The 48,926-nt window shown below is 38.3% G+C and carries 36 protein-coding genes; 21 read left to right on the top strand and 15 right to left on the bottom strand.

The features are described from left to right. The 4 genes from K1X82_04025 to K1X82_04010 form a co-directional block, all read left to right on the top strand. On the top strand, positions 1–1,461 hold a 1,461-nt coding region (locus tag K1X82_04025), incomplete at its 5' end, for an OmpA family protein (GenBank protein MBX7181259.1). Between the two features lie 93 nt (positions 1,462–1,554). Next, complete coding sequence (locus tag K1X82_04020; protein MBX7181258.1) at positions 1,555–3,798, top strand: OmpA family protein; 2,244 nt, start codon at positions 1,555–1,557, stop codon at positions 3,796–3,798. 60 nt (positions 3,799–3,858) lie between these two features. Continuing rightward, the gene (locus K1X82_04015; protein MBX7181257.1) at positions 3,859–7,890 is read left to right on the top strand and encodes a hypothetical protein; all 4,032 of its coding nucleotides are present in this window, start codon (positions 3,859–3,861) and stop codon (positions 7,888–7,890) included. 33 nt (positions 7,891–7,923) lie between these two features. Next, complete coding sequence (locus K1X82_04010) at positions 7,924–9,888, top strand: hypothetical protein (GenBank protein MBX7181256.1); 1,965 nt, start codon at positions 7,924–7,926, stop codon at positions 9,886–9,888. Positions 9,889–10,053: 165 nt separating this feature from the next. Here K1X82_04010 and K1X82_04005 read toward each other — a convergent pair whose 3' ends face one another. Next, a complete protein-coding gene (locus K1X82_04005; protein ID MBX7181255.1) occupies positions 10,054–10,245 on the bottom strand; it encodes a hypothetical protein in 192 nt (63 codons plus the stop codon). A 191-nt stretch (positions 10,246–10,436) separates the two neighbouring features. Here K1X82_04005 and K1X82_04000 point away from each other — a divergent pair, with 191 nt between their 5' ends. Beyond that, positions 10,437–10,640: a hypothetical protein gene (locus K1X82_04000; protein MBX7181254.1), complete on the top strand. Its 204-nt coding sequence runs from the start codon at positions 10,437–10,439 to the stop codon at positions 10,638–10,640. Here K1X82_04000 and K1X82_03995 read toward each other — a convergent pair. Genes K1X82_03995 through K1X82_03985 form a run of 3 tightly spaced genes read right to left on the bottom strand, consistent with a single transcriptional unit; the run spans position 10,630 to position 13,324 of the window. Continuing rightward, positions 10,630–11,916 carry an ABC transporter permease gene (locus tag K1X82_03995; GenBank protein ID MBX7181253.1) on the bottom strand — a complete coding sequence of 429 codons (1,287 nt, stop codon included), beginning with the start codon at positions 11,914–11,916 and terminating at the stop codon, positions 10,630–10,632. The genes K1X82_04000 and K1X82_03995 overlap by 11 nt on opposite strands. After that, entirely contained in the window at positions 11,916–12,665 is a 750-nt protein-coding gene (locus K1X82_03990; GenBank protein MBX7181252.1) for an ABC transporter ATP-binding protein, read from the bottom strand. Before K1X82_03990 ends, K1X82_03995 begins: the two co-directional genes overlap by 1 nt. 56 nt (positions 12,666–12,721) lie before the next feature. Then, positions 12,722–13,324 carry a superoxide dismutase gene (locus K1X82_03985; protein MBX7181251.1) on the bottom strand — a complete coding sequence of 201 codons (603 nt, stop codon included), beginning with the start codon at positions 13,322–13,324 and terminating at the stop codon, positions 12,722–12,724. 621 nt (positions 13,325–13,945) lie between these two features. Between K1X82_03985 and asnS the strand changes: the two genes are divergently transcribed. From asnS to K1X82_03970, 3 genes are read left to right on the top strand one after another with little or no spacing between them, the layout of a single operon-like run. Next, positions 13,946–15,340: an asparagine--tRNA ligase gene (gene asnS, locus K1X82_03980; GenBank protein ID MBX7181250.1), complete on the top strand. Its 1,395-nt coding sequence runs from the start codon at positions 13,946–13,948 to the stop codon at positions 15,338–15,340. Between the two features lie 4 nt (positions 15,341–15,344). Next, positions 15,345–17,048: a bifunctional isocitrate dehydrogenase kinase/phosphatase gene (gene aceK, locus K1X82_03975; protein ID MBX7181249.1), complete on the top strand. Its 1,704-nt coding sequence runs from the start codon at positions 15,345–15,347 to the stop codon at positions 17,046–17,048. A gap of 24 nt (positions 17,049–17,072) precedes the next feature. Next, on the top strand, positions 17,073–19,076 hold the full coding sequence (locus tag K1X82_03970; GenBank protein ID MBX7181248.1) for a thioredoxin domain-containing protein: 2,004 nt from the start codon (positions 17,073–17,075) through the stop codon (positions 19,074–19,076). Between the two features lie 206 nt (positions 19,077–19,282). Here the strand turns inward: K1X82_03970 and K1X82_03965 are convergent, their stop codons facing one another. The 3 genes from K1X82_03965 to K1X82_03955 all read right to left on the bottom strand — a co-directional run bounded on the left by K1X82_03965 (position 19,283) and on the right by K1X82_03955 (position 21,405). Continuing rightward, positions 19,283–19,525 (bottom strand): hypothetical protein, encoded by a 243-nt coding sequence (locus K1X82_03965; GenBank protein MBX7181247.1) that lies wholly within the window; start codon positions 19,523–19,525, stop codon positions 19,283–19,285. Beyond that, positions 19,526–19,852, bottom strand: a complete 327-nt coding sequence (locus tag K1X82_03960; protein MBX7181246.1) for a hypothetical protein — start codon at positions 19,850–19,852, stop codon at positions 19,526–19,528. Positions 19,853–19,998: 146 nt separating this feature from the next. Then, complete coding sequence (locus tag K1X82_03955; protein MBX7181245.1) at positions 19,999–21,405, bottom strand: hypothetical protein; 1,407 nt, start codon at positions 21,403–21,405, stop codon at positions 19,999–20,001. Positions 21,406–21,568: 163 nt separating this feature from the next. On the opposite strand from K1X82_03955, the gene K1X82_03950 reads away from it, so the two are divergent. Next, complete coding sequence (locus K1X82_03950) at positions 21,569–24,319, top strand: T9SS type A sorting domain-containing protein (GenBank protein ID MBX7181244.1); 2,751 nt, start codon at positions 21,569–21,571, stop codon at positions 24,317–24,319. An 898-nt stretch (positions 24,320–25,217) separates the two neighbouring features. Here K1X82_03950 and K1X82_03945 read toward each other — a convergent pair. Both K1X82_03945 and glmM read right to left on the bottom strand, forming a co-directional pair. Beyond that, entirely contained in the window at positions 25,218–27,659 is a 2,442-nt protein-coding gene (locus K1X82_03945) for a T9SS type A sorting domain-containing protein (protein MBX7181243.1), read from the bottom strand. 62 nt (positions 27,660–27,721) lie between these two features. Beyond that, positions 27,722–29,113: a phosphoglucosamine mutase gene (gene glmM / locus K1X82_03940; GenBank protein MBX7181242.1), complete on the bottom strand. Its 1,392-nt coding sequence runs from the start codon at positions 29,111–29,113 to the stop codon at positions 27,722–27,724. A gap of 129 nt (positions 29,114–29,242) precedes the next feature. Between glmM and hisJ the strand changes: the two genes are divergently transcribed. Continuing rightward, complete coding sequence (gene hisJ, locus K1X82_03935; GenBank protein MBX7181241.1) at positions 29,243–30,088, top strand: histidinol-phosphatase HisJ; 846 nt, start codon at positions 29,243–29,245, stop codon at positions 30,086–30,088. Positions 30,089–30,110: 22 nt separating this feature from the next. Next, on the top strand, positions 30,111–32,381 hold the full coding sequence (locus K1X82_03930) for a bifunctional (p)ppGpp synthetase/guanosine-3',5'-bis(diphosphate) 3'-pyrophosphohydrolase (GenBank protein MBX7181240.1): 2,271 nt from the start codon (positions 30,111–30,113) through the stop codon (positions 32,379–32,381). Here the strand turns inward: K1X82_03930 and K1X82_03925 are convergent. Continuing rightward, the gene (locus K1X82_03925) at positions 32,378–33,436 is read right to left on the bottom strand and encodes a hypothetical protein (GenBank protein MBX7181239.1); all 1,059 of its coding nucleotides are present in this window, start codon (positions 33,434–33,436) and stop codon (positions 32,378–32,380) included. The genes K1X82_03930 and K1X82_03925 overlap by 4 nt on opposite strands. Before the next feature lie 32 nt (positions 33,437–33,468). Beyond that, complete coding sequence (locus K1X82_03920; protein ID MBX7181238.1) at positions 33,469–34,797, bottom strand: GHKL domain-containing protein; 1,329 nt, start codon at positions 34,795–34,797, stop codon at positions 33,469–33,471. A 117-nt stretch (positions 34,798–34,914) separates the two neighbouring features. Here K1X82_03920 and K1X82_03915 point away from each other — a divergent pair, with 117 nt between their 5' ends. Continuing rightward, positions 34,915–35,355, top strand: coding sequence for a hypothetical protein (locus tag K1X82_03915; GenBank protein ID MBX7181237.1), 441 nt, complete (start codon positions 34,915–34,917; stop codon positions 35,353–35,355). Positions 35,356–35,363: 8 nt separating this feature from the next. Continuing rightward, a complete protein-coding gene (gene radA / locus K1X82_03910) occupies positions 35,364–36,728 on the top strand; it encodes a DNA repair protein RadA (GenBank protein MBX7181236.1) in 1,365 nt (454 codons plus the stop codon). A 6-nt stretch (positions 36,729–36,734) separates the two neighbouring features. Here radA and K1X82_03905 read toward each other — a convergent pair whose 3' ends face one another. The 3 genes from K1X82_03905 to K1X82_03895 form a co-directional block, all read right to left on the bottom strand. Further along, on the bottom strand, positions 36,735–37,760 hold the full coding sequence (locus K1X82_03905) for a DUF3089 domain-containing protein (GenBank protein ID MBX7181235.1): 1,026 nt from the start codon (positions 37,758–37,760) through the stop codon (positions 36,735–36,737). A 111-nt stretch (positions 37,761–37,871) separates the two neighbouring features. Then, on the bottom strand, positions 37,872–39,482 hold the full coding sequence (gene ftsZ, locus K1X82_03900) for a cell division protein FtsZ (protein MBX7181234.1): 1,611 nt from the start codon (positions 39,480–39,482) through the stop codon (positions 37,872–37,874). 152 nt (positions 39,483–39,634) lie between these two features. Next, the gene (locus K1X82_03895; protein MBX7181233.1) at positions 39,635–40,351 is read right to left on the bottom strand and encodes a cation diffusion facilitator family transporter; all 717 of its coding nucleotides are present in this window, start codon (positions 40,349–40,351) and stop codon (positions 39,635–39,637) included. Positions 40,352–40,489: 138 nt separating this feature from the next. Between K1X82_03895 and K1X82_03890 the strand changes: the two genes are divergently transcribed. Together K1X82_03890 and K1X82_03885 are read left to right on the top strand one after the other, a co-directional pair. Then, positions 40,490–41,749: a phosphatidylinositol-specific phospholipase C1-like protein gene (locus K1X82_03890; protein ID MBX7181232.1), complete on the top strand. Its 1,260-nt coding sequence runs from the start codon at positions 40,490–40,492 to the stop codon at positions 41,747–41,749. A gap of 27 nt (positions 41,750–41,776) precedes the next feature. Then, positions 41,777–42,787, top strand: coding sequence for an amidohydrolase (locus tag K1X82_03885; protein MBX7181231.1), 1,011 nt, complete (start codon positions 41,777–41,779; stop codon positions 42,785–42,787). 977 nt (positions 42,788–43,764) lie between these two features. On the opposite strand, the gene mtgA is transcribed toward K1X82_03885, so the two are convergent. After that, positions 43,765–44,481: a monofunctional biosynthetic peptidoglycan transglycosylase gene (gene mtgA / locus K1X82_03880; protein ID MBX7181230.1), complete on the bottom strand. Its 717-nt coding sequence runs from the start codon at positions 44,479–44,481 to the stop codon at positions 43,765–43,767. An 84-nt stretch (positions 44,482–44,565) separates the two neighbouring features. Between mtgA and K1X82_03875 the strand changes: the two genes are divergently transcribed. From K1X82_03875 to K1X82_03850, 6 genes are all read left to right on the top strand, one after another. After that, complete coding sequence (locus tag K1X82_03875; GenBank protein ID MBX7181229.1) at positions 44,566–44,964, top strand: hypothetical protein; 399 nt, start codon at positions 44,566–44,568, stop codon at positions 44,962–44,964. Between the two features lie 11 nt (positions 44,965–44,975). Continuing rightward, positions 44,976–45,437, top strand: coding sequence for a gliding motility lipoprotein GldH (locus K1X82_03870; GenBank protein MBX7181228.1), 462 nt, complete (start codon positions 44,976–44,978; stop codon positions 45,435–45,437). Positions 45,438–45,535: 98 nt separating this feature from the next. Next, positions 45,536–46,498 carry an outer membrane beta-barrel protein gene (locus tag K1X82_03865; protein ID MBX7181227.1) on the top strand — a complete coding sequence of 321 codons (963 nt, stop codon included), beginning with the start codon at positions 45,536–45,538 and terminating at the stop codon, positions 46,496–46,498. Between the two features lie 31 nt (positions 46,499–46,529). Continuing rightward, positions 46,530–47,426 carry an outer membrane beta-barrel protein gene (locus K1X82_03860; GenBank protein MBX7181226.1) on the top strand — a complete coding sequence of 299 codons (897 nt, stop codon included), beginning with the start codon at positions 46,530–46,532 and terminating at the stop codon, positions 47,424–47,426. A 15-nt stretch (positions 47,427–47,441) separates the two neighbouring features. Further along, positions 47,442–48,188 (top strand): isoprenyl transferase, encoded by a 747-nt coding sequence (locus K1X82_03855; GenBank protein ID MBX7181225.1) that lies wholly within the window; start codon positions 47,442–47,444, stop codon positions 48,186–48,188. After that, positions 48,148–48,926: outer membrane protein assembly factor BamA (locus K1X82_03850; protein MBX7181224.1), on the top strand; the 779-nt coding region annotated here is incomplete at its 3' end. The genes K1X82_03855 and K1X82_03850, both read left to right, overlap by 41 nt.

Raw genomic sequence — 48,926 nt, 5'->3', positions numbered from 1 at the left:
GCCCTGGCAAACTCAGAGTATGAACGTTTGAAATTGCAAGCAGATGAAGCTCAAGTACTTGCAAGTAAAAAGGCAAAAGAAGCCGCCCAAGCCCAAAAGGCAGCTCAATCAGCAAATCAGCAAGTAGCTAATGCTAAGGAATCTGCAGAGCTTAAAGCCAAGAAGGAAGCTGAAATTAAAGCAGCAGCAGCAGCCAAAACAAAATTATTGGCAGCTCAAAAAGCTAAAGAAGCCGCTGAGTTAAAAGCCATAGAAACAAAAAAGGCTCAATTGGAAGCTGAAAATACCTTAAAAAGAGCTAAACTTGGAATAAAAGAAGGAGAAAGCATTTCTGATGCTTTAACGAAATTAGAACAAGAAATTAAAGCTAACCAATCAGAAGAACAGGCAGCTTTGGCTGTTCTGAAAGAAAAAGAGGCCGCCTTTAAACAAGCAAAATTGGAGGCAGATGAAATTCAAAAGAAAAAAGCAATTGAAGAAGCAAAAAGAAAAGCTTTGGAAGATTTAAGAATTAAGGAAGAACAACGAGTTAAATTAGAGAACGAGGCTAAATTAAAAGAGGAACAACAAAGAGCTCAAGCTGCTAAATTGAAAGAAGAGCAAGAAGCAAGATCCGCTCAAATAGCTGAAGAGAGAAAAGCTGCGCAAGCTAAAGCGGAAGAAGAAAGACAAAAGTTGGCTTTGGCGAAGGAGGAAGCGAAAAGAGCTCAAAAAGAGAAGTTAGTGGCTGATTCTATTGCCAAAGTTCAAAATCAATTGGCCTTAAAAGCAAAATTGAAAGCAGATCAAGAAAAGAAGGAGAAAGAGCAGTATGAATTAAAAGTACAGTATGAAAGTGGGGAGATGCAAAAGACAATTGCAACGCAGAAGAAAAGAATTGGAGAACTTGAAAACGATAATCGATTGTTGAGAGAAGAGATGAAGGAATTGGCAGATAAAGTAGAGTTTTTAGCAAAAGAATTGGAGTTTCAAAAGGCAAGGCTTCAAGAGGCTAATCAAAGAAATGCTACTATCAAGAGTCTGATTATGCAAGAAGATGCTCCTGAAGTAAAGGTGGAACAAACCTATGTGGATGATGATGATTTTTCTCAGTTGAGAGAAAACAAAAAGGTAATTTTGAAGAATATTTATTTTGACTACGATAAGTCTTTCTTAAAAAGGGAGTCTTTCCCTGAATTAAATAAATTGTATAATTACCTTGTCATGCACCCTGATTTGAATATTGAAATTGGGGGTCATACTGATTCTAAAGGTAATGATGAGTACAACTTAAGTTTAAGTAAAGATCGTGCCGCCGCAGTAATGGAGCATTTGTCTGCCAAAGGGATAAATGGAAAAAGGTTAAGGGCCGTTGGATATGGAGAAACTCAGCCCATAGCCCCCAATTCCAATCCAAATGGTACTGATAATCCTGAAAACAGACAATTGAATCGTCGGATAGAAATAAAAATATTTAGATAAAAAGACAATCTTATTTATAGGTTTAAAATAACTCGGATTTGTCGAATAAAAAATGTAGCATTGCAGTTCGTAAAATTTTCAGAAATAAGTGTTATGAATGTACTAGTTAAGGTTGTGAATTATCGAATATTGGGGCTTGCCTTTGTATTCGCTTTTTCATTTACTTTTTCTAACGCCCAAGATAGTCTGAACACAGGAGGAAAGTTGAAAAGTAAGGAGAAACCTTACAAGCCTAAGACATCAATTGCAAAGGAGAATTTCTTTAATGAGAATTTTAAATCTGCACTTGAAGATTACCTTTTAATGCTAGTCAACGATCCTAAAAATGTAGATTATAATTACTACATTGGATTGTGCTACCTTCAAACAAATATTGACAAGGTTAAGGCAGTAAGTTATTTGGAGTTTGTTGCAGAGCAAACAAAACATCCAAAAGATGCCTTTTATCACTTAGGGAGGGCGTATATGTATGCAGATCGATTAGATGATGCTATTCGTGCTTTTGATAAAGCCAAGGCTGAAGAAGGTGATACCGAAGTAAACGGTCCAAAGCCATCTAGATGGATTGAGATGTGTATTAACGCTAAAGAGTTTAGAAAGAACCCTATAGATTGTAATTTTGAGAATTTGGGTAGTTCTATCAACTCTCCTTATCCGGATTTTGATCCTATGGTCCCCGAAAATGAGTCTTTCCTGATTTACAATACAAAAAGGCCTGATAATCTTGGACTTGAGAATGATTACGATGGATTTAAGATGAATGATGTTTACAGGGCAAGAGAAAAAAGAGGAAGGTTTACGGAAGGTAGGAATGCCGGATCATCTATTAACACAGAGTGGGTTGAAGAGGCAGTTGGTTTATCTCCTGATGGAGAAAATTTGGTGCTTTTTATAGATAATTTTGATGGGTATGATGATATCATGATTTCCAAAAGGAAAGGTAGAGCTTTTGAAGAGCCCTATAACCCTGGCTCAAATGTAAATTCAGAAGAGGTTGAATCATCCGGTTCTATTTCAGCAGATGGTGATTGGTTGTTTTTTACCAGAATTGCCAAAGGTGGAATTGGTGGTTACAATACGGATATTTTTATGTCCAGAAGGCTGCCTAACGGATTGTGGGGTATACCAATTGATTTAGGTCCGAATGTTAATACTAAATACAATGAAACTCACCCCCATATATCAGGTGATGGAAAAACCTTGTTTTTTTCTTCTGAAGGTCATACCAACATGGGTGGTTTGGATGTATTTAAATCAGTTTGGAATCCAGTTACAGAAACTTGGGGTTCTCCTTCTAATTTGGGCTATCCAATTAATACTGTTGGGGATGAATATTCAATTTATTTCTCCAAAAGTGGTCGATATGGTTATGTTTCGGCCTTAAGGCCCGAAGGTTTTGGAGATTTGGATATTTATCGTATCACTTTTAATGATGTAGAACCTGATTACACCATAATGGCTGGGTATATTACTAATATGGTGGATACCTTAAAAGCAGGTCAACCGGTTGTTCCAATTCAAATGTATATCACGGATGACGAAACGAATGAATTAATCGGTTTGTATCGTGCCAATAAAGGTACCGGCCATTATTTGAGTGTATTACCTGCCGGACATACATATTGTGTTTATATTGAATCAGAGTTGTATAAACCATATTCAGAAGTAGTTGAGGCATTTGATAAAAGTTCCTATATTCCTTTAATTGAAGATAAGGATTTTACTTTAGAACCGGATTCTGACGCCATTGCACGCAAACGATTTAAAGCTCAAATTTCCAGTACGCCTTCGCAAGTTTCAGCATACACCAAATCGGAATTCAAAGACCTGGCAAAAGAACAGTCCGAATTGGCCCTAATGGAGGATATTCGTAAATTAGAGGCAGAAGTTGAAAGGTTGAAAAATTTGAAAGAAAAAGGATATCGTACCGATTTATTTGAAGCGGATATTGCCAACATTAAAGTTGGAGATAAAATGGTGTTGAGTGATGTCTTTTTCTTCGACTTCGATATAGCCAATCTTGGAAAAGATTATTATGATGCCTTGGAACGACTTTACAAATTTCTTTTGAATAATCCAAGTGTTACAATTGAATTAAGCGGTCACACCGATTCTAGAGGTTCAATAGAGTATAATTTAAAACTATCCAAAGCTCGTGCTCAAGGTGTTTATGATTATTTAGTTTCAAAGGGGATAAAAGGAAAACGATTGGTACCTAAAGGTTATGGTAAAAGTACTCCAATTGCTGCTAACCAGAACCCCGATGGAAGCGACAATCCCGAGGGTAGAAGGATGAATCGTCGACTTGAAGTGAAAATTTTAAGTATTAAGAAATAATTCCATTTTTTATTTCCCAACAAATTGTATTTTAGTGCTGCATTTTAATTTTGTGAGGCAGTGCTAGAAAAAGTTTACTTTATTTCCCCTACCGGTATCAAAAGAGTTTTTACTTTTTTGTTTCTTATACTGAGTTTCAGTTCATTTGCCCAATATAAGGGCTATTTGGAAATCAATGGTAGTTCCAATGAGATGTCGGCCGGTTTGAAAGGTTGTCTTGTTACATTGTATGTAGATACCGCTAAAAATGGGACCTATGTTCAACAAGAACAAATGGTAACTCCAAATAATGCCAAGTTTAAATTTAAATTGCGCTACAATACAGTATATCTTATTGAATGCTCTAAAGGCGGATATACAACTAAGAAAGTACGGTTTGATACAGAAATAAAAGAATCCAAATTGGATTCTGTTTCTAAATTCGAATTTATTGTCGATATGATTCCTGATAAGGATGGAAAAAAGTTTGTTAGACCGGTGGCCAATGTCTTTTATCATATTAAGAAGTCCTCTTTTGATTATGAATTGGATTATACTAAAGAGGAACAAGAAGAGGAAGAACGAAAAGAAAGAGAACGTTTGGAAAAACTTGAAATGGCCAGGATTGCTGCCGAAGAAAAGGCTGCACTCAATGAAAAAGCCAAAAAGTATCAAGATGCAGAATCAAAAGTTGCTGAAGAAAAAATTGAAAAGGCACTTCAAATTGCCGGAAATGATAAACCTGCCATTTTGAATCAATTTAAACAAACTATGCTTCAAGGTCAGACTTTCCAGGATGAAAAGGCGGAAGCTATGTATGAAAAGTACCTTTCTGAAAAAAGCAAAGTTGCTTCAAATCCTAATGAGGTTATTGATTATAAATCTGTTGTTCAAGCAGCAAAAATTGTGGGTGAGCAATTAAAGCAAGCTCAAGATAAAGAAATCATTGAAAAGGAAAAAGAAATTCTAGCCAAAAAGGAAGCTGCAGCCAAAACTCAAGAAGAGGTTTTTAAACAGCAACAATTGGCTGTTAAAAGCGAAATGACCACCAAATTGGAAATGGCAGCCAAATTGGAAGAAGAGAAGAAAGCTAAAGCCAAAGAGGATTTCAATAAAAAAGTTGCCGAATCCATTGTTAAGGGTGGAGGTGATAAAGATTTAACCATTGAAGCTTTAAAGCAAACTTTCCCCAAAAATGATCCATATGCACAAGTAAAGGCTGAAGCTATCTTTGAAGAATATGCAAAGAAAACCTTGGCTAAAGGAGGTGTTGCAAAATCAGATTTAGATTTTGGTGCTCTTTTTTCCGCTGCCGAAATGGCTGAAACAAAAGCCATTGCAGAAGATGACGCAAGAACAACTTTTAAGAATACTCAAGGTGTTAAGGAATACCAAAGAAAAGAGGCTGAAAAGTCTAATAAAACCCAACAAATAGCAATTGATAAAATTACTAAGGCAATTAAAGAAGCCAATGGAGACCCGAATGCCATTCTTGCAGGGTTTGAATCCACTTTTGAAAAGAATGATCCTTTTAAAAAGGAAAAGGCTAAATCAATGTATGTTCAATATGTTAATGATTTAAAAAGGGCGCAAAGTTCAGGTGGAACAGCAGGAACCGGTATCGACTTTCAATCCCTTTTTGGTGCTGCCAACAAAGCTCAGGAAGATTTGGAAAATGGAGACTATGTAACCCCGAAAATTCCTGAATTGCCTGGGCAAAAGCCTGTAGTTTCAAAAGAAGAACAAGAGCGTATTGCCAAGCAACAGGCTATGAAGGAAGCTCAAAAGAAAATTGAAGAAGTGAAAGCCGAAGAGCAAAGGAAGGTCGAATTGGAAAAGCGAATTCGATTCGAAGTTGCAGTTAAAAAAGGAGCAGAAAATAAAACATTAATTATCAGGGAAATTGCCAATACTTTGCCACCAAATGCGGATTTCAAAGAAGAGCGTGCCGCAGCTATGTACGAAAATTACCTTCAGCAAAAAGCTAAGCTCGAAAAGTCAGGACAGGTAAATTCAACCATTGATGTAACCTCTTTGTTTGCAGCTGCCGATGCTGCTGTTGCAACACAATTGGAGAACAAGTATAAAAATGTAATGCTGGAGAAGGAAATCGCCGAGGATACAAGGAAAAAAGAAGAATTTAAAACTCGAAGCCAGATTTCGTCACAAGAAGTTGATCAACAACTGATAATGGCAGAAGAACAAAAGAAAAGTTTAAAGAAACTGGAAGAAGATTCCAAAGCCAGAGAGGATGAAATTCGCAGAATTAGTCAGGCTCAATTAAAAGCATCTGAAGTGGAAAGAAAGGCGGAAGAGGCTAGAATTGCTGCACAAATTAAGCAAGCACAAACTCAACAAGTTGGAAAGTTGGAAACAGAATTGGCTGAGTTGAATGAAGAAAGAAATAAAAAGAAGATTCAAGAAATTGATGCACAGCAAGCAGAATTGAAGAAAATAAGAGAAGAGGAGGAAAAGATTAAAAGGTTAGAACAAGAAAGAGAGGCTAAATTGCAACAGGCAAAGTCGTCTACCTCTGAATTAGCTAGTGCAGAGGCAAAAAGAATTGCTGTTGAAGAAGCAAATAGAAAAGCCAAAGAAGAACAACAACGTATTGCCGCCGCCACTTTGGCCCAACAAGAAGCCAAACTAAAAGCTGAAGAAGAAGTAAAAGCTAAGGAACGTGCTAGAGCGGAAGAGATTCGTAAATCCAATGAATTGGCCAAGATGGAATCTGATTTAAGGGCAAAGGAAGAAGCTAACTTAGCTGAGTATATCGAAAAGGTGAAGAAGGATGAAGTAAACAGAGAGGCAATTGAAAAAGCTAGAATAGAAAAAGAACGTGCAGCACAAGTTGCATCGGCAGAAAAAGCCAGATTGGAAGTTCAAAGGGAAGCAAAAGCCGAACAAGAACGTCGTGAAAGAGCTGAGGCTCAGCGTTTAGCTCTGGAAGCTGAAAAGGAAAAGGATGCAGCATTGCGGGAAAAGAAAGCTCAACAGGCAAGAGAAAGAGATGCAGCAGCTATTGCTTTAGCTGAACAAAAGCAAAAAATTGAAGCAGAAAGAAGAATTAGTGAAGAAGTGGAGAGGCTAAATAAACAAGCATCCGCTCAAATTGCTGCTGAACAAAAGGCCAAAATTGAAGCAGAGCGTCAGGCAAAAGAAACTCAAGAACGATTGGAAAGAGAAGCTTCTATTCGGTTAGCAGCAGAAGCTAAAGCGGCCCGTGATGCAAAAGAAAGAGAAGAAAAATTGTTAGCCTCTAAACAAAAAGAAGAAGCAGCTCAAAAGCTTGCAGCAGAAAAACAAAGATTGGCAGAAGAGAAAAGGTTGAAGGATGAACAAGAACGAATTGCTAGAGAAAGAGCAATTCAAATAGCAGTTGAACAAAAGCAAAGAGAGGAACAAATGGAACGTGAGCGTTTGGTTGCAGAAAGAAAAGCCAAACAGGAAGCCGAACAAGCAGCACTTTTGGCTAAACAAAAGGCTGATGAAGAAGCTAAGCGACTTGCAGAAGAGGAACGATTGGCTAAAGAGGCAGCAGTAGCCAAAGCCAAAGCAGATCTTTTAGCGAAAATGGAGCTGGAAAGAAAACAAAAACTTGAATCTGAAGCTATAGCAAAAGCAGAATTGGAGGCTAAACTGAAACTTGAAGCAGAACAGAAAGCCAAAGCAGATGAGGAAAAAAGAAAAAAGGAAGCAGAAGCCCGTTTGGCATTCGCAAAAGAACAAGCTAAACAAGATTCTATAAGAAAAGCCTCTACCGCTGCTTATTTAGCAAAATCTCAACAAGCTGATAAATTAAGTGAAGAAGAACGTAAGAGGAAATTTGAAGAGGCCAAAATCAACATGGAACGTTCTAAATTGTCTGAAAAAGAAAGAAGAGAACAATTCCTTTCTCAATTGGCCTCCATTTACCCAAATGGTGTTACAGAAGAAAATATCCAGGAAAAGGAGTTTAAATTGTATCGCCTGATAGTTAATAACCAAGGCCAATTAAATGTGTACGAAAAGAAAACATGGAATTGGGGTGGGGTGTTCTACTTTAAAAATGGTGATATTACCATTACTGCTACACTCTTTGATTTGGAAGTTAAGAAGTATAAAGGAAATTAATTTAACCTAAGCATCTGAAATTAGACTAAATTCATGGCATTAAGAATCCCTATTTTTTTTCTTTTCATTTCCTTTTTCCTTTCTATTGATTTGGCTTGGTCTCAATTGGCACCTCGTCCGGGTGCGCCACCTCCCAAACAAGGTAATGGTGATAATAAGGCAGCGAAGGATAATTTTTCTCTCGGTAATTATGTGGCAGCCTTACAAGAATATGAAGCCTTGGTTAAAAAAGACCCAAGTAACTTAGAATACAACTATAAAGCCGGGGTATGTTACCTTTATACCAATTTTGATAAATCTAAGGCAATTCCTTATCTGGAGTTTGTCGCTCTCAAGCCCTCTGCTACTAAAGATCAAATATACGACCTCGGTAGAGCCTATTTGGTTAATAATAAGCTTGCCGAAGCAATTAAAACTTTCGAACTTCTTAAAACAAAAATAGACCCCAAAGCAGAACCTGCTAAAATGCTGGATGTAGTTCGTCAAATTGAAATGTGCGAGAATGCACAAAAGTTGATGAAAACACCTGTTAATGTTTCTTTTACTAACTTAGGTCCTAAAGTAAATACTCCTTTCGCCGATTACAATCCTTTTGCACCGGATGAAGAGGACTATGTGGCATTTTCCACTAAAAGAAATGACGTGGTTGGTGCAAATATCGATTTTGATGGCTATAAATGTGCCGATGTTTTCTATTCCGAGGTGAAAAAAGGCGAATATGCCAAAGCCAAAAACCTAGGTCCGCTTGTTAATACAGAATTCGTTGAAGAATTGGTTGGACTTTCGGCAGATGGAAAATACCTGTTTGTTGGAATTGATAACATGGAGGGTTACGATGATATTTGGGTTTCCGAAAAGAAAGGTAAATCTTTTCAAAAATCAAAAACTCTGGGACCAACCATTAATACCTTAGAAACCGAAACGTCTGCTACTACTGATTCAGAAGGAGATATTTTATATTTCTCCAGAACTCCTTTGGATGATAAAGCAGGATTTGGTGGAACTGATATTTTTATTTCATATCGCCTGCCAAATGGTGATTGGGGTGAGCCAATAAATCTTGGGCCTCAAATTAATACCCCTTATGATGAGGATTTCCCTAACCTGTCTGCCGATGGTAAAACCCTGTATTTTTGTTCAAAAGGACATAACTCCATGGGGGGCTTTGATGTGTTTAAAGCTACTTGGGATGATAAAAATAAACGATGGAATAGGCCAACCAATCTTGGTTATCCCCTAAATACTACCGACGATAATTTTACCTTCTCTGCCCCTAGAAATGGCCGACATGGGTATTTGTCACAAATTAGACCCGAAGGTCAAGGTGATTTGGACGTTTATATGGTTACATACAATGATGTTGCCCCTGAACTTACTGCTGTTATTGGTAAAATCGCCTTCGCTGAAAAAGCTATTTCAAAGGGATTTAAAGTGCAGGTTTATACTAAAAATGGTAGCGATAAGCAATTTACCGATGCTTACTTGCCTCCTAAAGAATCAGGTTGGAAGTTTAAAGAAGAGAAATATCTGCCCTTAGAAGCCGGTTATAAGTACGATGTTAAAATTGTTGGTACCATGAAAGGTACTATGCAAACCTATCCTGCTGAGAAATTGCCAAAAGATTTAAAGGATTTTAAATGGATGGATACCAAAATTACAAAGGTTAAATTGGATCCAAAAGATGCAGCTAAAGTGGAGGTAGACTATTTCTCTTTTAAAGAGCGTAAAGAGGTGATTTTTACCTTTGAAGTTAGAAGAGCCGGTGAATCTGAAATCTATGCCACCATTCGTCCTAACAAACGTAAAAGTAACTACGTTTTGGCCCTGCAACAAGGAAAATATGATATATTAATTAAGGCTATTGGATATAAACCTATTCAGGAAACTATAACTGTCTATGATAAAGGAGATTATATTCCTGAAACTTTCAAAGATATTATCATGGTTCAGGATGGTTTAACTATCCCACCGGATTATCCTAAACCTACTGGCTTTTAAATGCTTTTCTTTTGCTCAGGAGATTTGTTGGTTCCATTTTATTTCACATTTATTCTGGTCCTTTTCTCTAAAGTATGCGTCTGCTAAGCTCCTTGTTCTTCCATAGCAAATCAATAAAAAAGCCAGTCTCAATCGAAACTGGCTTTTTTGTAGGTTAGGCTGAAATTATTCAGTTACCCATTCTCCTGAGTTAGCAGTGCAAGATGTTTTTGCAGCATCATACAAAGTTTGGCTGTCTTTTGTGCAATAAGATGGACCGGTAATACCGCTGATTTCGCAGTGACCACATTTTTTACAAGAAGCCATAGATGCTACTGCAAAGGCAGCAATTGCAACAATTGAAAAAAATCTTTTCATTTTTTTTGTTTTTAGGTTAATAATGATTTGTGACCAAAAGTATTGGTTTATGGATATCATTTACATCCAAAAAAAGAAAATTCTTACTACCTATTAAAAGTCATAAAAGTGAATTTCTGGCAGTACATCGAGGAAATTGGCGCGTTTGTCTCTTATAGTATTACTTTTGTAACACATTAAAACCTAACATCATGAAAAAAGGAATTACAATTTTTGGTTTACTTGCTATCGGCATCATTGGATTTTCATCCTGCAAAAAATGTGGGCATTGTGAAGATTCCTATGGCTATACCTCTTCTTCATACTGCTCTAACGGTATGGTGGTTCAAAATACAGCATACAACTTGGAAAAATCAAGTTGTGAAACTGGCGGTGGAACCTGGGTTAAGGATTAGTTCGTTTAAATACTCGAATTATTCCAAAACATGCAATGACAAAACATCCGGTTTGCAACCACGGCAAACCGGATGTTTTGTTTATTCCACGTAAGAATATATTATTGAATGATTCAAGCCCCCAATTCAATGGCGAAATCGAACTAATATACTGAATGGTTTCAGGCATTACATAGGTCGGAATCCAAATTCCACCTAAGGCAGATAATATCACAATACTTACTGAGCCAAAAACCATGGCTTGTTGAAGGGTTTTAAAAATACTTCCTACCATTACCCCAAAAGCTGTTGCCGAAAATGCACTTAAAAAACCTGCAAGGCCAATCAATAAGAACTTATTTCCAATTACTAATTTAGGTAATCCAAATAAAGGTAAAATCCATATACCTACTCCTAGCATTACCCATAACTGAATTTGACAAATGATGGAATAGGTAATGATGCGTCCAAACAGTGGAATGTATAAGGATCCAGGCAATACCAACAATCGTATCTCACTCCCTAAATCCCTTTCCTTAATCATATTTCCTGCCATTGGAATTACTATAAAAAACATGGCAAATAAGGTCCAGGCAGGAACATTATGTTGCACCGAATTGGTGGTAAAATCAGGTAGGTTTTTATTGCTTGATGCAACAATCTGTTGAAATTGAATGCCTGAATTGGTGTCAAAATCCAGTTTTTCTTTTTGTGGGGCTACCGCACTTAACGAAGAGCCAAATGCCTTAATAAATTCTTTAAGTTGAATGTCCGAAACAAATTTTTCCATACTGCTTAATACCGAAGTGCGAAACGATTTTTTTGCTGCCGGATCGATGAATACTTTGAATTCAATGGTTGGTTTGGCAGTGTTGACACTTTCCGATTTCTCCAACAAACCAAATGCCTGCAATGTTTCTTGTACTTTACCATTTACTCTTTCTCTCAAAACCTTGGTGCATCCTTTGGGTATACAAATTCCTAATTGATATTTGCCTGTATTAACTGCTTTCAAAACCTCCTGCTCCGTCAAACTCTTTTCCTCTAACAAGGTGTCAATTTTGAAAATGTTGGATTCTGTTAATCCTTTAATGATATCCTTGCTTAAACTATCCTTGTCCTGGTCCAATACTAATATTGGAATTTTTATTTCTTGATATTCCCGAAATGGAGCATCTTGAATTAGCGACATAATAATAATAAGGGCAACCGGCATGAAGAATAATACGGCCATGCCACCTTTGTCCCTTAATAAAATTAGAAACTCCTTCTTGATATATGCTGATAGCCGTAACACTAATCTCTAAGTCTTTTTCCTGTTATTTTTAAAAATACTTCCTCTAAACTTCCACAAGCAGGATATCGGTTGAGTAACTCATCCGGATGACCTTGTTCAACCAGTTTGCCATGATCAATAATACCCACCTTACTGCAAAATTGCTGAGCCTCATCCATTAAATGGCTTGTATAAACTATGGTGGTTCCCCTCCTGTTCATTTCCCTTAATTCATGCATAATCGAACTTCTTGATTGTACATCAACCGCTGCCGTTGGTTCATCCAAAAATAAAATAGCCGGATGATGAAGAATTCCTGCAATTAAATTAAGCCTGCGTTTCATCCCTCCTGAAAAACTGTTGACTTGTTTGGACCCCGCAGAGCTTAATCCAAATTTTTCAAGATTTTCTCGAATTGTTTTGTCAAGTTTTTTCCCGCTCAAACCATAAAAATTACCAAAAAACTCAAGGTTTTCATAGGCAGTTAAAGTCGGAAATAAAGCCAAATCTTGTGGTACTACACCAATAATCTTTTTTACTTCTTTCATGTTCTTCCTTACATCGTAACCTCCCACTTTCACGAGTCCATGATTAAAATCCAACAACCCGCAAAGGATGGAAAAAGTGGTGGTTTTTCCTGCACCATTCGGACCCAAAAGCCCAAATATCTCACCGGGCTTAATTTGAAGCGTTAGGCCATACACTGCAGGTATTTCCGACTCCGGATAAATTTTTTCGAGCGAGGATATTTCGATGGCGTAGTGTGACATGAAAAACAGAAGGGCGAGAATTTGTTCCCGCCCTTTCGTTGTTTAAAGGGTTAAAATTAATTGGCAGCAGCAAATCTTCTGGAAACTTCTTCCCAGTTGATAATATTGAAAAACGCTCCAATGTAATCCGGACGACGGTTTTGGTAATGCAAGTAATAAGCATGTTCCCAAACGTCTAAACCTAAAATAGGGGTGCCTTTCACTTCGGAAATGTCCATTAAGGTATTGTCTTGATTAGCAGTAGAAGTAACCACTAATTTGCCGTTCGAAACAACCAACCAAGCCCAGCCTGACCCAAAACGAGTAGTTGCAGCTTTGGTAAAGTCTTCCTTAAATTTATCCATTCCTCCTAAGTCGCTTTCAATTGCCGCAGCCAATTCAGCCGATGGTTTTCCTCCGTTTGGAGACATCACCGTCCAAAATAAATTGTGGTTGTAATAACCGCCTCCATTGTTTCTTACTGCCGGCGAAAGCTTGGAAACATTGGCCATTATTTCTTCAATGCTCTTGCTTTCCCATTCCGTTCCTTGAATCGCGGTATTTAGATTGGTAGTGTAAGCTTGATGGTGTTTGGTGTGATGGATTTCCATGGTGCGGGCATCTACATGTGGTTCCAACGCATCGTATGCATAAGGTAATTTTGGTAATTCGAAAGCCATAAGTGTTGTTTTTTAGAATTTGAGTGCAAAAGTAATAAGAACTAAAGGGTTTCTTAGCTTCATTTAGCAATTTTTTTAACCAATTGTAGCAGGCTCCTTTCTTGGTGGGTAAATGGGCGTAAATGCCTAAAATAAAGGAGTAGGAAGTGTTTTTATAGTATGCGGGCCGCCTTGGCCTTTATTAGAGTAAGTTGTGTTACCATACTGATTGCAACGGCCAAGTCGCCGGGCTATCGCCTGTACTCCTCGTACCTTCAGGCTAAGGCCTTTCGGTACTGTGGGGTACTTGGCTCTATCCCTTCCCGACCCTAAACCCAAAGTACTGCACATTGACCTTGCAGTTACCTCGGGCAAGGATAGAGCTAGCTACCCCACAGGGCCGCGTTGCGATAGCAGCGGACCGAGGAGTAGCAGCGATAGCCTGACCCTGAAGCCCTTGCAATCATCCTATTCGGTTGCACTTCACCCGGTTGGGCGAAAGGGGGCCCGCCAACTATTAAAACTAACCTTTCAATTCCTTAAACCAATTGTGAAAATTTTCCTTAAATCTGTGCAGATACACCATCTATTCAACCTACATTTTGCGTTCCTTTGCATCCTCAATTTTTAACAAAATCAAGAATGGCACTGAAACATAGCAGCGTTAAAAAATTATTGAAAGAAACCGAAGCCGGACAAGAAGTTACTGCAAAAGGCTGGGTGCGAACCCGACGTGGAAATAAAAATGTAGCATTTATTCATTTGAACGATGGCTCCACCATAAATAATATTCAGGTTGTTGTTGATTTGGCTACCATTTCGGAGGAAAGCATCAAATTGGTAACAACGGGTGCCTGCATAGGTGTGGTCGGACAATTGGTTGCCTCCCAGGGACAAGGTCAAAGTGTTGAAATACAAGCTAAATCAATTGAAATTATTGGTGAAGCCGATGCCGAAACCTATCCGTTGCAAAAGAAAGGACATAGTTTGGAGTTTTTACGCGAAATTGCCCATTTGCGTCCACGCACTAACACCTTTGGGGCGGTATTCCGTGTGCGCCATGCGTTGGCTTTCGCTATTCATAAGTTTTTCAACGATAAAGGCTTTTTCTACTGGCATTCACCTATAATTACAGGAAGTGATGCCGAAGGGGCCGGACAAATGTTCCGTGTGTCGGTGTTGGATGATAAAAATCCTCCGTTGAATGAAGATGGAACTGTAAATTATGAGGAAGATTTTTTTGGGAAAAAGGCAAGTTTAACTGTTTCAGGGCAGTTGGAAGGGGAACTTGGAGCCATGGGCTTGGGACATATATACACCTTTGGGCCTACTTTCAGGGCCGAAAATTCAAATACGGCACGCCACCTGGCTGAATTTTGGATGATTGAACCTGAAATGGCATTTTATGAACTGGAAGATAACATGGATTTAGCAGAGGAAATGCTGCAATACCTGGTAAACTATGCCTTACAAAATTGTGCCGATGATTTGAAGTTCCTGAACGATATGTATGACAAGGAATTGCTTTCTCGTTTGGAATTTGTAGTGAATAACCAATTTAAACGTTTGACCTACACCGAGGCTGTAGAGATTTTGAAAGCAAGTGATAAGAAATTTGAGTATAAGGTGGATTGGGGCACAGATTTACAAAGTGAACACGAACGGTATTTGGTAGAACAACATTTTAAAAAGCCGGTTATTTTAACTAACTATCCCAAAGAAATAAAGGCTTTTTACATGAAACAAGATGCGGATGGTAAAACCGTTCGTGCTATGGATGTGTTATTTCCGGGAATTGGTGAAATTATAGGAGGTTCTCAAAGGGAAGAAAATTATGATAAACTTAAAGCTCGCATTGACGAACTTGGAATGGATGAAAAAGAATTGTGGTGGTATTTGGAAATTCGCAAATTCGGAACTTGTCCACATGCCGGGTTCGGTTTAGGTTTTGAGCGTTTGGTTACTTTCGTTACTGGAATGGGTAACATTCGTGACGTAATTCCGTTCCCAAGGGCTCCAAAAACCGCTGAATTTTAATGGAATGGAAAGTTACAAACTCGTTGCTGAACATATTCTTTTAAGTTTTGATAGTTTTCACAGGCTATTCTTTTTTGAAACAGGATTGGCCGGTGATCGATTTACCTTTAGGAGGTGGCATGAAATTAAAGAAGCCAATAACCGCCGATTGGATCTTTACAAAGAACATGTTTCGAGGTGCGTAACCACAATTAATGATCGTTTTCCTGATTATGTTGCATCCAAGGAGTTTTGGGTAGAGGCCAAGAATGAATTTTCACATGCCATTGCTGAACGTCATGATGGTCCTATTGTTGAATCTTTTTTCAATTCGGTTTTACGAAAAATATATATTACAGAAGGGATTACAGAGGAAATTGAGTTTATACCTTTTGCCTCGGAAAGTTTGACTAAGGATCCTTTCAATCCAATTTTCAGGATTTATTATCCAAAAGGGAAAAATAAAACCGAATTATTGACCGAAATTATAGCTGATTTCGGTTTTAGGTTCAAGTTTGCTGATTTAGAAAGTGATATATGCTACTTGGCTGAAAAGTTGGAAATGGATTTGATGGCAACCTATTCAACTACTGAAATTACCCGTATTGATATTGTAAAGCCACACTTTTACCGAGGTAAAGGTTTATATATCATGGGAAGGGTTTTTTTAGGCAATACCATCGTTCCATTGTGTATCCCATTGGTGCATCCTGAAGGCGGAGCCATTTTGGACGCCATCATAACCAATGTAGACGAGGTAAGTATGATTTTTAGTTTTACCCGGTCTTACTTTTTTGTTAGAGCTGAAAATCCCTTGGAATGTGTGCATTTCTTACATAGCATAATGCCAAACAAACCGGTTAGTGAGCTTTTTAGTTCGATAGGTTATAACAGACATGCTAAAACGGTGCAGGTAAAGGAATTTCAATTTTACCTGGATCATTCTAACGACAGATTCATGTTTGCCCCCGGAATAAAAGGGATGGTGATGAGTGTGTTTACCTTGCCGGGATATAACTATGTTTTTAAACTTATTAAAGATCGATTTGCTCCGCCCAAAAACATATCTCGTGAACATGTTGTTAGGCAATACCGATTGGTTTTTATGCATGATAGGGTTGGACGAATGGCCGATCCTCAGGAGTTTGAGTACATGCACTTTGAACTGAATCGGTTTGAACCTGACTTGTTGGAAGAATTATTGACCCTTTGTTCCGAAACTTGCTATGTGGAAGGAGATCAATTGATTATAAAGCAATTGTTTACCGAGCGAAAAATTCGACCGCTCAATATGTTTGTGGAAGAAAATGATTTTGAAACTTCTGCCAAAGCTATAGTTGATTATGGAAATGCAGTTAAAGAACTTGCTGCTGCCAATGTGTTTCCCGGAGATTTATTGATGAAAAATTTCGGAGTTACCCGGCATGGACGAGTGGTGTTTTATGATTATGATGAACTGTGTTTGCTGGAAGAATGTAATTTTAGACCTAAACCTGTTTCAAGAGACGATTATGATGAAATGTCGTCCGATGTTTGGTATACCGTTAATGAAAACGATATTTTCCCTGAAGAACTTCGAGCTTTTATGGTTCCACAAGGCAAATTAAAAGATGTGTTTCTATCTAAACACGAGGATTTGTTTTATGTGAAGTTTTGGAAGGAAATGCAGCGTAAGAACCAACTGGGCGAAGTGGTAGATTTTTATCCTTATAAAAGGGAAAGGAATTAAATTTAGAAGAATTAATACGTATTTATGGCCAACAGACTTGCCTTAGAAAGTAGTCCTTACCTGCTTCAACATGCCCAAAACCCGGTAGATTGGTTTCCTTGGGGGGAAGAAGCTTTTAGTAAGGCCAAAGAAGAAGATAAACTGGTGTTGGTGAGTATTGGCTATTCCTCTTGTCATTGGTGCCATGTGATGGAGCATGAATCCTTTGAGAGTCAGGAGGTTGCGGAGGTGATGAACAGGCATTTTGTTTGTATAAAGATTGATAGAGAAGAAAGGCCAGACATAGATGCTGTGTATATGGAGGCCGTTCAATTGATTTCCGGAAGAGGTGGCTGGCCTTTGAATTGTTTTACCTTGCCCAATGGGAAGCCAATTTATGGGGGAACTTATTTTCCTAAGCAAAATTGGATTGGGGTATTGGAACAACTGAACCGGATATGGAAGGAAGACAGGAATAAAACCCTGGAATATGCCGAAGAGCTTACCAAAGGAGTGGCCCAAAAGGCTATTGTGCCTCCCGTTGGACAATCAATAGATTATGCCGGAGTTTTGAAAGATACCCTTGCAAAATGGGAAACGAGGTTTGATAATGTGGAAGGAGGGCCAAACAGGGCGCCTAAATTTCCGTTACCAGGTGATTATGTTTTTCTGATGCGTCAGGCATTTTTGACTAGGAATGATGCAATTCAATCCCATGTTGATCTTACTTTGAAAAAGATGGCCTATGGAGGCATTTATGATCAGGTTGGAGGAGGTTTTGCCCGGTATAGTGTAGATGCTTTATGGAAAGTTCCCCATTTTGAGAAAATGCTTTACGACAATGGGCAATTGCTTGGTTTGTATGCTGAGGCTTATATCCAAACACGAAACCCTTTATATAAGCAAATTGTAGAGGAAACAATAGAATGGGTGAAGAGAGAAATGACACATCCGGAGGGAGGAGTATTCTCTGCTTTGGATGCCGATAGTGAAGGGGAGGAAGGGAAATTTTATGTGTGGCAGGAAGAAGAATTGCGAAATGTATTGGGTGGAGGTTTTGATTTGTTCAAGGCCTATTTCAATATTAATGAATTCGGATATTGGGAAGATGGGAATTATATTCCTTTACGAATGAAGGATGATGCTGCTTTGGCCGTGGCCTTTGGGATTTCGGTTAAGGAACTGAATAATAGGATATTTGAAATGAAGGGCAGGCTTTTGGAGGAAAGAAAGCAGCGGGTAAGACCAGGTTTGGATGACAAGGTATTGCTTTCGTGGAATGCTTTGTGGGTTAAGGGTTTATGTATGGCCTATAAAGCCACATTGAATCCTGAATACAAGCAATTGGCAAAAGGTGTTTTGGAATTTCTGTTGCATAAATTCCAGCGGGAGGATGGGGGTTTATTTCATACCTATAAAAATGGCAAGGCGGGTATCGACGGGTTTTTAGATGATTATGCATTTATGATTTCGGCTTTGATTGCTTATTATTCAATAAGTTTTGAAGAAGCAAAGGTTTTGAAAGCCATGGAATTGATGGAATATACTTTGGTACATTTTGATAATCCGGGAAGTCCATTGCTTTATTTTACTTCGGCTAAAGGTGAAGCATTGATCGTTAGAAGGACCGAGTATATGGATAATGTTTTGCCATGTGCCAATTCGGAGTTGGCGGTCAACTTATTTCAGTTGGCACGCTTAACGGGCAGATTGGAGTGGGAGGAAAGATCGGCTACCATGTTAAACAGTGTAGTGCCTGCTATTTCGGATTATGGGAGTGCATTTTCAAATTGGTGCCAGTTGATGCAATGGATGACTTATGGTTACAAAGAGATTGTCATAGCCGGGCCGAATGCGGAGGAAAATTGGGGGCAATTGGTAAGGCATTATTTGCCGTCGGTTTTAGTAGTGGTTGCCGGAGCAGCATCCGGTTTGGAACTAATGGAAGGAAGGACAGGTTTGGAAAGTAACTTGATTTTTGTATGCGAAAATAGGGCATGTATGTTGCCTGTGGGGAGTGTAGGAGAGGTGTTGGAAATGCTCAGGTGAAATCAGCTAATAAGCATTAGAATTTTTAAACCCAAAATTGTCATTTGAAACGAAGTGAACAAATGACAAGCGCGATGGGATGTGGGTAGATTTGGGTTAACCCCGAGCTAGTGTTAGTTAGTGCCGAGGTTACATTATGTTATAACAATTTTACATAAGAAAACTAATATATAAATTGATATTACATAATGTTCTCTCGGTAAAAATTACTTGAAAGCCTTACTAACACTTGTCTTGAAATGTAGTTTAAAATTTCTATTGACTATTTTGGGTTTATACTTTCTTAAAACCCTATCCCATTCCTTGAGTTGTTCATTGTTTTTCACACTTGCATTAGGTGCTTCGGCAATTTCACCCACCAATTTCACTTTATAGCTTAATAGAGAAGAATTTCCTAATTTCACAATGAGTCGGGTGCGAATAGTTGCCTGCTTAAACGTTTTTACCACTCAAGAAGTTCTTAAATTGCCTGTTTGTTTGTCGGTAATTTCAATGGCATCAACATAGGATGTAATAATTTGAGTAAGTAATCGCCAAGCTTCATCTTCTGATTTTCTAACCTTTAACTCGATATCAACATTGGCTACATCGGTTGCTTCAGATGATTCGTAGGCATCATCTTTTTCCATTTTGTATTGGTAAATTTTGGGAGGTTCAGTAAAACCCGGTTTGTTGCAAAATTCGATAGAACCCTTTAAGAAACCGGTTTTCTCAACAATAATGGTAACACAAGCATAGGCCGGAACAGTTACCTCAACTTGTCCGGTTCCTTGCATTTTGCCTTCTACCCAGATTTTGGCATCCGGTTCAGAAACGCTAAATCGTACTTTTTTGTCCCTTGCAAAAACTTGGACTTTGTAAAATAGTAATAATTAGAATAATGGAATTTGTATTTTTCTCATGCGGCTAATAGGTAATTACTTTAAAGTAGGGCGTTCTTCTTGAAATTAGCAATCCTTTCCTTCAGCCAGGATATGTCTGCCGTTTGTGGGTTTTCTTTAAGGAATGCTTCCAGTTTTAAAAGGTCCACCTTACTTCCATCCTTCAGCATTCCCAGGCGTTTGATTACTGAAAGAAAGTTGAGATATAGCTTTTGTTGCGTAGAAGAAATTTGCCTGGTTCTACTGAGGTATTGTCGGAAGGATTGTATACTGCTGAACAGACTTTCAATGTCTTCCAAATCGTAATATATTTTGGTTAGTAATATTCGGGAATCAAGGTGGTAGTAAACATCCGTGTATTCAACAGTAGTAAGGCTCTTTAGGGCTTGTTTCAAATTTTTTTCTGCATAAAACAACCTGGCCAGATTGTATTGGATTGCATTGGCCTGGTGTTGTTTAGGGAGAAGGGTTGAGTAATCTGTAATAAATTGATGGGCCCAGTTTATTTCATTTAGCCGGATTGAAACCGTAAGGATGTTTTTAAAATCAAATTCCCCTAACACACCATCAATTAAAATTAATTTTGATTGTAGCAGAAGTTTATAATTTGAAAAAAGTTCTTGCAAAAAGTCAGGTTGACCCGCATTGATTCTACGAATGCAATAGTTTTGAAGAAAGGTGAAAATTTCAGTTGTTTCTTGTGCCTCTATTTGGTGAAGCAATTCCTTGACGAGCTCTTTCAATTGAAAATAATGTTTGGATTCTTCCGGATAGGTAAGGGTGAAATACACCAAACGATACAGATGTGCAAGCAAGAATTTTGGATTATCATTTGGAGGCATAAAATTTAATACCTGCTCCATACCCATATTGGATTGCTGCCCGAGCGTGAGTCCCCGGTTTAGCATCTCGCACGAAAATTTAAGTCGGTTGGTAATCCAATAAGCATCCATTTCCAGAATGAGTTTGTTCAAACCTTTTTCAGCATCCTGTCTTTTTGTTTTTTGTTCAAGCCGGTAATCCAGTTCCGCTATTTTTTGGTCGAAATCTAAGTTTTGTAAGCTGGAAATCCTATGCCATGTTTGTTGTGCTTTTTGATTTAAGTTTTTACGAAAGGATTTTATGTCGGATCGGTCAACTAACATTTTGCCTAATAGTTGGGATTGGTGGCCGGGCTCCTTCTCCAATTGATTCCAGGCTACAAAACGTTCAGCTTTTCGAATTAGAAAGCTCTCCTTGTTTCGCAAGACCTGAGAGTTGTATGTTTTTCCGGGATAGAGTTTTTGAAACAATTCCTGGTTTGAAAGTTCTTTTTCCTGAGCGTAACTATGTTGAGCCAAAATTCCCAATTTAGCGTCGCTGTTGAACCATGGGGAAGATAACCAAACTTGAAAGAGTTCAAATTCTGAAGGGGAAAGTAAGTTTAAAAGGTGATTTAGTTTTTTCAAGTTACAATAGTATAGTTTTTGTATTTGTAAATTGTTGATTAATAAGTTTATATAATTAAAATGATAGTAATATGGTTAAATTTTTTGAGTTACAAAAATAATAAATTGTATTTTACTGCCTAATACAATCCCTGCACTTTTGTAGCGTCAAAATTCTACACACATGAAAAAGTTATTGGTAGCGTTGGGATTCATCTTATCCCTCCTTAGTTTAAACGTAGCAGCAAATCCTAATCCGGGTTCCCTAAGTTTTGCCTATTTGTATTTTAGTCCTTCACCTTGTTTGGGTGTTTCCGCAAATTTTAATATCATCGTTGCCGGTAATGGTTCCAATTTTCAATATCACTATGATTTTGGTGATTTGAATTCGGTTACCAACAATACTACCGAACTAATCGATTCGGCCTTTCATACCTATCAGGCTATTGGAACTTACCAGGTGGCTATTCAAATTACCAATGAACTGAATGATACCTTAGATACCCTGATCGCAGTTTCCATTTTGCCTTCGCCACAAATTACCATTGTATCTCAAACCCAGGATTCAGTTATTTGCGACGGTGAAGCCATCGTTTTTGAACCCGGTGGTGATCCGGTTCCCAATTATTACTGGAACTCTCCATACGCTACTTCCTACACCTATTCGGTTTATTATCCCGGAACCTATTACCTAACAGGAGTGGCATCCAACGGCTGCTCAGGCTGGGATTCAATTGTTGTTACTGCAGGACCAACTCCAGCACCGCTTAATTATCAAACCATCTACAACTATTGTGTTGGTGACCAGGTGCAAATTACCCCTTCAGGCTTTGATAATACTCTTACTTATGCCTGGTTCCCTTCTGCCGATATTTCTGATATTGGAATTTATAATCCTGTTATTACTCCTTCAGGTGGAAATCAGTCCTATATCGTTAGTGCCAACAACGGTGGTTGTTCAGTCTATGATACAATATATTTCCAAACAACCAACTTCGCAAATATTATTGCACAGGGTTCTCAAGCCTATCTCTGCGGAAATACCTCTATCAACCTTTATACTAATTCGCCTTTTTCAACCTATTTGTGGAGTACCAATGCCTCTATTTCCAATATCCAAATTAATACTTCCGGTTCCTATAGTTTAATTGTTACTGATTCGTATGGCTGTTTAGGTTATGATACCATTCTAATTCTGGATGGAGTAGTTCCCCCGGCTCTTGATTACCCCGATTCCATTGCTTATTGTCCTTTCTCCTTTTATCAAATTTCTCCTCTTACCCCGTATCCAAACCTTACCTACGCCTGGAATCCTCCCATCGGTCTCGATAATCCAACTCTAATGGATCCAACTATTAGCGGGATGTATTCTCAGGTTTATGTGGTTGTTGGTTCTAACGGCGAATGTGCTGTAACCGATACTGTTGTATTGTATCCAACCGACTTTTCAGATGCTATTCCCGGCGGAACAACCGGTAGCTTTTGCGTTGGTAACTTATATTCCCTCACAGGAAGCGGAAATTATCAAACGTATTCCTGGAGTACAGGTGAAACTACCCAAAGTATTAATGTTAGTCAGCCGGGTATTTATTACCTGTTTGTGACCGACCAAAATGGTTGCCAAGGTGCCGATTCGGTTTTTGTTACTCAGTTTCCTGTTCCTCATATCGATACCGTTCTTCAAAGTTCTACATGTCCGGGTTCCAGCGCAAGTCTGTATGCAGGTGTTTCAAGTGGCACAGGTCCAATGGTTTATTCATGGAGCAATGGCTTTTTTATGGATACCATTTCTGTAGTGGTTTCATCTGTTGTTCCGTCCTATACCGTTCAAGTGTATGATGCCAATGGCTGTGTAAGTAACAATTACCAACACAACCTGATTATTGATGCCAACTCTTGCGACTCCGTGTGGCCCGGAGAAAACAATGGAGATTTTGTGGTGAATAACATGGATTTATTCAATATTGGGTCCTTTTACGGACAATCAATCTCTGCTCGTCCAACTCAGTCTATCGATTGGTCGGCTCAGTTTGCCGGTTTCTCAGCCCCTGCAGCCAATTTTCCTTGGGTCGACATGAAGCATAGCGATTCCAATGGAGATGGTACCATTGATAGCCAGGATACCTTGGCAATTATTCAAAATTATGGTTTGGTGGAAGGTAAAACCGAATGGGAAAACAACCTGAATGCAGATTTACTGATGCGTGTGGTTAATCCTTACACTAGTATTATTCAGGGTGGACAAGCCTTGTCATTGCCGGTGCGTTTAGGCGATGCTGCCAACCTTGCTCAAAACTTATATTCTATCGGTTTCACGATCAATTACATTCCGGAACAAATTGTGCCTTCTTCGCTAGGTTTTCGTTTCAATTCAACTTTTATGGGTGCAAACCAATCAGAGCAAATTTCTATTCGTAAGGTTGATTATAACAATGGTAAAATTTACGTTGCTTGTACTCGAATCAATCAACAACCTGTTTCCAATTTCGGTGATATTGGAGAGGTGTATTGCATTACCGTAGAAAACCTTAGTGGTAAAACCGAGGAAACAGTTTCTCAATTTGTACCATTTACATTGTCTGATGTTGTTTTGGTTGATCATCAGCGTCTGCCTATTTCAGTTCAAACGCAGTCTGATAGTGTATTGGTTGATTTTCAAACATCTATAAAAGATCAATCGCTACAAATTGCTAATGTGTATCCGAATCCATTCGAAGATCAAATCCGCATTCAAATGTCGGGAACGGTTTCCGAGGCTTCGGTTCGAATTTATTCCCTTGAAGGTCGGTTAGTGAAGCAGTTCCATTCGATCAGACCTGGCGCAGACGGCTGTATTTACCTTGCTAAAATCGGAGATCTGGAAAAAGGAACCTATGTGGTTCAGGTGAAAGATCAAAATGCGGTTTCGCAAATAAAACGTATCGTGAGGAAATAAGCGCTGTATTTTTGGGATAGACGAGTCGGTTGAAAGATCGGCTCGTTTTTTTTTAATTATTATTTGGCGGGCCCCTTCACGCCAACGAACAGATTGCAAAATCAGGTTTGATGCATGGCGTTCAGGTCACGCTTTCGTAAGTAGTCCTCGTAACCCTGCGCCCCAAAAGGGGCGGGCGCAGGGTTACTGTGGGCTACTTTACTCAATCGTTGCCCGGGGTGCAAGCCCAATCTGTTTTTCTTCGACCGGATAGATTCAAATTCCATAAGGGTTTGTGCCAAGTTTATGTTAAAGGCTGAATAGGGTTGATTAATTGCTATTTCAGGGTAACCTTACTCAATCAAATGGTTCTATTGCAATTGGAGAATTAGTCCAGAACTTTATTGAAAATTGCTGTGGCAGGATCCGATGCAAAAGCTGTTTATTCCAATAGTACCTGCTAGTTCATAAAACCAATAGCATGTTTTGGATTTTAACCCAGATACGCATTAGAAAAGCTTAAACGAGTTAAGGGTTTGTAAATCAATTTGTTTGTCCAAATTAATAGCAACTTCTTTCCGAAATACTCCGGTAGAGGTAAATCCAATAAAATCGAGTAGGTCGGAATTGGAATCCTTCTATTGCTTAGTTTGGGTTTAACATTTTATTGGTAAAGAATGCGGACTATTGGGGTTCGGTTCGGGCAACGATAGAGGCAAGTAGCCCACAGGACCACGCGGCGCTAGCCAAGTGGGCCGAGGACTACAGCCGAAAGCGTGACCTGAACGCCCATGCAGGATGGATGATTTACTGTAAAATTTTGGCAGGGCGGAAAGGGGCCCGCCAAAGAATAAATAAAACTTTCAAGAAACAAAAAGAGCCGATGAAATCACCGGCCCTGCAATGCAAGAAAGTTTTCTTAGTGGATGGCTACCACCTGAATGCTTTTTTGGAAATTCAAACCTTTTAGTTCGAGGAAATAAACTCCATTGGGAATAGTTTGAATGTCTACTTCTGTTTCAAAAAGGTTTTGATTGTTTTGGTTCAAGATCCAGAGCGATTGTCCAAGCACATTTTTAAGTTCCAGGCTAAAATCGCTGCTGTTTTTAAGTTTTACACCAATTTGAATAGTTTGGTTAGCCGGATTGGGATAAACTACAAAGGCGCGAATTGCATCCAGATCTTGAATACTGCTGTAGGTTAATTCCAGGTTGGCAGAGCGGTGTTTACAACCTCCAATAATTGTTTCGACGTAATAAACGCCATTTTCGGTTATAGAATATGTTTGACTATTGGCTCCCGGAATAGCAGTTCCATTGAGATACCATTGATAATTAGATGCACTGGAAGCTGTTAGAAGATTTCCAACTTGAGTAACAGTAATTGGAACATACGGTGCTGCATTAACGGTGTAGGTTTCGGTATTTGTACAGCCTGAGTTATCTGTAACTAAAACAGTATAGTTTCCCGGACTTAAGTTGGTTAAATCTTGGGTAGTGGCACCGTTGTTCCAACTGTATGTAAAAGGGGCCGATCCGCCGGTAATTTGAAGGTCGATGGAGCCATCGTTTAATTCGTCGCAGGATTCGTTTTCAATGGTAGTAGATAAGGAAAATGCGTTAGGAGATTGTACGGTGTAGGAATTGGTATTAATACAACCGGTATTGTCAGTAATGGTAACGAGATAATTGCCTCCGCCAACATTGTTTAAATCTTCGGTTGTTGCGCCATTAGACCAACTAAATGAATAAGGAGGGGTTCCACCCGTAACAGTAAGGTTGATACTTCCGGAGTTAGGGTTTCCGCAAACCACACTGTTACCTGTAATAATAGAATTGATGCTAGAATTTTGAGAAACAATTACAGTGTCATTAAGGAAACAGCCTTGGTCGTCGTTAACTGTTATGAAATAGGCCCCGGCGGCAACATTGGAAATGGTGGCTGTTGTACTACCATTGCTCCAATGATAGGTGTAGTTCCCTGATCCTCCTGCTACGGTAATACTTGCTTGTCCGTTTGTTTGTCCACAGCTTGCCGAATTTACTTGAGGAACAATAGAAAGGTTACATGCGGAGCAGTTTGGCAGCCCTATGGAAGAGAGTAAGGTAACTGTATTTCCAAGATTATCATTAATGCGGATAGGGAAGGAGGCGGGTGTTGGCGCAGTAGTACCGGTGAGGTAGGTATTCCAAACGGTTACTTGTACTCCATCACAAAATCCCGGGAAACATTGTCCAAGCAGGCAATTGCTGCAATCGGTATATGTTGAATCTGCTTGCCATTGGTATGGTGCTACACCTCCTGAAACAGTTAGGTTTCCATTGGTTTCGCGGCAAACAGAAAGGGTTAAACAATTACTAACAGTGATGGTGGTAGTTTCGGTGGCGCCGCAACTTAAGGTATAGGTTATGGTGTGAATTCCTTGTCCGGCAACTCCAGGGGAAAAGATTCCTGCGCTAGGGTCAGTGATACCGGGTCCGGACCATGTTCCGGTAACAGTTGGGTTACAATCAGCTCCTGTAGCGGGAATTGCCGTAAGAGTGATGGGGTTGTCGGTTGCGCACATTGGTTCAACAGCAACGATATCGGCTGCACAACAAGGCGTAGGGACAATACTCACATCGTCAATGTAATAGTAGGCGTAAGGATTGGTAGTTGCACTGCTATTGTTGCAACCCACTTGTGTGTTTCCATTGCTGAAAAAGTTGCCAATGATAAAATAGCGTTCACCTCCGGTTGCAGTATAATTCCATTGCAGACGTACCCAAGAAGCGGTATCTGTGATAGGTTCACAATCGTAGTTTAAATGAGGAGTAAAGTTTAAAGCAGAACCGGCCACACATGCATCTCGGTAATAAGCATTGTTGAAGAAGCGAATTCCAATGTTGTTGGTAGCCCAAATAACGCTGTTACCCAAGCTCACATACATGGATACGCAATAGGTTTGTCCGGCTGTTAAGGAGGTGGAAGTATGGCCTTGAATATATTCCCGGTAATCGTCGTTTCCTACGGCGGTGCAACCTGTAGCTAAACCCGGTGCGTATGTAATAATTCCTGCATGATGGTTTCCTGTTCTGGAGTATTGGTAGCCGAGTACAGAGAAAGGCATATTGGTTGGGGCAGGTCCACCAATAAAAGGCAGGGTATTGCAGGGGGCAAATAGATCAGGAGAGGAACAGGAGTCGCCCGGTGCATTGGAATTGGCATTATCCCAATCCAGCAAGTCGGTTCCAAACCCTTCACCACCTAGGTTAGAGCAATTGCTGGAGGTTAATTCAAAACTGGGGTTAACGACCAAATTTTGGGCGTTTACCAAAAATGCGGAGAAAAGAATAGGAAGAGAAAGTAGGATTTTTTTCATTGGATATTGATCGCAACGAAAATAAACTATTTCCTCATTAAACCGAAACTAGGCTAATAAAATTAGCTATTAATTACTTCTTTAATATCGTTAATGATTTTTTCGGCCAAATTTCGAGCGGTGGTTTCATTTTGGCTTTCGGAATAGATTCTAATAATTGGTTCGGTATTTGATTTTCTCAAGTGTACCCATTCCTTGTCGAATTCTATTTTAACACCATCGATTGTGCTATGAGGCTGTTCTTTGTATTTGTTTTGTATGGCAGCCAAAACTTTATCAACATCGATATCCGGAGTTAGTTCAATTTTGTTTTTGGAAATAAAGTAGTCCGGGTAGGAATTGCGAAGACCGGAGGTTGATTTGCCAGATTTTGCTAAATGGGAAAGAAAAAGAGCTATTCCAACCATGGCATCTCTTCCATAATGCAATTCCGGGTAAATAATTCCACCATTACCTTCACCACCAATAATGGCATTTGTTTCCTTCATTAAATTAACCACATTTACCTCTCCAACGGCAGACGCTTGGTACTTTCCTCCTGCTTTTTCAGTAACATCTCTAAGCGCTCTGGTAGAAGATAAGTTAGAAACCGTGTTTCCTACCTGGTTATTTAAAACGTAATCTGCAACTGCAACAAGGGTGTATTCTTCTCCAAACATTTCTCCATTTTCGCAAACCAAGGCAAGGCGATCCACATCCGGGTCAACAACGATTCCTAAATGGGCATTCTCTTTGGTAACCATTTGGGAAATTTCTGTAAGATTTTCAGGCAATGGTTCCGGGTTATGTGGAAATAAACCATTGGGTTCAGTAAACAATTCTGTTACTTGGTTTACTCCTAATGCTTTCAATAATGGAGGTAAGGCAAGTCCACCGGTTGAATTTACACAATCGATAACCACTTTGAAGTTTTTTGCGCGGATAGCTTCTACATCCACCAAGGGTAAAGCTAAAATTTTATCAATGTGTTTTTGGATGTAGGAATTGTCAGAACTTAGTTGACCAAGGTTGTTGACGTCGGCATAGTTAAAATCTTCTTGGGTGGCAATGTTTAACACATCTTTTCCATCTTCTTCAGAAATAAATTCTCCTTTTTCATTGAGCAATTTCAGTGCATTCCATTGTTTGGGGTTATGACTTGCAGTTAAAATTATCCCACCCTGAGCCTTTTCTTGAGGAACAGCAACTTCCACGGTTGGGGTGGTTGAAAGGCCTAAATTAAGTACATCAATTCCTAAGCCAATTAAGGTTGAATTTACCAAACCTTCCACCATGGAACCAGAGATTCTAGCATCTCGTCCAACAACAATTTTTACGTTGGGGGAGTTTGATCTGTTTTTAATCCAGGTGCCAAATGCAGAGGTGAATTTAACAACATCTAATGGTGTAAGTCCTTGGTCTGGTTTTCCGCCTATAGTTCCACGGATGCCTGAAATGGATTTAATTAATGCCATTGAATTGAATATATTTAAAATGTGGGGATGCAAATGTAAAGGTTTAGAGAAACGAACAGAATGGAGTTTTTTGCAATTATGAACTATGAGTAAACAGGATAAGGAAAAAATGCACGACCTTTGTTTTCCATGATATTAAGCAATTACCACAGTCATACGCATTATTGTGATGGGACGGATGCTCCCGAAGTCTACGTATTAAAGGCTCTAGAGCTGGGATTGTCTGCCTATGGATTTTCATCTCATGCACCAATTCCATATCCGATAGTAAAATGGTGCATGAATATGGAAAAAAGAAAGGAGTATTGTAAGGAAATAGCAGAATTAAAGCAAAAGTACGAGGGGCAGATTCAGTTGTATTGCGGAATGGAGGTAGATTATATACCGGATGAAATGGGTGTTTCAAGAGAGTGGATTAAGGAGTTGAATTTGGACTATACAGTTGGGTCAATTCATTTTGTGAATTTTGAAGAACCCAATGTTCCTTGGGAAATTGATGGCTCTCATGAAGTTTTTAAGCGAGGATTGGCCAAGTTATTTGGGAATAATATCAAGTTGGCAGTTGAAGCTTATTACACGCTTACCAAACGAATGATATTGGAAGATAAGCCAATCATTTTAGGGCATATGGATAAGATAAAAATGCACAACTCTGTTTATCCATATTTTCAGGAAGATGATTCTTGGTATCGAAGTTTGGTAATGGATACATTGGATTTAGTTAGTCGGCAGGATGTGATGGTAGAGGTAAATACCAGAGGGATTTATAAGAAGAAGACCCTGGAACCATATCCTAGTTTATGGATATTAAAAGAGATTAAACGATTAGGAATTCCGGTGGTTTTGAATTCAGATGGGCATCATCCAAATGAGATAGTAGGTTCATACGATTTAGCATCTGAATTCCTTATTCAGGCAGGCATAAAAGAAACTTGGCATTTGTTGGAAAATAAATGGAGTCCACAATCTATTTGATTTCTGTCTAATTTTGTGAGGAATGTCAGAGACTAATAGCCCCAAATTAACCGAACCTGTTATTGATATTGAAGCTGAGAAGAGGGAAATCCTCAAGCGATATAAATTGCTTGTTAAATCAGCTAAAAGATCCCATACGAAAGAAGATAAGGCCTTGATCAGGAAGGCGTTTGACGTTGCCCTGGAGGCTCATAAGGATGTTAGAAGAAAATCAGGCGAGCCATATATATTTCATCCAATTGCCGTTGCTCAAATTGTCGCAGAAGAAATTGGGTTAGGAACCACAGCGATTGTATGTGCATTGTTACATGATGTGGTAGAGGATACGGAAATGACATTGGAGGATATGGGACGGCTATTTGGTCCTAAAGTGGCACAAATTATTGATGGCTTAACCAAGATTTCAGGAGTTATAGATCAGTCTAATGTAAGTATCCAGGCGGAGAATTTCAGAAAGATACTTTTAACCATGGCCGAGGATGTAAGAGTTATTCTTATAAAAATTGCAGATCGGCTTCACAATATGAGAACACTGGGAGCAATGAGTCCTAAGTCTCAGTTGAAAATTGCTTCTGAAACCCTTTACTTATATGCTCCACTTGCCCATCGGTTAGGGTTGTATTCCATAAAAACGGAATTGGAAGACTTAAGTTTAAGTTACACCGAGCCTGAGCTATATAAGGATATCGTTGAAAAATTAAAAGAATCGCAAAAGGAGCGAAATAGGTTTATTAATAAATTTAGTTTTCCTATTATTCATTCATTAACCGAACAAGGTTTTCATTTTGACATAAAAGGACGCACCAAATCAATTTTTTCCATCTATAAAAAGATGAAAAAGCAGGCGATTCCTTTTGAAGAGGTATTTGATTTGTTTGCCATCCGAATTATAGTAGATACTCCTTTTGAAAAAGAAAAGGCCGATTGCTGGCGAGTATATTCGGTTGTTACGGATTTTTATAAACCAAGTCCGGAGCGTTTAAGGGATTGGATTTCAACACCTAGGGCCAATGGATATGAATCGCTGCATACAACAGTAATGTCCAATACCGGCCAATGGGTGGAGGTTCAAATTCGAACCAAGCGCATGGATGAAATTGCAGAAAAGGGTGTAGCAGCTCACTGGAAATATAAAGACCAGAATAGCGCAGAAAATCACATTGATGATTGGTTAACCAAAATCAGAGAAATGTTGGAAAATCAAGAAACCAATGCCTTAGATTTTGTGGATGATTTTAAGTTGAATCTATTTACTGAGGAGATTTTTGTTTTTACCCCGAAAGGAGAGCTCAAAACATTGCCTTCCGGTTCAACTTCACTGGATTTCGCCTTTGACATCCATTCTGATGTAGGTTCAAGATGTATTGGTGCAAAGGTTAATAACAAATTAGTTCCTCTGAGCCATAAGCTTAAAAGTGGCGACCAGGTTGAAGTGCTGACAAGTGGGAAACAAAAGCCCAAAGAAGATTGGCTAAATTTTGTGGTTACAGGTAAAGCCAAGAGCCGAATTAAAATGGCCTTGAAAGAAGAAAAACGATTAGTAAGTGAGCAAGGCCGAGAAATAGTTGAAAGGAAGTTGAAAGCTCTAAAAGTTACGTGGGATGGCAATGCGGTAAATAAAACAATTACGTATTTTAAGTTTGATAATGCATTGGAGTTTTATTATAAAATTGCAACCAATGCATTTGATATCAGGCAAGTCGTTGAATTTTTAAAAAATTCGGAGAAAAAGAATTGGTATACTATGTTGAGGGAAAGGCTTTTGCCTTCCAAAACATCTTCCGAGGGTCAATCCAAACAGAATTTAGAAAACATTGTTACCACAGTTCGGGGGAAATCAGATACCTTGGTTATAGGAGAAGATCAACAAACATTAGATTACAAACTTGCCAATTGTTGTAACCCAATTCCTGGTGACGATGTTTTTGGTTTCATTACGATAAATGAAGGGATAAAAATTCATAGGGTAAATTGCCCCAATGCGGTACAAATGATGAGCAACTACGCATATAGGGTTGTAAAAGCTAAATGGACGAGCAAAGAGGCATTATCATTTTTGGCCGGATTAAAAGTCACTGGGTTTGATGATGTTGGAATAGTAAATAACATTACCAAGGTTATATCAAGCGACCATTTGGTTAATATGAGAAGTATTAGTTTCGACAGTAATGATGGGGTTTTTGAAGGGTCTATTCAAGTTTATGTACAGGACACAAATCACCTTACTACTTTAATCAATAACTTAAGGAAAGTGAGAGGTGTTCAGAATGTTTTCCGTTTTGATAAATCTTAAGGAATTGCAAAATTAATTTGCAAAGTAGCAGTAGAAACTCCTTTGTCTGTTAAGGAAATAGGAGTGTTGGTGGTACTTACCCAATCTCCACTGGAGAAGCCCATGCTACCATCAGTGTCATATAAGCCATAGGCATAGTAAGTTCCAGGATGCATATAATTGAAGGCGTAGGAATGATTGTTGGAGTTCAGGATTACATATCGAGACCTAAATTTTAAGTTTCCATAATTCAGACTGAATCCTGAAATTAAAGGTTGTGTAGTTAATAGTATAAAAACTTTTTTGGATGCAATTGGGGTTAAATTCGGGCTAAAAGAATATGACACTGTTGATTTTCCTAAATAAGGTTGGCTTTCTTCATTATAAGGTTCATCTGTTGTGTTATAGTAAATAGATTCATTTAGGCCTTGGAAGCTTTGACTTAAGTTTTTTCCTACTGCATGTTGAGGGAAATTAAAATGAGTAGAGGCTTCTTGTGCCGAAGTGGTATCCTGTAATTTGGCCCTCCATGCCATGTGCATCACCGGTTGAGATAGGGAATTCGATTTGTTGGTATAGGAAAGAATAATCAAACTGTCTTGTTTTCGGATAACTTCAGTAAATGCGCGTAGTTTCCCTTTAATAATTTCTGAAAAGCGATAGTAGGATTGTAATCCTGTTTCAGAAACGCTGTCAGCCAAGAAATAAGAAACCCTGGTCATTCCATTGAAGGAACCTCCGTTTCTAAAACACATTTTGTATTCATTGTTGTAAAAAGCCACAAAAAACGACATGTGAATATCGTTTAAGGTATCAAGTTCATTTTTAGCAGAGATTTGAGTAGCTGAAATTGGTCTGAAATCAACAATCCATTCTGGATATCCGCCAAGTGCTGTGCTGGATGTTACCGGCCCATTCCAAATACCTTTGACTTTATTTAATATTCCAAATCCAAAAATACTATCAGTAGTTGGTTCATTTGGATCAGGCTTGTTTTGGTTATTATTTGAATCGTCTCTTTTGCAGCTTGACAATGCAAAAAGAGTAACTACTAGTAAGGTAAAAAGTTTGTTCATTTTATTTGGAAAATCAAAGGTAATACTCCAGGTCATATTGGTTGGAAAATTAGTCCGAATACCGTATCTCCGGGATGACTTTTAACAAGTAATTTTCCTTTGTGTTGGCGCATAATTTCTCTTGAAAGGCTTAATCCTATTCCAGAACCTTGGGGTTTGGTAGTAAAAAATGGCACGAATATTTTATCTAAAAGTTCAGGTGGGACACCCGGTCCGTTATCTCCAATTTCAATTTTTATTTCGGACCCTTGAGTTGTTTGGCAAGAAATAGTTAAGATAGGATGGTTGGTGTTTTCAATCGACTCGATGGCATTTTTTATTAAATTGATTAAGACTTGCTCCAACTGGGCATAGTCTGCAAAAATTACTTCTCCTTCTCTGTATTTTCGAAGCAGTGTTATTTGTTTTTCAGCTATTTCTTTAGAAAAAAGGTAGATAACCTGGTCTAATAAATCAGCAACAATTATTTTTTCGTGCTGTGGTGGTGGGATTTTGGTTAGTTTTCGATAGGAATCAACAAATTTCAAAAGTCCTTCACTTCGTCTTTTAATTGAATCAAGTCCTTCTATTATTTCTGAATCCTCTAATGGAATATTCGGGTTTTCCATACTTTCTTTTAAAGCTCCAGCAAGTGAGGAAACAGGTGTAATCGAATTCATAATTTCATGCGTAAGAACTCTGATTAGTTTTTGCCAGGCATCTGCTTCTGAATGGTCAATTTCTTGATAAACATCTTTTAAGGAAACTATTTTAAGTGATTTTCCTTCAGAAATTAAATCCGAGGCAGTGGCAGATAACTTCAGGAATGCATGCCTGGTTTGAATGGTAAGGGCTTCCGTTTGCCCGCTTTTGAGTTGAAGAAATAGCTCGGGAAGTTCGGTTCTAATTTTTCTTAATCCATTTAGATGTGACAAATGTGGAATATGAAATAAATTCAGAAAGGCTGGATTAATAAATTCAAGATTTCCTTCCATGTCAAAACAAATAAATCCGATGCCTACTTGATTCAAAACAGATTGAAGGAAGATTTTTCTGCTTTCTTGTGCAGCTTGAAGTTTACTGAAATCTTTAGAAACTGATTCAAATGCATTTGACAATTCTTTGAAACTTTCTTCTTTGAATTCGGATAAATACCGTTGTGAATAATCATTGGTTTGAAAACCAGTAAGGAATTTTCTTAGTTCTAGGTTTGTTGAGTTCACCAGGTTGATCATCTGGTAGCAAATTAGGCCAATTCCACAAATTAAAAAGAGTGTAGTAATAGTCCATTGTTTATTTACCCAAATCCAAGTGGTTATGGTTGTACACAAGAATAGTAATACCACCAAGGTGATTAATTGGAAGCTAAATCGACGTAACATTCATCAAAGGTAATGAACTTGAAAAGCAATAGGAATAAAGATGCCGAATGTTCGAATTTGGAATCTTCCATGGTTGATTATAAAATAAATCGTAATTTAGCAATCTAATTCATGGTTATGAAAAGAAGGACTTTACTTTCATTGATTTTGTTATTGGGTGTTTTCTCTATGGTTTCTGTTTCCTGTAAAAAGTCAGTAATGAATAATTTGGAGGGATCCTGGGCAATGGTACCTATCTCCAATGCAACTATGATAGGGGATGATGGTGAACCTCAAAATGGTTGGGAAGTTTGGGAATTTTCCGGAGGAACTGTTACCATGTCTCCCAATGGGGATATAAAACGTTTTACCTGTGCATATAAAGTTGCGGATTTGTTTGTTGAAACCAGGTTAATTCTTTCTGAGATGACCAAGGATGGAATACCAATTGAGCAAACGAATGATAAAGCTTATGAGGCCTACAATACTACTTGGACTATAGTTAAGTTAAATAATCAAAGACTGGTTATTTTTAGTCAGAAATCCGGTGGGATTCAAAGGGAGTTTCTTCGTCTATAATTGCTGCCTTGTCTAAAACGAAGACCGTATGGTTTTGCCAACATTGTGGGCAACAGTCGCCTAAATGGGTAGGTAAGTGCCCTTCTTGTTCTCAGTGGAATACATTTGTTGAAGAGGTTTTAGAAAAGCCTTCTGTGGGTGGTACTTGGCAAAAGGCTATTGATCCCAATAGTAGTCAACCAAAGTTAATTAACGATATAGTTACAAAAGAGGAGAATCGCATTCCTCTTCCAGATGAAGAATTAAGCAGGGTGTTGGGTGGTGGACTTGTTCCCGGTTCTTTGGTTCTATTAAGTGGAGAACCCGGAATTGGGAAAAGTACGTTGTTGCTGCAATTAGCCTTGAAAGCGAAAAAGCTCAAAACGCTTTACGTTACCGGGGAGGAGAGTGATTTGCAGGTGAAAATGCGAGCAGAGAGAATTGAGAGTGGTGAAAATCAATGTTATATTTTAACAGAGACTAATTGTAGAAATATTTTACATTCCGCACAGCAGATTCAACCTTCAATTATTATCATTGATTCTATTCAAACAGTATGGAGTCCTGATGTAGAATCTTCTCCTGGAAGTGTTTCTCAAATTAAGGAATGTGCAACTGAGTTTTTGAAGTTTGCTAAGCAAAGTAATATTCCCGTTTTTCTAATTGGACATATTACCAAGGATGGAAATATTGCAGGACCAAAGGTTTTGGAACATATGGTAGATACCGTATTGTTGTTTGAAGGAGATAGAAATTTTGTGTTTAGGTTAGTTCGGGCTTCAAAAAACAGGTTTGGATCTACTGCTGAATTGGCCATTTATGAAATGAAAGGCAATGGTTTACGTGAAGTAAGTAATCCTTCTGAAGTTTTTTTATCTCAACGTGACGAAAGTTTAAGTGGAATAGCTGTCTCTGCCATGCTGGAAGGTATTCGTCCTATGCTGATTGAGGTACAAGCCTTGGCTAGTTCTGCAGTTTATGGCACACCACAACGAAGTGGGACTGGCTTTGACCTAAGAAGGTTAAATATGTTATTGGCAGTCCTGGAAAAACGATGTGGATTTCGATTGGGGCAAAAGGATGTCTTTTTGAGTATTGCCGGAGGATTAAGGGTTGATGATCCTGCAATCGATTTGGCCGTAGTTTGTTCGGTAATTTCGTCTTCTGAAGATGTTGCCATTCCCGGAAAGTATTGTTTTGCCGCAGAATTAGGCTTAAGTGGTGAAATCAGGCCGGTAAATAGAATCGAACAACGTGTAGCTGAGGCTGAGCGTTTAGGTTTCGAGAAAATTTTTATATCACAGTATAATAAATTTCAACTGCCATCGACTTCTCGAATTCAAGTTGTTTCTTGTAAACGAATTGAAGAGGTTCTTAGGCAGGTTTTTGGGTAAGTTTTATTATTTCAAATAGTTTTTTACCCTTACACTCACATTTTCTCGAATATTCATGTAAAATAGGTGGTAATCTGCCACATTAAAATTGGCAATTTTGGATAAATCCCCTGCTGGCGGATTAATCCACAGAATTCCTTGATGTACTTTAGCGTCACAAAGTCCGGGTAATAGCTTAAATTCTTTTAATACCCCTCCCATATTCTGACTTGATTCTGCGTAAGTTTGGTCTTCGGATTTCCATGTTAGTGGATTGGTGCAATGGGCTAGCTTTGCCCCTAATTCATAAGTGCTTGGATAATATCCATTGGCGTAGGTAACCCACGAAACAAAACAACCAAAGTCATCCTCTGCTTTGCAGGGTGGAATACCCTTTAATGTATCAGCAGTGACTGGCATTCCAACTACATAAGCAGCAACTAATTGTTTATATAATGGTTTATTGACGAATTTTTCACGCAATAATCTTACTGCGTGGATTGTGCCTTGGGTGTGTGAAGCGATAATAATTGGTCTGCCATCGTTGTGGAATTTTAGATAATATTCAAACGCTCGTTTTACATCATTATAAGCAGTGTCAAAAGCTGCATTGGCTTCTTTTCCGTTATCGGTAAAGAAGGAAAAGATATGAGCCTGTCTATACCTTGGAGCGTATATTTTACAACTTTCATTGAATATGCTTGCTTGAAATACCAGGGCATTCTTATCCGTTTCTTCATTGAGTGCTTTATCTGATAAATCAGCATTCCAACTATGTTTTCCGTTTGGTTTTTCCACATAAGTTGTTGGGTGAATATAAAAGACATCTACTTGCGCAGTATTCTGGTTGTTTTGCAATTCAGTGCTAGGAACTGTATCTGCTAAGTCTTTTATAGTAGGTAAACTTGCCCAACTGGTTGGATTGGCATAATCTGGGATGGGAGGGAAGTAAGTTGGTTCAAAAGTGCTCGTTTTAGGCATATATGGCTTTTTTTGAGCTAAACCAATGCCTGCAATTAATAGCATTAAGAGGGTAAGACCTAAGTTTTTCATTTAATCGGTTAACGTTTAGGGAAAAATGTAAGGTAAAGATAGAATTCTTCTGGAAGTTTTAGTTAATAAAAAAGGCGGAATAATCCGCCTTCTTAAATCATTTTGGATACCTTAATCTACAGAGCCGTGTAAAAAAGAATTATTTTGTCCAAAGGTAGCTTGGTTATTTTCATCCACACCTAGACTCATTTTTCCTTGAACGTTTTCAGAAGAATGAGGTACATTCTCTAAATTCATATTTTTCCTTTTGTAAGCCGGTTCTTTTTCATAATCATCAATTCCTTTTGGTCCTCTTTGATTGAAGTGTTGGAAATTGAATGCTTTTAAACGTTCAACTCTTTCTTTGTGAATTCTCATTTTTTCATCAACTTCATTAGATGAGGTTGGTGTAACTTGAGGCTTTTCATCAGTTAATGAATAAACAATTTTATCACCAGATTCGATTGCTGTTGGATTGGAATCTGTTGTTTTTAAAGAAAAGTTGAAATCGTCGGTGGTTTCTAATTCATTAATTGTTTCTTCAACTGTATTGGTCACTTCTTTTACTTCGATGGTTCCAATTACAGTTTCTGTAATTTCATTGCTTAAACTAGTGGAAACTTCACTTTCTTCTGATTTCACTATTTCCACCTTGGTTGCAGTGGTGGTAGTTGGTTGAGATACAGAGGATAAGCTATTTAAATTGGTTTTTTCAGCACCTAAATTGTATTTAATTATTTCAGGTTTTTTGGCTGCTACACTATTGATTAGTTCAGAATTTTTGGTAAATCCTGTGGCAATTACCGTAACTAGGATGTTATCTCCTAGGGTTTCATCGATGCCATTTCCCCAAATGATATCGGTATTAGTGCCAGCTTGTTGGGTAATGTAATCGGTAATTTCTGAAACTTCATCCATGGTTATTTCTTCAGAACCACTTGAAATAAACAGAAGAATATTGCTTGCTCCGGTAATATGATTGTCGTTTAACAATGGAGATTCCAATGCGTTTCTTACGGCATCTGAAGCTCTGTTGGCGCCACTGGCCTTTCCACTTCCCATAATTGCAACCCCGCTGTTGGTCATTACGGTTTTTACATCTTCAAAATCTACGTTGATATAACCACTTACGGTAATTAATTCAGCAATGCTTTTTGCAGCAGTTGTTAAAATGTCATCAGCTTTGGCAAATGCCTCACTCATTTTCAAATTACCAAACAACAATCGAACTTTTTCATTGCTAATAACCAGGAGCGTATCTACGGTTCTGCTTAGTTCTTCCAAACCGGAATCAGCATAGGTTTTACGTTTTGGGCCTTCAAAATGGAAAGGAATGGTAATTATACCAACCGTTAGAATGCCCATTTCTTTTGCAGTTGCAGCAATCACTGGTGCAGCACCAGTGCCAGTACCACCGCCCATTCCTGCAGTGATAAAAACCATTTTGGTATTATCTCCAAGAATCTTTTTGATATCTTCAATATTTTCTAATGCGGCATTTCTTCCAACTTCTGGTTTTGCTCCTGCACCTCTCCCTTCGGTTAAACTTGAGCCTAGTTGTATTTTTCTTTCTACAGGTGAGGTTTCTAAGGCTTGAGAATCTGTATTGCATACCACAAAGTCAACTCCTTTAATACCTTGTTTAAACATGTGATTAACTGCATTGCTGCCTCCTCCTCCAACACCAATAACTTTAATGATGGATGATGTTCCGTTGTTTTGTGGTAAATCAAATTGTAGCATGGACATTAGGTTTTGTTTCGTTATAAGAACTGAACAACGTGTCCAATTCTTGATGCTAACAAAAGTACCTGTGCTCCAACCCCTCGTTTGAGGATGTTTAAGAAATTATTAACTAAGAATTTTTAATAAAGGTAAAATCCGGATTTGGATATTTATTGCTTTGATTTATAGTTTAATAAATCCTTAGCCGATGATTTTAACAAAGAAATGGCCCAATTTAATACAACCAACGCCCCAACTATTCCTGCAACTGCATCCATCCAGGCTATTTGGAAGGTCTTGCCAAGGAATAATGCTACTATGGCTAAAACGCTGGTAAGAGTATCTGCCAAAACATGCATGTATGCTGCTCGAATGTTGTGATCTCCGTGGTGATGGTCGTGGTGAAGGATAAATGTGGATATACTGTTGACAATTAATCCAATGCCTGCAACCAACATGGCTTCACCGTAAATTACTACTTCCGGGTTAATTAATCTTTCCAAAGACTCAATTAATACCATCCCTCCAACTACCGCTAAAATGACGGCACTTGTATAACCACTTAGCGATAAAACTTTGTTATGCTCTCCTGTTTGTTGTCCTTTCTTTTTCCAATTTTTAATGACCCGATAAGCAATCCAGGTTAATCCAAGTGCTAGGACATGGGAACTCATGTGCCAGCCGTCGGCTAATAAGGCCATTGAATGAGATAGGTATCCAGCTCCAATTTCTATCATCATAGTAATGGAAGATAGGATTACTACCCATTTGGTTTTCTTTTCATGTAAATCGTGAAGTTGCAATTCATGACTATGGGAATGGTGGTCATGTGAACTTTCACTTTGGATTGGTTCCTTTGTTACGTGTTGATGATTTTTAGCTGACACAGCCGCAAATTTACGGGATAAATGTATTGGTTTTTAAAATAATGCAATATTGTTGCATTTGAGGGCGATTGACTTAATGTGAAATTAATGTTACCGATATATTGATAAATTCTTAATTTGGAGGCATAAAAATTAGAAATGAGATATAGGAATATTATTACGAAATGCTCCGCTTTGGGATTATATACCTTGTTGTTCTTTTCATGCAAACACGATCAGGGTTTGACCGACTTAGGAGATATAAATGCCATTGGGAATAATGGTGTTATAAAGCCAACAATTGACTCTACCTCATTTTTAAGATTGAATGAAATACAGGTTATTGCCAGTCATAATAGTTATAGAGTGAAGACAGATGCAGCAATTTTTGACTTTGTTCAGAATATAAAAAGCTTATTGCCTTCAAGTTTGGATCCGGATGGTTGGGATTATAGTCATTTACCAATACCTGAACAACTAGGAGATTACCAAGTAAGAGGATTGGAATTGGATATATTTAATGATCCTAATGGAGGGCAATTTTATAACCGTCAAGGGAATATTTTGGTTCAAAAGCCTGTTAGTTCTGGTATCCAGGAGTTGCAACAACCGGGATTTAAGATGTTGCATATACCCGATTTGGACTACAATACCAATTACTATAGTTTTAAATCGGGCATTCAGGCTTTAAAGGATTGGAGTGACTCACATCCTAACCATATTCCGATATTTGTAAATATTGAGACTAAGGATGAAACTCCGGCTAGTTATGTAACTTCTGCATTACCTTTTCCGGTACCAGGTTTGGTTTTTACACAAGCTATACCCTACGATGAGGCAGCAGTTTTGGCTTTTGATGCTGAAATTAAGGAAGTTTTTGGTAGTGGTTTGGAAAAGGTTTTTACCCCGGATGAACTTCGTGGGACATTTCCGACGCTTAGAGATGCGGCTATGGCAGGGAATTGGCCAATGCTAAAGGATATGAGAGGTAAAATTGTGTTTATAATGGAAGGTGCTTGTGTAGATACTTACCTCGGGCAAAACGAAAATTTGGAAGGCAGAGTTTCTTTCGTCTATGCAGGTGATATTCAAAGTAACTATTCCGCCTTTGTTATTTTAAATAACCCGGTTTCAGATCAATCTGAAATTCAAGAAGCAGTTACAAAAGGGTTTATTGTTCGAACAAGAAGTGATTCAGATACAGATGAGGCCAGAACCGGAGATTATACCAATAGGGATGCCGCAGTTGCTAGTGGCGCACAGATAATTTCAACAGATTATTATCGCCCTGATCCTAGAAGTTCCATTCCCGGTAGCGGTTGGACAGATTTTCATGTAGAATTGCCGGGTGGAAAAATGTTTCGGATTAATCCCGTAGTTGCCCCTCAAAAATTAGCTTGGGGTGAATTAAGCGAATAAACCTCGTTTTCTGCCTACCTTTGCTCTGTGTTTACCATTGATATCCATACCCATATTTTGCCAAAGGAAATTCCGAATTTCAAAGAAAAATTCGGTGGTGGCGATTTTATTCGACTAGAGCATCTGGATTCCGGGTGCGCTAAAATGTATAAAGGCGATACCTTCTTCAGGGAGATTGAATCCAATTGTTGGGAGCCAAATGATCGAATTCATGAGTGCGATAAACATCAGGTGGATGTTCAGGTTTTAAGCACCATTCCGGTAATGTTTAGTTATTGGGCAAAGCCAGTAGATGGTTTAGAAATTAGTAGGTTCTTGAATAATCATATTGCCGAGATAGTTAGGGCCAATCCCAAAAGATTTGTTGGATTGGGTACTATTCCAATGCAAGATCCGGGCATGGCAAGTAAGGAATTAAAACGTTGCATGGAGATTGGATTAAGGGGAGTTCAAATAGGATCAAACGTTAATCAAGAAAATTTGAATGAGCCTAAATTCTATCCGGTTTGGGAGATGGCAGAAAAAATGGGTGCTGCTATTTTTATCCATCCTTGGGAAATGATGGGTGAAACAGAAATGAAAAAGTACTGGCTACCTTGGCTTGTTGGCATGCCTGCTGAAACTAGTCGTGCCATTTGCTCATTGCTTTTTGGTGGGGTGTTGGAGAAGTTTCCAAAACTAAAGCTTGCCTTTGCTCACGGTGGAGGTTCCTTTCCTGCAACCTTGGGTAGAATTGAACATGGATTTCATTGTCGGCCTGATTTGGTGGCTATTGACAACCCTACCAATCCCAGAAAGTACTTGGAAAGAATTTACTTTGATAGCTTGGTACATGATCCAAAAACACTCGAATTTTTAGTCGAAATGGTTGGTTTTAAAAAGGTTTGTTTAGGGTCGGATTATCCATTTCCTTTAGGAGAAGAGGTGCCTGGTTCCATGATTAAAAAAATGGCTTTTACTACCGAAGAAAAAGAATGGCTATTGCATAAAACTGCCTTAGAATGGCTTGGCATGGATAAATCTCAATTTTTGCCTTAATCCAAGTCTGAAGCTTTTTTTGCAATTGCCTAAGTAGTGTTTGATGAAACACCCTCCAATCATTTTTATTCAGGATTTAAGTCGTCAATTATTTTAACTAGTTGGAAGGATTTTTTGCTCAACATCTGCTTAAGAATTCAATTTGGGCTTCCAACTATTTCCAATACAAGGATTTGAGGGCGGTTTTTGATTTCAGAAAAGTTCCCTGTTTATTCACTTAAAAGTTTGACTAGAACCCTTGCCTTTATGCCGAAATTGTCATTTGAAACGAAGTGAACAAATGACAACTGCGATGGGATGTGGGAAGATTCGGGTTAACCCCGAGCTAGTGATAGTTAGTGCCGAGGATACATTATGTTATAACAATTTTTCAAAAGAAAATTAATATATAAATTGATATTACATAATGTTCTCTCGGTAAAGATTACTTGAAAACCTCACTAACACTTGTCTCGAAATGTAGTTTAAAATTACTTATGACAATTTTGGGTTAAAACACCATGAATTACTTGCAGAAACCTAATAGATACCGTGAATAGTCGGATTAGAAAATACACTAATAGATTGCGCCTCGGGCAACGATAGAGGCAAGTAGCTCCAAGCCAACGCAGCGTTTAGCGGAGTGGGCTTGGACTACAGCCGATAGCGTGACCTGAAGCCCGTGCAGGCTGTTTGGGTTTAGCATAAAATAGAATTGGGCGGAAGGGGCCCGCATACAAGGAATTTTAATAAAAAGTCTATCCTAAAGAGTGTATTAATTCAGAAAGCTCCAGGCAATGATTCCGCTATTCCATGCAATACCGAATGGACATTATGTTTAGTCCAATTTTATGTATTAATTTTATTTGAAAAAATTGGCCTAACATTCTGTATCCTCGGCATTTACCAATCTAAATTTATAAATTGCCTTTGGACTATTTATAAAATAAAATTGGTTTAAGTGTTCTGAAAAGTTGAATTCTTCGGTGGATTTGGAATTACTCCTTGGTTGATTCTTCCTCAAATTCGAGTATTTCAATATTACGCATGTTCCTTAAAATCCAACTTTTTCTTCTGCTAATGTAGCCGTTAGGTTTCTTGGGACTCCATTTTCTTGGATTGGGTAAAATAGCAGCAATAGCAGCACATTCGCCTGCATTTAAATTAGAAGCATGTTTGTGGAAATAAGTTTCAGATGCTGCTTCAACACCATAAATGCCATTACCCATTTCAATCACATTCAAATAAACTTCCAGTATCCGCTCTTTGCTCCAAAAGGTTTCGATTAGAAGAGTAAAATAAACTTCTAATCCTTTTCTCAGCCAGGTTCTACCTTGCCAAAGGAAAACATTTTTGGCGGTTTGTTGACTAATAGTACTTCCGCCTTTGATGGTTTTTTTGCGTTTCTTTTTGTTGTTTTTGATGGCTTTTTCTATTGCTTTCAGATCAAAGCCATAATGGTCTAAGAACAATTGATCTTCAGATGCTACCACCGCTAGGGGCATGTGATGAGAAATCTCTTCATAACTTACCCAGTCTTTTTTTAATTTTAGTGGTTCTCCATTGAAGCCTTGTTCAACTAATCGAATTACCATAAGTGGAGTAAGAGGTATGGGGACAAATCGGTAAATGATTGTCACCAAAGTGGTTGAAACAAAAAACAGTAATAAACCCTTCCAGAGATAATTCCATCCTTTTTGAAAATATTTTTTCATTGGCTAACACACAATTGTGGGCAAAATTACTTTTACTGGCTTGAATTTTGCAACGGAACTAAATTACTTTCGTAAAAATTTTCCATGGTTAAGAAAATTACTTCCGCATTCACCTTGCTTATGCTGGGTTTCTTTGTATTGCAATCCTTTAAGAACTTTCCTCAGGATGATAAATGGAACAATTGTTTGGTTAAGTACCGGTTCAATTGGGGAGAGACCTGTAATAGCTGTCAGATGGCTAAAGATACCTACAAAGTATATTTAAGGAATACTTGTGATGAAACCATTGATGCGGTGGTTTGTGTGCAAGAAAATACTAAAAGGTGGAGATATTATTCCTTTAAAAAACTAGCACCTAAGGATAGTGTTTCGGCCTATGCCTGTGTTGGCACTGGGAAGATTTTGAAATGGGTAAGACCATCTAATAATACAGAATTGTTGTTGCCAACTTCGGATGAAGTAAATGCACAATATGCCAAATAAACGGTTGGAAAATGAGAAAATGGTTGATATTAAGTTCTTGTACATTTGTTTTATTGGGTTCTTGCAGAAATCCGGCAATGTTTGATGAAAATCAAGAAATAGAAGGAAGCCAATGGAAAATTGCTCAAAAGCCTAAGTTTTCTGTAGTAATTGAAGATACCCTTCAAAATACGGATGTTTACCTGAACTTGCGAAATTCAAGTTGTTATCCTTATAATAATATTTTTTTGTTTGTGAATACTACTTTCCCTAATGGAAAGCAAGCCAAAGATACATTGGAGTGTATATTAGCGAATGAGAAAGGTCAATGGCTTGGTGACGGATTAGGAGATATTTGGGATAACCGAATTTTATTCAAAAAGAATGTTCGATTTCCGCAGAAGGGTACTTATACTTTTGAAATCGAGCAAGCCATGCGCGTAGACCCATTGCCTTGTATTTTAGATGTTGGTTGGAGACTGGAAAAGAGGTAGTTTATATTATCTTATTTCCATTCGGCCATTAATTTGTAAGTGTCAGGATTTTTTGATTACTTTTGCTGTTTTAGCAAACGAGTAATTAATTTTAGGCCATGACAAAAAGAGTACTTCTACCTTTATTGGCAGCTATAGTCGTAGGTGTTTCTTTATCAACCGAAACCCAAGCTCAGCGTTGGAAACGTCAACGTTATGAGGCTAGTTTCATTTTAGGTGCCAGTAACTTCCTTGGTGAGTTAGGTGGAGCTAATCAAATAGGGACAAATTATTATAAAGACTTAGAGATAGCGATGACCAGGTATGTTTTGGGCGTTGGTATGCGTTATAAACTTACTGAATTTACTGCATTGAGAGGTCAGTTATTATATGCCCGTCTAAGAGGAGAGGATAGGCTAACTCAGGAAAAATATAGAAATAATCGCAATTTAATGTTTCGGTCCCCCGTTGTTGAGTTGGATATTCAATTAGAGTTTTCTTGGATGAGAGAAAGTATAGGAAGCCGATATAAAGTTAGAAGGGTGAAAGGTCGCGGTAAAAAAGGCAGCGAAGTGTATTTCTATGGATTTGTTGGAATTGGCGGTATGTGGTTTAATCCAAGAGGTAAACTGGATGGTAAATGGTATTCTTTGCGTCCTTTGCATACGGAAGGTCAAACATTAGTTGATTCAAGACCAGCCTATTCCCCTGTTCAATTGGTAATTCCTTATGGTTTGGGAGTTCGTTACAATGTGAATAAACAAATTAGCATTGGAATGGAATATGGAATTCGGAAAACATTCACCGATTACATTGATGATGTTTCAACAACTTATTTCGATAAAAGTATGTTGAGAGATCAGTTCGGCGATGCCTCCGCTGATTTGTCAGACCCTAGCCTTGGCACCAAAATTAACTATGCCGGTGATGTTTATCACGCTTCTCCGGATGGGATTGAAAATTGTCAAACTTGTCCGAATCAACAACGAGGCGACCCAACCGACTTAGATTCGTATATGTTTCTTAATTTCTCAGTAAACTATCGCTTAAAATCAACACGTAAAGGATTGCCAAAATTCTAATTTGTCTCCTATCGATTGCACTTAAACTCGAATGAAAAGGATTTTTTTGATTGCGTTTTTGGTTTTTCCATTTATGTTGTTAAAAGCTCAACGCACTGAGGTTGGCCTGTTTGGTGGAACTTCTTTCTATTTGGGAGATTTAAATCCAAAAGGGGTTTTTAAATTTTCTCAACCGGCCTTTGGTATCTTTGCCAGATATAATCTAAATTGGCATTGGGCAGTAAAAGGTAGCGTGAATATTGGCTGGATAAAAGCTGATGATGCAATGAGCTCAGATCCTGCTCAAATTTCAAGAAATTTAAGTTTCAAATCGGTAGTTGCTGATTTCTCAGCTACACTGGAACTTAATTTTTTGAGATTTAGACCCGGTGATACAAAAACACCATTTACTCCTTATATGTTTGGTGGGATTTGTTTATTTAAGTTTAATCCTAAAGGTACCATACAAGATAGTACCTATATTTTTTCAGATGGTGTTGCCAGGTTTGTTCAAGGTGGCACTTATGCCTTGCAACCCTTAGGTACCGAAGGCCAAAATACTCCAGACAATCAGTTGAAGAAGTATTCCTTAACTCAGGTTGGTATCCCTTTTGGAATTGGTTTTAAAATGAACCTTACTGAACGATTATTAATAGGCTTGGAGTGGGGAATGAGAAAAACCTTTACAGATTATTTGGATGATGTAAGTGGTAATTATGCTGATCCTGTAAAATTGGCGGCACAATATGGTGCTGTTTCCGCTGCATTTTCTGATCGGACAATTCCTGACCCGGATGAACCTAATGTTTCTAATATCGGAAGACAACGAGGTAATCCAAAAACAAAAGATTGGTATTCTTTTGCGGGATTAACCATTTCATATAATATTAAATCAAGGCCGGATAGATGTGCGGCCTATAAGCATACTAAAACGAAAGAGGCCTATTAAATAGGTAAGGTTGGAATGGAACAAGATTTGAAAGCCCAAATCGACCTGAAACGGTTGCCAAGGCATATTGCAATCGTGATGGATGGAAATGGCAGATGGGCAAAAAAGCAAGGTAGAATCAGAACATTTGGTCATGAGAATGGAGTTAGATCGGTTAGGGAAACTACCGAAGCTTGTGCAGAATTAGGTGTAGAGTATTTAACACTTTATGCCTTTTCTACCGAGAACTGGAATCGACCAAAATTTGAAGTGAATGCCTTAATGAAGTTGTTGGTTAAAACGATTCATTCTGAAACCAAAACGCTCAATAAAAATAATATCAGGCTTCAAGCTATTGGAAATTTGGACTCTCTTCCAACAGAAACCAGGAAAGAATTGATGCAAGCTGTTGAAAATACCAAGAATAATACTCGAATGACTTTGGTGTTGGCACTAAGTTATAGTAGTAAATGGGAAATCATAAAAGCAGTTAAAGAGGTAGCTCAAGCAGTTAAAAATTCTGAAATTTCCTTGGAAAACATAACAGAACAATTGTTTGAAAAGCATCTTTGCACCAATGGAATGCCTGATCCTGAATTAATGATTCGTACCAGTGGTGAACACCGAATCAGTAACTTTTTACTCTGGCAGCTATCCTACGCTGAATTTTATTTTACAGAAACTCTTTGGCCCGATTTTAATCGTGCCGAACTTTATGAAGCTATCCTTGATTATCAAAACCGTGAACGTAGATTTGGAAAAACCAGTGAACAAGTTAAGTAGTTTGTTCTTTTTCTTACTTGGGTTGGTTTTCCTTGGCGGAAACTTGAGTACCCTTGCACAGGGTGATGGGAAAAGTCCAACCGGTACCGTAGAATATTCTAAACCAAAAGAATATGAAATCGGCGGAATTAATATTGAAGGAACTAAACACTTGGATAAAAATGTACTTAAACTGCTTTCTGGTTTAAGTGAAGGTGAACGAATTCAGGTTCCAGGTGATAAGTTGGCTAAGGCAATTGAAAATCTCTGGAAACAAGGTTTGTTTTCAGATGTTAAAATCCTTGTTACCAAAATTCAAGGAAGTTTTATTTTCCTCGAAATTGCAGTTACCGAAAGGCCTAGGCTTCGTAACTATAGCTTTACCGGTGTAAAAAAATCCGATCAGGATGATATTCGCGATAAAGTGAAATTGGTTAAAGGAAAGGTGGTTACAGACAATTTAATTATGGCCACTACCAATACTATTAAAGAGTTTTACTTTGATAAAGGCCATTCCAATTGTAAGGTCACAATCAAAGAAGTTCCGGATTCTTCCACCCCCAATAGCGTTGATCTAAAAATTTATATATCGAAAGGAAAAAAGGTTAAAATTAAATTTATTGAGATTGATGGAAATTCCTTGGTTGCCGACAAAAAATTGAAAAGATCCATGAAGGACACCAAGGAGATGAAATGGTGGAGAGTGTGGGCTGCATCTAAGTATCTTAGTAAGAAGTATGCGGATGATAAAGAAAAACT

The organism is Bacteroidia bacterium (assembly GCA_019695265.1).
Classification (GTDB): domain Bacteria; phylum Bacteroidota; class Bacteroidia; order JAIBAJ01; family JAIBAJ01; genus JAIBAJ01.
This window is presented reverse-complemented; position numbering and strand designations above follow the sequence as displayed.

Excerpts from the sequence above, each read along its gene's own strand:
- K1X82_03960 (MBX7181246.1), bottom strand. The coding sequence starts at position 19,852 with ATGCAAGGAACCGGACAAGTTGAGGTAACTGTTCCGGCCTATGCTTGT.
- K1X82_04005 (MBX7181255.1), bottom strand. The coding sequence starts at position 10,245 with ATGAAAAGATTTTTTTCAATTGTTGCAATTGCTGCCTTTGCAGTAGCA.
- K1X82_03925 (MBX7181239.1), bottom strand. The coding sequence starts at position 33,436 with ATGAACAAACTTTTTACCTTACTAGTAGTTACTCTTTTTGCATTGTCA.
- K1X82_03870 (MBX7181228.1), top strand. The coding sequence starts at position 44,976 with ATGAGAAAATGGTTGATATTAAGTTCTTGTACATTTGTTTTATTGGGT.
- K1X82_03945 (MBX7181243.1), bottom strand. The coding sequence starts at position 27,659 with ATGAAAAAAATCCTACTTTCTCTTCCTATTCTTTTCTCCGCATTTTTG.
- K1X82_03985 (MBX7181251.1), bottom strand. The coding sequence starts at position 13,324 with ATGGCTTTCGAATTACCAAAATTACCTTATGCATACGATGCGTTGGAA.
- K1X82_03890 (MBX7181232.1), top strand. The coding sequence starts at position 40,490 with ATGAGATATAGGAATATTATTACGAAATGCTCCGCTTTGGGATTATAT.
- ftsZ (MBX7181234.1), bottom strand. The coding sequence starts at position 39,482 with ATGCTACAATTTGATTTACCACAAAACAACGGAACATCATCCATCATT.
- K1X82_03855 (MBX7181225.1), top strand. The coding sequence starts at position 47,442 with ATGGAACAAGATTTGAAAGCCCAAATCGACCTGAAACGGTTGCCAAGG.
- K1X82_03920 (MBX7181238.1), bottom strand. The coding sequence starts at position 34,797 with ATGTTACGTCGATTTAGCTTCCAATTAATCACCTTGGTGGTATTACTA.
- asnS (MBX7181250.1), top strand. The coding sequence starts at position 13,946 with ATGGCACTGAAACATAGCAGCGTTAAAAAATTATTGAAAGAAACCGAA.
- K1X82_04010 (MBX7181256.1), top strand. The coding sequence starts at position 7,924 with ATGGCATTAAGAATCCCTATTTTTTTTCTTTTCATTTCCTTTTTCCTT.
- K1X82_04020 (MBX7181258.1), top strand. The coding sequence starts at position 1,555 with ATGAATGTACTAGTTAAGGTTGTGAATTATCGAATATTGGGGCTTGCC.
- K1X82_03860 (MBX7181226.1), top strand. The coding sequence starts at position 46,530 with ATGAAAAGGATTTTTTTGATTGCGTTTTTGGTTTTTCCATTTATGTTG.
- glmM (MBX7181242.1), bottom strand. The coding sequence starts at position 29,113 with ATGGCATTAATTAAATCCATTTCAGGCATCCGTGGAACTATAGGCGGA.
- K1X82_03915 (MBX7181237.1), top strand. The coding sequence starts at position 34,915 with ATGAAAAGAAGGACTTTACTTTCATTGATTTTGTTATTGGGTGTTTTC.
- K1X82_03930 (MBX7181240.1), top strand. The coding sequence starts at position 30,111 with ATGTCAGAGACTAATAGCCCCAAATTAACCGAACCTGTTATTGATATT.
- hisJ (MBX7181241.1), top strand. The coding sequence starts at position 29,243 with ATGATATTAAGCAATTACCACAGTCATACGCATTATTGTGATGGGACG.
- K1X82_03875 (MBX7181229.1), top strand. The coding sequence starts at position 44,566 with ATGGTTAAGAAAATTACTTCCGCATTCACCTTGCTTATGCTGGGTTTC.
- mtgA (MBX7181230.1), bottom strand. The coding sequence starts at position 44,481 with ATGAAAAAATATTTTCAAAAAGGATGGAATTATCTCTGGAAGGGTTTA.
- K1X82_03865 (MBX7181227.1), top strand. The coding sequence starts at position 45,536 with ATGACAAAAAGAGTACTTCTACCTTTATTGGCAGCTATAGTCGTAGGT.
- K1X82_03970 (MBX7181248.1), top strand. The coding sequence starts at position 17,073 with ATGGCCAACAGACTTGCCTTAGAAAGTAGTCCTTACCTGCTTCAACAT.
- K1X82_04000 (MBX7181254.1), top strand. The coding sequence starts at position 10,437 with ATGAAAAAAGGAATTACAATTTTTGGTTTACTTGCTATCGGCATCATT.
- K1X82_03990 (MBX7181252.1), bottom strand. The coding sequence starts at position 12,665 with ATGTCACACTACGCCATCGAAATATCCTCGCTCGAAAAAATTTATCCG.
- K1X82_03950 (MBX7181244.1), top strand. The coding sequence starts at position 21,569 with ATGAAAAAGTTATTGGTAGCGTTGGGATTCATCTTATCCCTCCTTAGT.
- K1X82_03905 (MBX7181235.1), bottom strand. The coding sequence starts at position 37,760 with ATGAAAAACTTAGGTCTTACCCTCTTAATGCTATTAATTGCAGGCATT.
- aceK (MBX7181249.1), top strand. The coding sequence starts at position 15,345 with ATGGAAAGTTACAAACTCGTTGCTGAACATATTCTTTTAAGTTTTGAT.